General features: G+C 72.1%; 46 protein-coding genes (1 of these 46 only partly in view). 24 read left to right on the top strand and 22 right to left on the bottom strand.

Annotation, left to right across the window (positions count from 1 at the left end; translation table 11 throughout):
* Positions 1-180 precede the first annotated feature (180 nt).
* Positions 181-3,489 carry a S8 family serine peptidase gene (locus ACWDZ7_RS07700; RefSeq protein WP_451795687.1) on the top strand — a complete coding sequence of 1,103 codons (3,309 nt, stop codon included), beginning with the start codon at positions 181-183 and terminating at the stop codon, positions 3,487-3,489.
* A gap of 117 nt (positions 3,490-3,606) precedes the next feature.
* Here ACWDZ7_RS07700 and ACWDZ7_RS07705 read toward each other — a convergent pair whose 3' ends face one another.
* Entirely contained in the window at positions 3,607-4,476 is an 870-nt protein-coding gene (locus tag ACWDZ7_RS07705) for a hypothetical protein (protein WP_451795689.1), read from the bottom strand.
* Complete coding sequence (locus ACWDZ7_RS07710) at positions 4,473-5,003, bottom strand: RNA polymerase sigma factor (RefSeq protein ID WP_451795691.1); 531 nt, start codon at positions 5,001-5,003, stop codon at positions 4,473-4,475. Before ACWDZ7_RS07710 ends, ACWDZ7_RS07705 begins: the two co-directional genes overlap by 4 nt.
* Positions 5,004-5,191: 188 nt before the next feature.
* Here ACWDZ7_RS07710 and ACWDZ7_RS07715 point away from each other — a divergent pair, with 188 nt between their 5' ends.
* Positions 5,192-6,208: an aspartate-semialdehyde dehydrogenase gene (locus tag ACWDZ7_RS07715; protein ID WP_451795693.1), complete on the top strand. Its 1,017-nt coding sequence runs from the start codon at positions 5,192-5,194 to the stop codon at positions 6,206-6,208.
* A 3-nt stretch (positions 6,209-6,211) separates the two neighbouring features.
* Here the strand turns inward: ACWDZ7_RS07715 and ACWDZ7_RS07720 are convergent, their stop codons facing one another.
* Complete coding sequence (locus tag ACWDZ7_RS07720) at positions 6,212-7,441, bottom strand: MFS transporter (protein ID WP_451795695.1); 1,230 nt, start codon at positions 7,439-7,441, stop codon at positions 6,212-6,214.
* A gap of 101 nt (positions 7,442-7,542) precedes the next feature.
* Here ACWDZ7_RS07720 and ACWDZ7_RS07725 point away from each other — a divergent pair, with 101 nt between their 5' ends.
* On the top strand, positions 7,543-8,415 hold the full coding sequence (locus tag ACWDZ7_RS07725) for a LysR family transcriptional regulator (RefSeq protein WP_451795696.1): 873 nt from the start codon (positions 7,543-7,545) through the stop codon (positions 8,413-8,415).
* Here ACWDZ7_RS07725 and ACWDZ7_RS07730 read toward each other — a convergent pair whose 3' ends face one another.
* Together ACWDZ7_RS07730 and ACWDZ7_RS07735 are read right to left on the bottom strand one after the other, a co-directional pair.
* Positions 8,416-8,925: a DUF1203 domain-containing protein gene (locus ACWDZ7_RS07730; RefSeq protein WP_451795697.1), complete on the bottom strand. Its 510-nt coding sequence runs from the start codon at positions 8,923-8,925 to the stop codon at positions 8,416-8,418.
* A 156-nt stretch (positions 8,926-9,081) separates the two neighbouring features.
* On the bottom strand, positions 9,082-10,329 hold the full coding sequence (locus tag ACWDZ7_RS07735; RefSeq protein WP_451795699.1) for a flavin-dependent oxidoreductase: 1,248 nt from the start codon (positions 10,327-10,329) through the stop codon (positions 9,082-9,084).
* A gap of 367 nt (positions 10,330-10,696) precedes the next feature.
* Here ACWDZ7_RS07735 and pepN point away from each other — a divergent pair, with 367 nt between their 5' ends.
* On the top strand, positions 10,697-13,273 hold the full coding sequence (gene pepN / locus ACWDZ7_RS07740; RefSeq protein WP_451795701.1) for an aminopeptidase N: 2,577 nt from the start codon (positions 10,697-10,699) through the stop codon (positions 13,271-13,273).
* A gap of 558 nt (positions 13,274-13,831) precedes the next feature.
* On the opposite strand, the gene ACWDZ7_RS07745 is transcribed toward pepN, so the two are convergent.
* From ACWDZ7_RS07745 to ACWDZ7_RS07755, 3 genes are all read right to left on the bottom strand, one after another.
* Entirely contained in the window at positions 13,832-14,746 is a 915-nt protein-coding gene (locus ACWDZ7_RS07745; RefSeq protein WP_451795702.1) for a LysR family transcriptional regulator, read from the bottom strand.
* A gap of 57 nt (positions 14,747-14,803) precedes the next feature.
* A complete protein-coding gene (locus ACWDZ7_RS07750; RefSeq protein WP_451795704.1) occupies positions 14,804-15,802 on the bottom strand; it encodes a DMT family transporter in 999 nt (332 codons plus the stop codon).
* 110 nt (positions 15,803-15,912) lie between these two features.
* Complete coding sequence (locus tag ACWDZ7_RS07755) at positions 15,913-17,490, bottom strand: FAD-dependent monooxygenase (protein ID WP_451795706.1); 1,578 nt, start codon at positions 17,488-17,490, stop codon at positions 15,913-15,915.
* 105 nt (positions 17,491-17,595) lie between these two features.
* On the opposite strand from ACWDZ7_RS07755, the gene ACWDZ7_RS07760 reads away from it, so the two are divergent.
* Positions 17,596-18,189: a TetR/AcrR family transcriptional regulator gene (locus ACWDZ7_RS07760; protein ID WP_451795708.1), complete on the top strand. Its 594-nt coding sequence runs from the start codon at positions 17,596-17,598 to the stop codon at positions 18,187-18,189.
* Positions 18,190-18,244: 55 nt separating this feature from the next.
* Here the strand turns inward: ACWDZ7_RS07760 and ACWDZ7_RS07765 are convergent, their stop codons facing one another.
* From ACWDZ7_RS07765 to ACWDZ7_RS07775, 3 genes are read right to left on the bottom strand one after another with little or no spacing between them, the layout of a single operon-like run.
* The gene (locus ACWDZ7_RS07765; RefSeq protein WP_451795709.1) at positions 18,245-18,484 is read right to left on the bottom strand and encodes a hypothetical protein; all 240 of its coding nucleotides are present in this window, start codon (positions 18,482-18,484) and stop codon (positions 18,245-18,247) included.
* Between the two features lie 20 nt (positions 18,485-18,504).
* Positions 18,505-21,063, bottom strand: a complete 2,559-nt coding sequence (gene malQ / locus ACWDZ7_RS07770; RefSeq protein WP_451795710.1) for a 4-alpha-glucanotransferase — start codon at positions 21,061-21,063, stop codon at positions 18,505-18,507.
* On the bottom strand, positions 21,063-21,323 hold the full coding sequence (locus ACWDZ7_RS07775) for a hypothetical protein (protein WP_451795712.1): 261 nt from the start codon (positions 21,321-21,323) through the stop codon (positions 21,063-21,065). Before ACWDZ7_RS07775 ends, malQ begins: the two co-directional genes overlap by 1 nt.
* A 407-nt stretch (positions 21,324-21,730) precedes the next feature.
* Here ACWDZ7_RS07775 and ACWDZ7_RS07780 point away from each other — a divergent pair, with 407 nt between their 5' ends.
* Positions 21,731-24,937, top strand: a complete 3,207-nt coding sequence (locus tag ACWDZ7_RS07780) for a beta-N-acetylglucosaminidase domain-containing protein (RefSeq protein WP_451795714.1) — start codon at positions 21,731-21,733, stop codon at positions 24,935-24,937.
* A gap of 84 nt (positions 24,938-25,021) precedes the next feature.
* Here the strand turns inward: ACWDZ7_RS07780 and ACWDZ7_RS07785 are convergent, their stop codons facing one another.
* On the bottom strand, positions 25,022-25,558 hold the full coding sequence (locus ACWDZ7_RS07785) for an HNH endonuclease (RefSeq protein WP_451795716.1): 537 nt from the start codon (positions 25,556-25,558) through the stop codon (positions 25,022-25,024).
* Between the two features lie 267 nt (positions 25,559-25,825).
* Here ACWDZ7_RS07785 and ACWDZ7_RS07790 point away from each other — a divergent pair, with 267 nt between their 5' ends.
* On the top strand, positions 25,826-26,965 hold the full coding sequence (locus ACWDZ7_RS07790) for a mechanosensitive ion channel family protein (RefSeq protein ID WP_451795718.1): 1,140 nt from the start codon (positions 25,826-25,828) through the stop codon (positions 26,963-26,965).
* Positions 26,966-27,259: 294 nt separating this feature from the next.
* Here ACWDZ7_RS07790 and ACWDZ7_RS07795 read toward each other — a convergent pair whose 3' ends face one another.
* Positions 27,260-27,658, bottom strand: a complete 399-nt coding sequence (locus ACWDZ7_RS07795; protein ID WP_451795720.1) for a hypothetical protein — start codon at positions 27,656-27,658, stop codon at positions 27,260-27,262.
* A gap of 47 nt (positions 27,659-27,705) precedes the next feature.
* Positions 27,706-28,164, bottom strand: a complete 459-nt coding sequence (locus tag ACWDZ7_RS07800) for an ATP-binding protein (RefSeq protein ID WP_451795722.1) — start codon at positions 28,162-28,164, stop codon at positions 27,706-27,708.
* A gap of 155 nt (positions 28,165-28,319) precedes the next feature.
* On the opposite strand from ACWDZ7_RS07800, the gene ACWDZ7_RS07805 reads away from it, so the two are divergent.
* From ACWDZ7_RS07805 to ACWDZ7_RS07880, 16 genes are all read left to right on the top strand, one after another.
* Complete coding sequence (locus ACWDZ7_RS07805) at positions 28,320-29,201, top strand: helix-turn-helix domain-containing protein (protein ID WP_451795724.1); 882 nt, start codon at positions 28,320-28,322, stop codon at positions 29,199-29,201.
* A 3-nt stretch (positions 29,202-29,204) separates the two neighbouring features.
* Positions 29,205-29,384 carry a DUF397 domain-containing protein gene (locus tag ACWDZ7_RS07810; protein ID WP_451795726.1) on the top strand — a complete coding sequence of 60 codons (180 nt, stop codon included), beginning with the start codon at positions 29,205-29,207 and terminating at the stop codon, positions 29,382-29,384.
* Positions 29,385-29,546: 162 nt separating this feature from the next.
* On the top strand, positions 29,547-30,194 hold the full coding sequence (locus ACWDZ7_RS07815; protein ID WP_451795728.1) for a Uma2 family endonuclease: 648 nt from the start codon (positions 29,547-29,549) through the stop codon (positions 30,192-30,194).
* 196 nt (positions 30,195-30,390) lie between these two features.
* Positions 30,391-31,587, top strand: a complete 1,197-nt coding sequence (locus ACWDZ7_RS07820; protein WP_451795729.1) for an ROK family transcriptional regulator — start codon at positions 30,391-30,393, stop codon at positions 31,585-31,587.
* A 71-nt stretch (positions 31,588-31,658) separates the two neighbouring features.
* On the top strand, positions 31,659-32,999 hold the full coding sequence (locus tag ACWDZ7_RS07825; RefSeq protein ID WP_451795730.1) for an ABC transporter substrate-binding protein: 1,341 nt from the start codon (positions 31,659-31,661) through the stop codon (positions 32,997-32,999).
* 14 nt (positions 33,000-33,013) lie between these two features.
* Positions 33,014-33,949, top strand: coding sequence for a carbohydrate ABC transporter permease (locus tag ACWDZ7_RS07830; protein WP_451795732.1), 936 nt, complete (start codon positions 33,014-33,016; stop codon positions 33,947-33,949).
* 27 nt (positions 33,950-33,976) lie between these two features.
* Positions 33,977-34,882, top strand: a complete 906-nt coding sequence (locus ACWDZ7_RS07835) for a carbohydrate ABC transporter permease (RefSeq protein ID WP_451795734.1) — start codon at positions 33,977-33,979, stop codon at positions 34,880-34,882.
* Between the two features lie 8 nt (positions 34,883-34,890).
* The gene (locus tag ACWDZ7_RS07840; RefSeq protein ID WP_451795735.1) at positions 34,891-36,156 is read left to right on the top strand and encodes a 6-phospho-beta-glucosidase; all 1,266 of its coding nucleotides are present in this window, start codon (positions 34,891-34,893) and stop codon (positions 36,154-36,156) included.
* On the top strand, positions 36,147-37,142 hold the full coding sequence (locus tag ACWDZ7_RS07845; protein ID WP_451795737.1) for an N-acetylglucosamine kinase: 996 nt from the start codon (positions 36,147-36,149) through the stop codon (positions 37,140-37,142). Before ACWDZ7_RS07840 ends, ACWDZ7_RS07845 begins: the two co-directional genes overlap by 10 nt.
* Before the next feature lie 190 nt (positions 37,143-37,332).
* A complete protein-coding gene (locus tag ACWDZ7_RS07850; protein WP_451795739.1) occupies positions 37,333-38,853 on the top strand; it encodes a hypothetical protein in 1,521 nt (506 codons plus the stop codon).
* Between the two features lie 32 nt (positions 38,854-38,885).
* Positions 38,886-39,905 (top strand): glutamate ABC transporter substrate-binding protein, encoded by a 1,020-nt coding sequence (locus ACWDZ7_RS07855; protein WP_451795741.1) that lies wholly within the window; start codon positions 38,886-38,888, stop codon positions 39,903-39,905.
* Between the two features lie 64 nt (positions 39,906-39,969).
* Entirely contained in the window at positions 39,970-41,289 is a 1,320-nt protein-coding gene (locus tag ACWDZ7_RS07860) for a hypothetical protein (RefSeq protein ID WP_451795743.1), read from the top strand.
* Positions 41,286-43,817 carry a tetratricopeptide repeat protein gene (locus ACWDZ7_RS07865; RefSeq protein WP_451795744.1) on the top strand — a complete coding sequence of 844 codons (2,532 nt, stop codon included), beginning with the start codon at positions 41,286-41,288 and terminating at the stop codon, positions 43,815-43,817. Before ACWDZ7_RS07860 ends, ACWDZ7_RS07865 begins: the two co-directional genes overlap by 4 nt.
* Positions 43,818-43,829: 12 nt before the next feature.
* Positions 43,830-45,293, top strand: coding sequence for a PP2C family serine/threonine-protein phosphatase (locus tag ACWDZ7_RS07870; protein ID WP_451795927.1), 1,464 nt, complete (start codon positions 43,830-43,832; stop codon positions 45,291-45,293).
* Positions 45,294-45,362: 69 nt separating this feature from the next.
* A complete protein-coding gene (locus ACWDZ7_RS07875; protein WP_451795745.1) occupies positions 45,363-46,718 on the top strand; it encodes a vWA domain-containing protein in 1,356 nt (451 codons plus the stop codon).
* 73 nt (positions 46,719-46,791) lie between these two features.
* Positions 46,792-48,099, top strand: a complete 1,308-nt coding sequence (locus tag ACWDZ7_RS07880) for an FHA domain-containing protein (protein WP_451795747.1) — start codon at positions 46,792-46,794, stop codon at positions 48,097-48,099.
* 27 nt (positions 48,100-48,126) lie between these two features.
* Here ACWDZ7_RS07880 and ACWDZ7_RS07885 read toward each other — a convergent pair whose 3' ends face one another.
* Positions 48,127-49,089: a methyltransferase domain-containing protein gene (locus ACWDZ7_RS07885; RefSeq protein ID WP_451795748.1), complete on the bottom strand. Its 963-nt coding sequence runs from the start codon at positions 49,087-49,089 to the stop codon at positions 48,127-48,129.
* A 126-nt stretch (positions 49,090-49,215) separates the two neighbouring features.
* On the opposite strand from ACWDZ7_RS07885, the gene ACWDZ7_RS07890 reads away from it, so the two are divergent.
* Positions 49,216-49,629 (top strand): globin, encoded by a 414-nt coding sequence (locus ACWDZ7_RS07890; RefSeq protein WP_451518061.1) that lies wholly within the window; start codon positions 49,216-49,218, stop codon positions 49,627-49,629.
* A 22-nt stretch (positions 49,630-49,651) separates the two neighbouring features.
* Here the strand turns inward: ACWDZ7_RS07890 and ACWDZ7_RS07895 are convergent, their stop codons facing one another.
* From ACWDZ7_RS07895 to ACWDZ7_RS07925, 7 genes are all read right to left on the bottom strand, one after another.
* Positions 49,652-50,338 (bottom strand): hypothetical protein, encoded by a 687-nt coding sequence (locus ACWDZ7_RS07895; protein WP_451795750.1) that lies wholly within the window; start codon positions 50,336-50,338, stop codon positions 49,652-49,654.
* Complete coding sequence (locus tag ACWDZ7_RS07900; protein ID WP_451795752.1) at positions 50,335-50,775, bottom strand: acyl-CoA thioesterase; 441 nt, start codon at positions 50,773-50,775, stop codon at positions 50,335-50,337. Before ACWDZ7_RS07900 ends, ACWDZ7_RS07895 begins: the two co-directional genes overlap by 4 nt.
* 7 nt (positions 50,776-50,782) lie before the next feature.
* Positions 50,783-52,447: an energy-dependent translational throttle protein EttA gene (gene ettA / locus ACWDZ7_RS07905; protein WP_451795754.1), complete on the bottom strand. Its 1,665-nt coding sequence runs from the start codon at positions 52,445-52,447 to the stop codon at positions 50,783-50,785.
* 130 nt (positions 52,448-52,577) lie between these two features.
* Positions 52,578-53,987 carry a Cys-Gln thioester bond-forming surface protein gene (locus ACWDZ7_RS07910; RefSeq protein ID WP_451795756.1) on the bottom strand — a complete coding sequence of 470 codons (1,410 nt, stop codon included), beginning with the start codon at positions 53,985-53,987 and terminating at the stop codon, positions 52,578-52,580.
* Positions 53,988-54,356: 369 nt separating this feature from the next.
* Positions 54,357-54,776, bottom strand: coding sequence for a single-stranded DNA-binding protein (locus tag ACWDZ7_RS07915; RefSeq protein WP_451795758.1), 420 nt, complete (start codon positions 54,774-54,776; stop codon positions 54,357-54,359).
* Between the two features lie 201 nt (positions 54,777-54,977).
* Entirely contained in the window at positions 54,978-56,948 is a 1,971-nt protein-coding gene (locus tag ACWDZ7_RS07920; protein ID WP_451795760.1) for a GTPase, read from the bottom strand.
* A 5-nt stretch (positions 56,949-56,953) separates the two neighbouring features.
* On the bottom strand, positions 56,954-57,671 hold the final stretch of the coding sequence (locus ACWDZ7_RS07925) for a GTPase domain-containing protein (protein ID WP_451795762.1). Its footprint extends 977 nt past the window's final position; 718 of the gene's 1,695 nt are visible here — the last part of the coding sequence; its start codon lies beyond the right edge, outside the window — the gene reads right to left on this strand; the stop codon is at positions 56,954-56,956.

The following is a 57,671-nucleotide window of genomic DNA, read 5'->3' on the forward strand; positions in this document are numbered from 1 at the left end:
CAAGTCCCCCTATACGCCGCCTTGTCCCCGATGGCGCATGGCGGAATTGCGCCATGCCCGATGACGGCGCGGACAACTCTCCCCAAACAGCAACCACTTACGTAAGGCTGAGCGGTCATCCGGTCCCGAATTCCGGACCGAATCGAAACCCTCCTCCCGACCTTACGTACAGGGATGCCGATGCCCAGATCCACATCCAGCGCGAGACCCGCGGTCTCAGGACGCGCGGCCCGCCTCGCGATAGCCGTCGGCCTGACCGCCGCGCTCTCCGCCACCGGGATACCCATGGCCCTCGCGGCCACCGGGGACGACCCCGTAGACGTGACCGAGGCGCCCAGGTCCGCGGGCGGCAAGCTCGGTGCGGCCGACGCCGACCTGCTCGCCGACGCCAAGGCGGACGGCGAGAAGACCGTCACGATGATGGTCGCCACCGCGCCCGGCGCCACCGAGCAGGTCGCCGACCAGCTCGACGGCGTCAAGGGCGGCTCGGTGGGCCGCACCTACGACAAGCTCGGCTACGTCCGCGCGACCGTGCCGACCGGCAGGGCCGACGCCGCGATCAAGTCCGCCGCCAAGCTGTCGTCCGTGCACGCCATCGATCTGCGCCACGAGATCGAGCTGGACGACCCGACCCCGGCCGCGGACCGCGCGAAGGGCGCCGAGCCCGCCGCCGAGGGGACCTACCCGGGGCCCGGCAGGAGCACCCCCGCGAAGAACCCGTACAACCCGTCCGCCGAGACGGGCGCCGTCGACTTCGTGAAGAAGCACCCGAAGGCCGACGGCCGCGGCATCACCATCGGCATCCTCGACTCCGGCATCGACCTCGGCCACCCGGCGCTGGAGAAGACCACCACCGGCGAGCGCAAGATCACCGACTGGGTGACGGCGACCGACCCGATCGTGGACGCGGACGGCACCTGGCGCCGTATGACCAACCCCGTCAGCGGCCCCGTCTTCACGTGGGACAGCGAGACGTGGAAGGCCCCGGCGGGCTCCTTCCAGGTCAACCGCTTCCGCGAGTCGGCCACCACCGGCGGCGACGCCAAGGGCGACATCAACCGCGACGGCGACACCACCGACAGCTGGGGCATGCTGTACGACCCGGCGGCCGGCACGGTCCGCGTCGACCTGAACGACAACAACGACTTCACCGACGACGAGACGATGAAGCCGTACAAGGACGACCACCAGGTCGCCTACTTCGGCAAGGACGACCCGGCGACCGACGTCGTCGAGCGCGTCCCGTTCGTCGTCGAGATCCGCAAGGACGTGCCGACCGACCCGTACGGCGGCGACTGGGTCGGCAGACACGCCGACTTCGTCAACATCGGCGTCATCGAGTCCGAGCACGGCACGCACGTCGCGGGCATCACCGCGGCCAACGGCCTCTTCGGCGGCAAGATGAACGGCGCGGCCCCGGGCGCGAAGCTCGTCTCGTCCCGCGCCTGCACCTGGACCGGCGGCTGCACCAACGTCGCGCTCACCGAGGGCATGATCGACCTCGTCACGAAGCGCGGCGTCGACATCGTCAACATGTCGATCGGCGGCCTCCCGGCCCTCAACGACGGCAACAACGCGCGCGCCGAGCTCTACACGCGCCTCATCGACGAGTACGGCGTGCAGCTGGTGGTCTCCGCGGGCAACTCCGGCCCCGGCGCGAACACCATCGGCGACCCGAGCCTCGCCGACAAGGTCATCTCGGTCGGCGCCGCCATCTCCAAGGAGACGTGGGCCGCCAACTACGGCTCCGTCGTGGAGAAGAAGTACGCGATGATGAACTTCTCCTCGCGCGGCCCGCGTGAGGACGGCGGCTTCGCGCCGATCATCTCGGCGCCCGGCTCGGCCATCAACACCACGCAGACCTGGCTGCCGGGCTCCCCGGTCACCGAGGCGGGCTACAAGCTCCCGGCCGGCTACTCGATGCTCCAGGGCACCTCGATGGCGTCCCCGCAGGCCGCGGGCGCCTCGGCGCTGCTGCTCTCCGCCGCGAAGCGCGAGCGCGTCGACCTGACCCCGGCGAAGCTGCGCACCGCCCTCACCTCCACCGCGAGCCACATCCGCGGTGAGCAGGCGTACGCGCAGGGCACCGGCCTGATCGACGTCGTCGACGCCTGGAACGCCATCGAGGACGGCGCGAAGGCCCACACGTACGCGGTGAAGGCCCCGGTCGACACCGCCCTTGAGCAGGAGCTGAAGAAGCCCGGCACCGGCATCTACGACCGTGAGGGCGGCCTGAAGGCCGGCCAGAAGCGGACGTACGACGTCACGATCACCCGCACCTCGGGCCCGGACCGCGCCCTCCGCCATGAGCTGGACCTGGTCAAGAACCACGAGGGCACCTTCCGCCTCCTCGGCGACGGTGACGTGACGCTGCCGCTGAACAAGCCGGTCACCGTCAAGGTCCAGGCGAAGGCCAAGTCGGCCGGTCCGCACAGCGCGATCCTGACCGTCGACGACGAGCGCACCGAGGGCATCGACCAGCAGATCATGTCGACGGTCGTCGTCTCGGCGCCGCTCGCCGAGCCCTCGTACACGCACGCGGCCGAGGGCTCGGTGCAGCGCAACAGCACCAAGTCGTACTTCGTGACCGTGCCCAAGGGCGCCAAGTCCCTCGAAGTCGCCCTCGGCGGCCTGAAGGGCAAGAGCCAGACGCGGTTCATCGCGGTGCACCCCTACGGTGTCCCGGTCGACTCCACCTCGTCGCTCGTCTGCTACGCGAACTACGAGAACCCGGCCAACACCTGCCGTCCCGACCTGCGTTCGTACGCGGAGCCGCAGGCCGGTGTCTGGGAGATCGAGGTCGAGTCGCGCCGCACGTCGCCGCTGCTCGACAACCCGTACGAGCTGAAGGTCTCCGCGCTCGGCGTCGACTTCGACCCGGCCGTGCAGACGGTCCCCGAGGCGAAGGCCGGCACCCCGGCGCCCGTCGCCTGGAAGGCCACCAACCGCTTCGCGGCGGTCGACGGCAAGCTGAAGGGCGGCTCGCTCGGCTCGTCGAAGTCGGCGCGGCCCAGCATCGCCCAGGGCGCCACGCAGACCAGCACGGTGGTCGTGCCCGCGGGCGCCGAGCGGCTCGACGTCGTCATCGGCTCGCCCGCGGACGTCGCCGCCGACCTGGATCTGACCGTCAAGAAGGACGGCGCGGTCGTCGGCTCGTCGGCGGCGGGCGACTCGGAGGAGTCCGTGAGCCTGACGAAGCCGGCCGCCGGTACGTACACGATCGAGGTCGTGGGCTACTCGGTGCCGACCGGCTCGACCGCCTACGACTACCGGGACGTGTTCTTCTCGGACGCGCTCGGCAAGGTGACGGTCGACGAGTCCAAGCGCGTGAAGCTCGGCAACGGCGACTCGGCGCAGGTCGAGGCGGCGGTCGAGGCGAAGGCGCCGGCCGCCGAGGGCCGTGAGCTGTTCGGCGAGGTGTCCCTGCTGAACGCGGGCGGCACGGTCGCGGGCAACGGCAGCGTGAAGATCGAGAAGGTCACGCCGTAACGGTGTGCCCTTCGGGCGCCGGACGGGCTCTGCGGAGCCTGTCCGGCGCTTTCTCTTTGGGCCGCCGCTTTCTCCTGGCCCGCCCGCTTTCTCTCGGCCCCGCTCCCCCGCCCGCTTCTACCGGTCCGTCCGCGAGCCCCCGTCGCACTGGATCTTCCGCGAACCCGGCAGGGCCTTGAGGATCATGCGGCGCAGGCTGTCGCGGTCCTTGCCCGTGGCCCAGTTGTCGGGATGGGCCTCGCCCCGGGGGATGGTGATCAGGACGCGGTCGCCCGCCTTCAGGCGCGGGTCGACGTCGCGGTCCATGGGGAAGGTGAGCGTGCCGTCCCCGGACCTCGGCTTGTAGTAGCGGGTCACGTCGAGCGTGACGCGGTCCCGCGCGGCGCCCGGCACCGCGTCGACCGCCGTGACCGTGCCCTCCACGATGATCCGCGAGCACGCCACGAAGCCCTGGGGGGTGAGGTCCGCGTCCGCCCCGCCGTCGCCGTCCTGCCTGCTCTTCCCGTCGGGCGCCGCCTCCTTCGCGCTGCCCGCGCCCGCGTCGCGGCCTTCCCCCGGCCCGGCGTCCACCACCAGCCAGGCGAGTCCGCCGACCATGGCGGCGGCCACCGCGGCGGCGACCGCGCCGAGCGCGGTGCCCGCGTGGCTGCGGGACCTGCGCGGGGGCCTGAACGGAACGACCGACTCCGCGGGAGCGTCTGGGGACGCAGACCCGGCCGACCCCGCAGGAGCGGCTCGGGACGCAGGCCCGGGGGACTGCGCAGGAGCGGCAGGGGACGCGAGCGTCTCGCCCACGGCGGTGAGCCGCTCCTTCAGCAGGGCCACGTCCGCCAGGGCGGCCGCGTGCTCGGCGGCGAAGGCGGGGTCGCGCAGCGCTTCCTCCGGCACGGGCTCGCCCGTGATCGCCGCCATCAGCGCGTCGACGTCGTTCGAGCCCTTCGAGCCCGTGCCCGTGGAGTCCTTCGAGTCCTTTCCGGCCACCGTCACACCACCTCCCCTTCGTGCAGCCGCGCCCGCAGGAGCCGTACCGCCGTGTGCAGCCTGCTCTTGACCGTGCCCTCCGGGATGCCCAGCTCGTCCGCTATCGCCCGCACCGGCAGATCGGCGTAGAAGCGCAGCACCACGACCTGCCGCTGGGCGTCCGGCAGCTCGCCGAGGCCCTGCGCCACCGCCATCGACAGCGCCCGCGACTCCGCGCCGTCCTCGTCGGTCGCCTCCCGCCACAGCACGGCGAGCCGCTGGCCGAGCCGCTCCTGCCTGCGCCGGGCCCGGTGCCAGTCCATGGCGAGGTTGGAGGCGACGACGGCCGCCCACGCCGAGACGTCCCGGGGGGCCTCGCGCCCGTCCGCGGCCCGTTCCAGGAGCTTCAGCCGGACCTGCTGCACCCCGTCCGGCAGGTCGGCGTGCGGTACCCCGCCGAGCGCGAGCACCGCCCGCACCCGGTTCTCCTGGGCCGCGTCCAGCGGGTCCGCGCCCTGCCACTGTGGCGCGCGGCGCGCTTTCCTGCGCAGCAATGTGCCCCTCCCGTCCCCACGTTTCCCCTACGACGCCACAGCGGCCCGAAACGTTCGGGCGCGCGCCCGGCGAGTGTGGCGTCCCGCACCTCGGACAATGGATTGGACAACCCGGGCCTGGACAGACGCATCATGGAGCAACCCCAGGCCGAGGTCACGAGGCCGCACGCAATACGGAGGAAGTCCCTGTGAAGCTCGGAATCGTCGGAGCCACCGGTCAGGTCGGCAAGGTCATGCGCAAGATCCTCGTCGAGCGGAAGTTCCCCGTCGACGAGCTGCGCCTGTTCGCCTCGGCCCGCAGCGCCGGCACGGTGGTGGACGGCGTGACCGTCGAGGACGCCTCCACAGCCGACTACTCGGGCCTGGACATCGTGCTGTTCTCGGCCGGCGGCTCCACCTCCAAGGCGCTCGCCGAGCGGGTCGCCTCGCAGGGCGCCGTCGTGATCGACAACTCCTCCGCCTGGCGCATGGACCCCGAGGTGCCCCTCGTCGTCTCCGAGGTGAACCCGCACGCGGTGGCGGACCGCCCCAAGGGCATCATCGCCAACCCGAACTGCACGACGATGGCAGCGATGCCGGTCCTCAAGCCGCTGCACCTGGAGGCCGGTCTCCAAGCGCTGGTCGTCGCCACCTACCAGGCGGTGTCCGGTTCCGGCCTGGCCGGTGTGGACGAGCTGTTCGAGCAGGTCAAGAAGGTCGGCGAGGACGCCCCGAAGCTGACCCACGACGGCTCGGCGGTCGACTTCCCCGAGCCGGACAAGTACGTGGCGCCCATCGCGTACAACGTCCTGCCGATGGCGGGCTCCATCGTCGACGACGGTCTGAACGAGACCGACGAGGAGCAGAAGCTGCGCAACGAATCGCGCAAGATCCTGGAGATCCCGGAGCTGAAGGTCTCCGGCACGTGCGTGCGTGTGCCCGTCTTCACCGGCCACTCCCTCCAGGTCAACGCCCGCTTCGCGCGTCCGCTGAGCCCCGAGCGCGCCACCGAGCTGCTCTCCTCGGCCGAGGGCGTCGTCGTCACTGACGTGCCGACCCCGCTGGTCGCCGCGGGCAAGGACGACTCCTTCGTGGGCCGCATCCGGAGCGACGAGACGGTCGAGAACGGCCTCGCGTTCTTCATCTCCGACGACAACCTCCGCAAGGGCGCGGCGCTGAACGCCGTACAGATCGCGGAGCTGGTCGCGGCGGAGCTAAGGGCCTGACGATCAGTTCGTACGTTCGACGGGGGCGGTCACCTCTGCGACGGTGGCCGTCCCTTTCGCGTACGCCACGGCGGCCAGCGCGAGCGCGGCGAGGCCGCCGCCCAGCCACAGCACGTCACCGGCACCGAGGCTGTCCGCGACCCGGCCGCCGGCGAACGCGCCCAGCGCGATCGCCACGTTGAAGACCCCGGCGAAGAGCGCCGACGCCGCCTCGCGGGCGTGCGGCGCGGCGGCCATCACCCAGTTCTGGGCGGAGACCGAGACCCCGCCGTACGCCAGGCCCCACGCGACGAGCAGCGCCACCGTCGCGGCGAGCGAGCCGCCCGCGGGCACCAGCAGGAGCACGACCGCGCCGAGCCCCGCGCTGATGGTCAGCAGCGCCCTGCGCGGATCGCGGGCCGCGACGGCGCCGCCCGCGAAGTTGCCGACGATGCCGGCCGTTCCGTAGGCGAGCAGCAGTCCGCTGATCATCCCCGCGCCGATGCCGGGCACCCGCTCCAGGACGGGACGTACGTAGGTGTACGCGGCGAAGTGCCCGGTGACCAGGAGCGTGACGGCGAGCAGCCCGGCCCGCAGCCGCCTGATGCGCAGCAGGTCCGCGAAGGCGCCGATCCTGACCCCCTCGCGGGCGGGAAGTTCCGGCAGGACCGCGGCGAGCAGCGCCGCGACCGCCAGGGCGAGCGCGGCGAGGGCCGCGAAACCCCAGCGCCAGCCCGCGAGTTCACCGAGGAGCGTGCCCGCGGGGACGCCGAGTACGGACGCCACGGCGATCCCGCTGAAGATCACCGCGGTGGCGCGCCCCGCGGCCTCCTCGCGGACGAGGCGCACCCCGAGGCCCGCCGCGATGGCCCACACGCCGCCGATGCAGACGCCCACCAGGACGCGCGCGACAAGCAGGACGCCGAAGGCCGGGGCGAGCGCGGAGGCGAGATTGGCGGCGGCGAGCAGCACCATCAGGGCGCACAGGACCGTACGCCGGTCCGCGCGCCGCACCGCGACGGGCAGCAGCAGGGCGGCGAGCGCCGCGACGAGGCCGGGCAGGGTGACGGCGAGGCCCGCGGTGCCGTCGGAGACGTGCAGGCCCGAACCGATGGAGGTGAGGAGGCCGACGGGGAGCATCTCCGTGGTGACGACGGAGAAGGTGGCGGTGGCGACCGCGACGACGGCGAGGCCGCCGCCCCGCTGCCGCGGCAACGCTTCGTGCGGTGTGGGGAGTTGTGTGCTCTGTGACATGACATCCACCCTGTGCCGCGGCCGGGCGGAGAACAACGCGGAAGATCTCATCCTTGTATGAGCCAGGCTCATCGATGCTTATCAGCGGGGGTTGCGCGGAAGTGAACGGGCTGGAGATCCGGGAGCTCGAATGCTTCCTCGTGCTCGCCGAGGAGCTGCACTTCGGGCGGACAGGCGAGCGGCTGTACGTCTCGCAGAGCCGCGTCAGTCAGCTGCTCGCCGCGCTTGAGCGCCGGATCGGCGCCCGGCTCGTCGAGCGTACGAGCCGCCGGGTCCGGCTGACCCCGCTCGGCGAGCGCTTCCTCACGGAACTACGTCCTTCGTACGACGCGTTGGCGTCGACCGTCGAACGGGCGAGGGCGGCGGCGCGGGGCGTGGAGGGCACGCTGCGGATCGGCTTCCAGGGGACCGCGGACGCCTGCCTGATGGGGGCCATCGCGGCCTTCCAGGAACGGCATCCCGCCTGCGTGACGGAGATCGTGGAGATCCCCTTCGCCGACCCGTTCGGGGCGGTGCGCCACGGCGACGTGGACGCGGCGACCGTACTGCTGCCGGTCGCCGAGCCGGACCTGGTCCTCGGCCCGGTCTTCTCCAGCGAGCGGCAGACCGTCGCCGTCTCGGTGCGGCATGCCTTCGCGGGCCGGGACTCGCTCGCCGCGGCGGAGCTGAAGGAGACCCCGCTGATCGCGGCGACCGCGCCGGCACCCGCGTACTGGCGCGCGGCGCACGCCCCGTCCGGCGTCCCCGCCCCAGCGGTCCGCACGCTCCAGGAGGGGCTGACGCTGGTGGCGGCGGACCGGGGCGCGATGCTGCTGTGCCGTCCGACGGCGGAGTACCACGGCCGCAAGGACGTCGTCTTCGTGCCGGTCGACGGGCTGCCGGACTCGGTGCTCGGCATGGTGTGGCACCGGGACGGGGAGACGGCGCGGGTGCGGGAGTTCGCGCGGGCGCTCACCGGTGATGACGTGGGCTGATCAGGTGGCCCTGCGGACCTCGAAGTGGAAGCAGCCGTACTCCACGGCGCGGACGTGCACGAGGGCGACCTCCGGGTCGGCGAAGGCCTCCGCGAACGCGGCGTCGAACCCTTCCGTCTCCTCCTCGGGTATCTCCAGCAGCCGCCCGCCGACGATCCTCCCCTCGGCGTCGTAACGGCGGATCGTGCGCAGGGCCCCGGCCCTGGAGAAGGGGTAGCCGTCACGCTCCTCGGCGGGCCCCTCGCAGGGGTCGGCGTGGATGAAGACGGGTCCCTGCTCGTCGTAGGCACCGGGACGCGCGCCGCTCTCGGCGGCCCAGCGGCGCAGGGGCGCGTACGAGACGAGCGCGACGCGCTCACCGGGCGCGACGGGCCGCAGACAGCACCGCAGCGGGTGGCCGCCCTCCGGGTCGACGTACGGGACGCAGGGCTGCCCCGCGTCGTCGACGTCACGGAGCTGGGTGAGGGCGTCGGGGGTGATGGGGAGGGGGGTGTGACAGGTGGTGGTCATGGAGCCGAGCCTCGCGCGTGGGGCGGGGGCGGGGCTGGCGGTTTCCGGACGTCGTACTGACGACGCTGCCGGCGAACGGGATTCAAGCCCGTCCGGCGTTTGAGGACGAACTCGGCGAAGCCGGTGATCGACCGAGCCAAGAGCGAGCCGCACCGCTCAGGGCCAGAGGCCGTCCCCCGTCGTTCTCCGGTAAGCGACGTCCAGCTCCCCCAGCTCCTCCGGGGTCAGAACGTCCTCCACCCGGTCGAAGCCCTCGGGCGCCCGCTCCGCGACCGTCTGGAGGACACAGTCGGCCGGCATGTCCCGGTTGGCGAGGACGATCGCGTTGACCGGCTCCCTGCGCACCTCCTCGTAGGCCCGCAGCCCCGCCTCCCGGTCCGGCGAGGCGTACGCGAGGCAGCGGGCGAGGACGCAGGCGTCGAGGATGGCCTGGGAGCCGCCGTTGGACCCCACCGGGTACATGGGGTGCGCCGCGTCGCCGAGCAGGGTGACGGGGCCCCGGCCCCAGCGGGCCAGCGGATCCCTGTCGACCATGGGGTACTCCAGGATGTGCCGCGTCGCGGAGAGCATCGCGGGCACGTCGAGGTCGCCGATGCGCCACCCCGCGTAGTACGGCAGCACGTCCGAGAGCCGCCCGGAGCGGTTCCAGTCGGCGGGCCCCGCCATCGCGTGGTGGTGGGCCCGCGGGAACCGCACCTCCGCCACCCAGTTGAGCACGTCGCGGCCACGCTCCTGGGCCGGCCGCGAGATCGGGTAGACGACGAGCTTGGCGGCGGCGTTGCTGCCCGCCACCGCGACCGTCCGGCCGCCGAGCACGGGATGCCACTCGGTGACGCCGCGCCACATCCGGATGCCGTTCCACAGCGGCGGCCCCTCGCCGGGGTGCAGCATGGCCCGTACCGCCGAGTGCAGCCCGTCCGCCCCGACCAGGGCCCGCGCCGCCACCGCGTACTCCCTGCCGCGCGCCATGTCCCGCAGGATCACGCGCAGCGCGCTCCCCTCGCTCTCGGCGAGGCGCACGAAGGCGGTGCCGGTGCGTACCGCGTGGTCGCCGAGCCGGTCGCGCACCGCGTCGAGCAGGAGCAGGTGGAGGGCGCCGCGGTGCAGGGAGTACTGCGGCCAGTGGTGGCCGAGCGCGAGGCCGCGCGGCTCGCCCCAGACGCGGTTGCCGTGCCGGTCGAAGTGGACCATGGCGTCGGGTGCCACCGCGGTCGCGGCCAGCTCACCGCCGAGCCCCAGCCCGGTCAACTCCCGTACGGCGTGCGGCAGCAGATTGATCCCCACGCCGACCGGGCGCAGCTCGTCCATGGCGTCCACGACGCGTACGCCGATGCCCGCCGCGTGCAGGCCGAGCGCGGCGGTGAGCCCTCCGATGCCCGCGCCCGCCACCAGTACGTCGATCATGGCTGCCGTACGGACGGCCCGGCGCGGCCCGCCCTCTCGATCCCCAGCATCTCCCACATCCCCCTGTGGTCCCTGTGGCCGCACGCCCGGCAGGTGGCCGAAGCCGCTTGGCCGAAGCCCCGTGGCCGGGGCGCCGTGGCCAGGGCGCCGTGGTCGAAGCCGTGGTCGGCGGCCTGCCCCGGCCGGGGCGGTCGCGCGGAGCGTAGCGGCACGGCAGCGGTAGAACAATGGCCCGGGCGTGCGGGCGAACCCGCATGGAAGGATGGCCGGAAACACCACAAGTCGCACCCCGAAAAACCCGTACAGAACGCTGTACAGAACCCCGTGCAAAACCCCGTACCGAACCCGTATCCGAGGAGATGACCGCGTGCCCGGCACCAATCTGACCCGCGAAGAAGCGCAGCAGCGGGCGAAGCTGCTGACCGTTGACTCGTACGAGATCGACCTCGATCTCTCCGGAGCACAGGAGGGAGGCACCTACCGGTCCGTGACCACGGTGCGCTTCGACTCCGCGGAGGCGGGCGCGGAGACCTTCATCGACCTGGTGGCCCCCGCGGTCCACGAGGCCGTCCTGAACGGCCGCTCGCTGGACGTGGCCGCCGTGTTCCGCGACTCGCGCATCGCGCTGAAGCACCTGGAGGCGGGCCCCAACGAGCTGAAGGTCGTCGCCGACTGCGACTACACCAACACCGGTGAGGGCCTGCACCGCTTCGTCGACCCGGTCGACCAGCAGGCGTACCTCTACACGCAGTTCGAGGTGCCCGACGCGCGCCGCGTCTTCGCGAGCTTCGAGCAGCCGGACCTCAAGGCGACGTTCCAGTTCACGGTGAAGGCACCGAGCGGCTGGACGGTCGTCTCCAACTCGCCGACGCCCGAGCCGAAGGGCCCCGACGGCAACGTCTGGTCCTTCGAGCCGACGCCGCGCATCTCCTCGTACATCACGGCCCTGATCGTCGGCCCGTACCACTCGGTGCACTCCTCGTACGAGGGTCCGAACGGCCAGTCGGTGCCGCTCGGCATCTACTGCCGCCCCTCGCTCGCCGAGTTCCTCGACTCGGACGCGATCTTCGAGGTGACGCGGCAGGGGTTCGACTGGTTCCAGGAGAAGTTCGACTACGCGTACCCGTTCGCGAAGTACGACCAGCTCTTCGTCCCGGAGTTCAACGCGGGCGCGATGGAGAACGCGGGCGCGGTGACCATCCGCGACCAGTACGTGTTCCGTTCGAAGGTGACGGACGCGGCGTACGAGACGCGCGCGGAGACCATCCTCCACGAGCTGGCCCACATGTGGTTCGGCGACCTGGTGACGATGGAGTGGTGGAACGACCTCTGGCTGAACGAGTCGTTCGCGACGTACACGTCCATCGCCTGCCAGGCGTACGCGGAGGGCTCGCGCTGGCCGCACTCCTGGACGACGTTCGCCAACTCCATGAAGACATGGGCGTACCGCCAGGACCAGCTGCCCTCGACGCACCCGATCATGGCGGACATCCGCGACCTGGACGACGTCCTCGTCAACTTCGACGGCATCACGTACGCGAAGGGCGCGAGCGTCCTCAAGCAGCTGGTCGCCTACGTCGGCATGGACGAGTTCTTCCGGGGCGTGCAGGCGTACTTCAAGCGGCACGCGTTCGGCAACACGCGCCTGTCCGACCTGCTCGGCGCCCTTGAGGAGACCAGCGGGCGCGACCTGAGGACGTGGTCGAAGAAGTGGCTGGAGACGGCGGGCATCAACGTGCTGCGCCCGGTCGTGGACGTCGACACGCGGGGCGTCATCACGTCCTTCGCCGTCAAGCAGGAGGCTCCCGCGCTGCCCGCGGGCGCGAAGGGCGAGCCGACGCTGCGGCCGCACCGGATCGCGATCGGCCTCTACGACGTGGACGAGGCGTCCGGCAAGCTGGTCCGCACGGAGCGTGTGGAGCTGGACGTCGACGGTGAACTGACGGCGGTGGACGCACTGGTGGGCAAGGCCCGCCCGGCGGTGATCCTCCTCAACGACGACGACCTCTCGTACGCCAAGGTCCGCCTGGACAGCGAGTCCCTCGCCTTCGTCACGGACCACATCGGCGACTTCGAGGCGTCGCTGCCGCGGGCGCTGTGCTGGGCCTCGGCCTGGGACATGACGCGCGACGCGGAACTCCCGACGCGGGAGTACCTCTCCCTGGTCCTGTCCGGCATCGGCAAGGAGTCCGACATCGGCGTCGTGCAGTCGCTGCACCGGCAGGTGAAGCTGGCGCTCGACCTGTACGCGGCGCCGGCGGGCCGCGAGGCGGCGCTGGCGCGCTGGACGGAGGCGGCCCTGGCCCACCTCCGCTCGGCGGTACCGGGCAGCGACCACCAGCTGGCGTGGGCACGGGCCTTCGCGGCGACGGCCCGCACGGACGCCGAGCTGTCGCTCCTGGAGCGGCTGCTCGACGGCACGGAGTCGATCGACGGCCTGGCCGTCGACACGGAACTCCGCTGGGCGTTCGTGAGCCGGCTCGCGGCGACGGGACGCCTCGACGAGGCGGGGATCGCGGCGGAGCTGGAGCGGGACAAGACGGCCGCGGGCGAACGCCACGCGGCGTCGGCGCGGGCGGCGCGGCCTACGGAGGAGGCCAAGGCCGAGGCGTGGGCCTCGGTCGTGGAGTCCGACTCCCTGCCCAACGCGATCCAGGAGGCGGTGATCGGCGGCTTCGTCCAGACGGACCAGCGGGAGCTGCTGGCGCCTTATGCCGGGAAGTTCTTCGCCGCGGTCAAGGAGGCGTGGGACTCCCGCTCCCACGAGATGGCCCAGCAGATCGCCATCGGCCTCTACCCGACCCTCCAGGTCTCCCAGTCCACCCTGGACGCCACGGACACCTGGCTCGCCTCGGCGAACCCGTCATCGGCCCTGCGCCGCCTGATCACGGAGTCGCGGGCGGGGGTGGAGAGGGCGCTTCGGGCACGGGCCGTCGACGCGTAGCCCTCGGGCCGGGCGGGGGAGCGGTTCCTCTTGGGCTCCGGTCGGGGGTCTGCCGGGGTCTCCCGGCGGGTCTGCCGGGCGGGGTCTGCCGGGCGGGGTCTGCCGGGCGGCGATGACTCGCCGTCATCGACTGCGGGCCGTCGCCCACGACCCCGCCGCTTCGCGGCGGACGTCTCCCACCCACCCACCCGTTCACCCCGCATGGGCCGGGAACCCTCCCGGCCTCCGACAGTTCTCGGCCGCGGGCCAACGGGTGGGTCGGGTGGGAACGACCCGCGGGCGACGACACAGCAACCTGACGGATGCCGGGCAACGGGCGGGTGGGTGGGAGACGACCGCGCGCAGCGCGGGACAGGGCGGGGACAGCCCGCGGGCGACGACACGGCCACCTGACAGACGCCGGGCAACGGGCGGGTGGGTGGGAGACGGCCGCGCGCAGCGCGGGACAGGGCGGGGACAGCCCGCGGGCGACGACACGGCCACCTGACAGACGCCGAGTAACGGGCGGGCGGGAGCGGGGCGCGCGCAGCGTGGGGCGCGGGCCGTGGGCGGCGGGGGCTACGGCACGGGGCGCCCCGGGACCGCCGCGCGGAGGGCGTGGAGGACACGGGAGACGGCCGCCCCACCGGCGGCCCCACACCGCACCGCTGCCACCACATGCCGCCGAGGCCGCTCCGCCCCCAGATCCCGCATGACGACGCCGTCACGGCGTACCGCCGCCATCCGCGGCACCAGCGCCACCCCCATCCCCGCCTCCACCATCGCGAGGATCGCCGTCCACCCGGACGCGGAATGCGCCTGCTCGGGCGTGAACCCGGCCCCTTCGCACGCCGCCCGCGTGATCTCCGACCAGGGCCCGCTGCCCCCGAAGATCCACGGCTCCCCGGCCAGATCAGCGAGCCGGAGACCCTCCGTCGCCGCCAGCGGATGGCCGCCGGGCAGCGCCACGTCCAGCGGGTCGGCGACGAGCGACTCCCGGGTGAAGCGGGTGTCCGCGTCGGGCGACGCGGGCGCCTGCACCGCGAGGGACAGGGCGACGTCCACCTCCCCGGCCGCGAGAAGTTCGTACGCCTCCGCCGCCTCGGTCTCCCGTACGCGTACGGAGATCCCCGGCGCCGCCTCCCGCAGCGCCCGCACCGCGGGCACGACGAGCGCGGGCACGGCGGTGGAGAAGGCCCCCACCCGCACCTCCCCGGCCTCGCCCTGAGCGTACGCGGCCAACTCAGCGTCGGCCCGCTCCAGTTGGGCGAAGACCGCTTCCGCGTGCCGCAGCACGAGGTGCGCGGCATCCGTGAGCCGGACCCGGCGGCCGTGGGCCTCCAGGAGCGGTACGCCCAGCTGCTTGGCGAGGTTGGACAGTTGCTGCGACACCGCCGAGGGCGTCATCCGCAGCACCTGCGCCGTCGCCGTGACGGTGCCCCGCTCGCTCAACGTACGCAGGATCTGCAGTTTCTTGATGTCCCACTCGCTCATGGAGCCAACGTACCGACTGGCCGGGAGAGCCGTTCCCACGAGGCCGCGCCCCCGGCCCTACTTCGCGCGGGCCGCCGTGCCGAGCACGACCCCGCCGAGGATCAGGCCCATGCACAGCACCTGGAGCCACCCCATCGCCTCACCGAGCAGCGCGAAGGAGAGCAGGGCCACGCAGACGGGCTGGAGGTAGTAGATGACGCCGGCGCGTGCGGCGCCGATGATCGAGATGGCCTTGTTCCAGGCGAAGAAGGCGATCGCCGACGACACCACGCCCACGTAGAGGAGCGGGGAGACCGTGCCGACGGTCGGTTCGAAGCCGCCCTGCGTGGCGTAGCTGGCCACGAAGACCGGCAGCAGCATCAGCGCGCCGAGCACGAACGTCGAGAAGAGGAAGGGCAGTCCGCCGATCGCCGCGGGCCTGCGCTTGAGGAGCGCGCTGTAGGAGCCGAACGAGAGCGCCCCCGCGATCACCCACAGGTCACCGACCGCGAAGTCCATGGCGAGGGAGCCCTTGCTGACCAGGAGCAGTACGCCGGCGCAGGCGACGAGCATGCCCGCGACGCGACGCGCGCCGAGCCGGACGCCGCCGACGCGTTCGTAGACGGCCATGAGGACGGGCGAGGCGGCCATGATCATGCCCATGTTGCCCGCGGTGGTCGTCATGCCGGCCTGGTTCACCAGCGTGTTGTAGACGGTGACGCCCAAGAGGGAGGCGAGGAGCAGGAAGCGGAGGTGCTCGCGGAGCAGGTGCCGCTGCCGCCAGGTCTCCCGCGCCGCGAACGGCGCCACCGCCGCGATGGCGATGATCCAGCGCCAGAAGGCGTGCTGGATGGGCGGGACGCTGTCGTGCAGGGCCCGGGAGGTGACGAAGCTGCCCGACCAGACGACGGTGGCGAGGGCCGCGAGGGCGAGGCCGGCACCGATGGGGCGCGCGACGCTCGCCGTGGCGGTCGGCGCACTAGGGGTGGGGGTGGGGGCGGGGGTCCGGTCGAGGACGGCCACGAGGTATCCCTTGCCTCTCTCCCCGGCACTGCGGGGGGTCTCGGTCTCGGTCATGTGCGGACCACCGTCGCAGCCCGGATCACATCACGTCCATCGAAACTTTCAGCCATTTACTTGAAGCAGAACTGAACGATCGTCCGATCGACGCGCCCCCAGGCGAACCCTCACCCGGCCAAGCCCCACTCCCCCAGCCCCGCCTCCACCGCCCCGGCGTCCGCTTCCTCCGCGGCCCACGCCACATATCCGTCGGGCCGCACCAGCACCGTCGTGCGGCGCGCGCTCGCCCAGTGCGCCGACACCGCGCATCCCTCCGCCGCGTACTCCACGCCCTGAGGGGCGATGAGCACGAACTCGCCCGCACGCAGGGCTTCGTAGAGCCGCCCCTCCTTGAGTACGACATCGGGGGCCCGGCGCCCGACGAGGCGGTGGGCGCCCTTCGGGGCCGGGTAGCCGATGCCGATGCCGGTGATCTGGCCGACCGCCTTGGTCCGCACCGGACGCACGTGGTTCACGACGGCGGCGAGCGCGGCGCGCGCGGCCAGCGTCCACGGGTGCTTGGCCATCGCGAGCCTGACGAGCCCGCCGCTGCTGCGCAGGACCGCTCTGCCGACCGGATGCCGCTCGGCCTCGTAGCTGTCCAACAGGCCGTCCGGGGCTCGGTCGTTGACGGCGGCGGCCAGCTTCCAGCTGAGGTTCGCGGCGTCCTGGAGACCCGTGTTCATGCCCTGCCCACCGGCCGGGGAGTGGACATGCGCGGCGTCCCCGGCCAGGAAGACCCGCCCCACGCGGTATGCGGGTGCCTGCCGCTCGTCGCTGTGGAAGCGGGACATCCACCGGGCGTCGTGCATCCCGAAGTCGCGGCCGAGCGCCTGCCGTACGACGCTCCTGACCTCGTCGAGGGTGAGCGGCTCGCTGTCGGGGACGTCGCGGGTGCGGTTCCAGCCGATGACGCGGTGGTAGCCGTCGGCGAAGGGCGCGATGAAGGCGAAGGCGTCACCGACGGTGTTGACGGTGAGCAGGGTCGGGGGCTTCTCGGCGAGCTTGACGTCGGCGAGGAAGAGCGAGCGGATGACGGACTTGCCGGGGAAGGGCAGCCCGACCGCCTGGCGCACCCCGCTGTGCAGGCCGTCCGCGCCGACGGCGTAGGCGGCGCGCAGGGCGCCCGACCCGCCATCGGGGCCGCGCACTTCGAGCGTCACGCCGTCCGTGTCCTGGGTGAGCCCCGCGACCTCGGTCCCGTACGCGAACCGCACCCCGGCGTCGGCCGCGCGCCGCTCCAGGACGCGTTCGACCTCGTACTGCGGCAGGACGAGTACGTGACGGAAGCGGGAGGGCAGGTTCGCGAGGTCGAGCGTGAGGCGGCCGAAGAGGCGGAGCCTGTCGAGCGGCCGCCCTTTCGCCTCCAGCTCGTCGGCGAGGCCCCGCGCGTCGAGCTGCTCCAGGGTGCGGGCGTGCACGACCATCGCGCGGGAGAGGTTGCTGATGCCGCGTGCCCGCTTCTCGACGAGGGTGACGGGGACGCCCGCGGCGGCGAGGTCCCCCGCGAGGAGCAGCCCGGTGGGGCCGGCGCCCACGACCGCGACACCGCGCTCCCTCCGGCTCGCGCCCTCGCTCCTCCTGGCGCCGGGGCTCTCGCTGGCGCTGGCGCTCTCGCTTGTGCCGGGGCTCTCGCTTGTGCCGTCGTACTCGGTGGTGCCGTCGTGCTCGGTGGTGCCGTCGTGCTCGGTGGTCGTACCGTTCATGGCCGCCTCCTGATGCCGATGCCAACACCTGTTGGTCAACGCTTGTTGGCCAACGTAGGACCGCCGCTATGGACTGTCAACAGGTGTTGGCCTACGTTTGTTGGCATGACCGAGAACACTCCCGTCGCCCCCGCGTCCGACGCGCCGCCCCGCCGCTCCGACACCACCCGCGCGGGCATCCTCGCGGCGGCCCGCGAGCGGTTCGCCGCCGACGGGTACGAGCGCGCCACGATCCGCGCCATCGCCAGGGACGCGAACATCGACCCGTCGATGGTCATGCGCTACTACGGCAACAAGGAGGGCCTCTTCGCGGCCGCCACCTCGGTCGATCTGCGGATGCCGGATCTCACGCGGGTGCCGCGCGAGGACGTGGGACAGATCCTCGTCGGGCACTTCCTGAACCTCTGGGAGGACGCGGGCGTGCTCACCGCGCTGCTGCGCGTGGGCATCACCAATCAGGCGGGCGCCGAGCGCATGCGGAAGATCTTCGCCGAGCAGTTGCTGCCCGTCGCGCGCGAGGTCTGCCCCGATCCGGACGCGGCGCCGGCGCGGGCCGCGCTCTGCGCCGCGCAGCTGATGGGCCTCGCGCTGACGCGGTACGTGCTGCGGTTCCCGCCGTCGGCCGCGCTGACGCGGGAGGAGATCACGGCCTGGCTGGCGCCGACCCTCCAGCGCTACCTGACGGCCGAGCGGCCGTGAAGATGCGGGCCGTGAAGATGCGGGCCGTGAAGGCGCAGGCCGTGAAAGTGTGGCGTCAGCCCTGCTTCTGCTGCTTGCGCGACTTGTCGCCGACCATCACGAGGCCCGCGATCAGCAGGAACAGCACGATGGGCGCGGCGACATAGAGGCCGAGCGTTTCGATGACACTCAGACGGGGGCCCGGGTCGTCGCCGTCGTCGCGCGTGAGCGCGAGCGCGGGGGACGACATGAGCAGCATCATCAGCGTCGTGCCGGAGGCCAGGGCGCCGGCGCGCAGAGCGTTCTTCTTGTCCACGGTGCCAACGTAGCGAACTCCTAAACGGGTCGCGCGCCCGGGGGTGCCGTACGGGACGTGTCGCGCTTCTCCTCAGCCTGCTGGACGTCGGTCCGCCGGACGTCGGTCTGCCGGAAGACGGCCATGAGCGCGTGCAGGCGCGGGGAGGCGGCGAGGTCCTCCAGGGTGACGGGGCGTCCGGTGGCATCGGCGATCGGCAGGCGCCAGTTGGGGTACTCGTCCCAGGTGCCGGGGAGGTTCTGCGGGCGGCGGTCGCCGACCGCGTCCGGCAGCCAGATGCCGAGCATGCGGGCCGGCGTGGCGAGCAGGAAGCGGTGCACGGCGCGGATCTCGTCCTCCTCGCAGCCCATGCCGCCGGGCAGCATGCCGAGCCGCGAGAGCAGGCCCAGCCACTCGCGTACGTCGGCGGCGGCCTCGGACTGCTCCTCCGCCAGGGGGCGGGTCAACAGGCCGAGGTCGTGGCGGAGTCGGACGTGCTCACCGGTGAGGCGGGCGGCGGTCGGCGGCAGGTCGTGCGTGGTGGCGGTGGCCACGCAGTCCGTACGCCACTTCGCGGCGGGCAGCGGGCGGCCCGTGCCGGCCCAGTCCCGTTCGAACCAGAGGACCGAGGTGCCGAGCACTCCGTGTTCGCGCAGCGTGTCGCGCACGCCGGGCTCGACGGTGCCGAGGTCCTCGCCGATGACGAGGGCGTCGGCGCGGTGTGCCTCCAGGGCGAGTACGGCGAGCATCGCCTCGGCGTCGTACTGGACGTACGTCCCTTCGGTGGGGTCGCGGCCCTCGGGGACCCACCAGAGGCGGAACAGCCCCATGACGTGGTCGATGCGCAGGGCGCCCGCGTGCCGGAGCAGGCCGCGCACGAGGGCGCGGTAGGGGGCGTAACCGGATGCGGCGAGGCGGTCCGGGCGCCAGGGCGGCAGGCCCCAGTCCTGGCCGCGCGCGTTGAACGCGTCCGGCGGCGCGCCGATGGTCATGCGCGGCGCGAAGTGCTCCTGCTGGGCCCAGGCGTCGGCGCCGCCGGGGTGTACGCCGACGGCGAGGTCGTGGACCAGGCCGATGTCCATGCCCGCCTCGCGGGCGGTGCGCTGGGCGGCGGCCAGTTGGGTGTCGGTGAGCCAGGCGAGGCGGCAGTGGAAGTCGACGCGGTCCATCAGCGCGCGCCGGGCGCGGGCGGTCGCGGGCGAGGACGGGTCGCGCAGGGGGGCGGGCCACGAGTGCCAGTCCGGGCCGTAGGCCTCGGTGAGGGCGTACCAGGTGGCGTGGTCCTCCAGGGCGGTGCCCTGTTCGGCGAGGAAGGCGTTGTAGGCGGCGCGGCGGCCGGGGCCGAGGGGGACCTCGTGGAGCAGTTCGAGGGCCTCGCGCTTGAGGGCCCAGACGGCGTCCCGGTCGATCAGCCCGCCCTCGCGAAGGACCGCCTCGCGCAGCCGCTCGGCCTCGCGGCGCAGGGCGTCCGCCCGGTCGCGGGCCCCGCCCGTCAGGTGGGCGAACTCCGGGACGGCCTCGACGCGCAGGTGTACGGGGTCGGGGAAGCGGCGGGAGGAGGGGCGGTACGGGGACGGGTCGCCGCCGGGGCCGTCCGGCGGGCTCGGCACGGCGGCGTGCAGGGGGTTGACCTGGACGAAACCGGTGTTCAGCACGTGCCCGGACCAGGCGGTCAGCTCGGCCAGGTCGCCGAGGTCGCCCATGCCCCAGGAGCGGCGGGAGAGGAGGGAGTAGAGCTGGACGAGGAGCCCGTGACTGCGGGTCGCCGGGGTTTTGATCCGGCGGGGGGCGGTGATGAGGTGGGCCCGCGCCTGTCTGCCGTCGCGGCTCTGTACGAGGATCGCGTGGACGCCTGCCGGCAACGTCACCCCGAACCCCGGCCCGCCCCCTCCGCCGCTCCGCGGCGGGCTCTCCCACCCACCCACCCGTTCACCCGGCGACTTCGACGGCCGGGTAGGGGCGGGGGCAGGGTTGCCCGGCGCCATCGAGGGCTGGGCGGGGGCAGGGTTGCCCGGCGACACCGACCGCTCGGTGGAGGCTGGTTTCCCCGGCGACGCCGACGGGTCGGCAGGGGCAGAGTTGCCCGGCGACACCAACGGATCGGCAGGGGCAGAGTTGCCCGGCGACGCCGACGCCTCGGTAGCGGCGGATTTGCCCGGCGACACCGACCGCTCAGTAGCAGCGGAAGCGTCCGGCGACACCGACCGCCCGCTAGCGGCGGCGGGCGAGGCACCCGGCGGCGATGGCTGCTGGGCCGGAGCACGCGGGCGGGAAGGAGGCTCGGCCGTCTCCCACTCGATCACCTCGCCCCCTTCCGTCTCCACCCGCACCCGCGTCCCCCGCGGCAGGCCCCGGAGAGCCGCCACCTCGGACAGTGGCTCGTCCGTCCAGGCGACCACCGTCGGGGGCAGGAGGCGCTCGGACAGGTGCGTCTCGCGCTCGGCGAGGGCGGCGCGGATCGCGTCGGGGGTGCTCGCGTCGACGCCCAGCGCGGCGAGGGCCGCGACGACCGCGGCATCGGAGGCGGGGAGGGTGCGCCCCGGAGACGGGGAGTAGGAGGTGGCGACGCCGTACGAGGCGGCCAGCCGGGAAAGGGCCATCAGACCCCCATGGAGTCCAGGCCCGAGGCCATACCGGTGGCGGTGGGCTCGCTGGTGAGCGGGGCGGCGTCCGTGAGGGGCGGCTCGCTGGTGAGCGGCGCGGCGTCGGCGAGCGGGGGCTCGCTGGTCAGGGGCGGCTCCAGGCAGCCGCAGGAGCAGGACCCGTTCAGGCCGGAGTCGGGGCTGGAGACCTGGCCCGGGAAGGGGACGGGCACCTGTTTGGAGAGGGCGGAGAGCAGAAGATTGGCGGAAGCGGCCACGTGGGAGCTCCTTGTCAGGGGGGTGGGTCACGGCAGCCCTACCCACTGCGCGGGGCCGCAGACGTATAGGTTGCACCAACGTGACCCTGGTCACAATCGATCCACCCGGGCGGGAGTTGTTTCCCCGGGGCCCTCCACGCCCCGGAAGATCGGGCTCCGGACCCGCGGCCGCCGGGAAGATGTCCACCGCGCGAAGGCACCCCGGGACCCCGCGCGGACGAACCGGATCCCTCCGGTCCGCGCAAGCTCCACGAAGAACCCCTCACCCCTCCTTCACTTTCGTTTCACTTCCGTTGACACCCTTGCCGCCTCAGTGGTGGGCTCACTGCCACACGTGATGTCAGGGGTTCCAGGGGCCCCGAAGGCAGCCCCGGAGAACGAGGACCGGAGAACAGGGAGAGGGCGGCGTGCAGTTGCGGCGCAGGAAAGGCGCGGTCGCCATCGCGGTCGCCGTCATCGCGGGTGCGCTCGGCGGCGCGCCCGGCGTCCTCGCGGCCCCGGGCACGCCCGACAGGCCCGGCGTTCCGGCCACGTCCCCGGACGGCGGCGCCGGCGCCAACGGCCGCAGAACCGACTCCGCACTGCCGTCCGTCTGGCCCCGCCCGCAGTCGATGAGCGCCGCGGGCAACGCCGTCACCGTGGGAGACGACGTCGTCCTCGTGACGACAGGCGACAGCGGGACCCACAAGGACAAGGGCAAGAACAAGGGCAAGGGCAAGGACGAGGGCAAGGACAACAAGAACAAGTCCGGCGACTCGGACCCGTACGACACCTACGACAGCTACGACACCTACGACCCTTACGCCCTGGACGCCCTCCGCACCCTCCTCCACGACACCGGCGCCCTCCGCGTCACCGAAGTGCGCGAAGGCGACCCGCTGCCCGCCGGGAGCACCCTCGTCGTCCGCGCCGGAGGCCCCGGCGCGGACCGGGCCCTGCGCGCCCTCGGCGCACGCGAGCGCGGCGATCTCCCCTCGGGCGGTTACCGCCTGGCCGTCGGCCGCGTCGACGGGCGGGACACCGTCGCCCTCGCGGGAGCCGGCGAGGACGGCCTCTTCCACGCGGTGCAGACCCTGCGGCAGCTCACCGGCGAGGCGAGCGTCGCGGGGGAGGCAGGCGCGAAGGAGACCCGGACACTCCCCGGCGTGCTGATCCGCGACTGGCCCGGCACCGCCGTACGCGGTCTGACCGAGGGCTTCTACGGCACCCCCTGGACCCGCGAACAGCGCCTCGCCCAGCTCGACTTCATGGGCCGCACCAAGCAGAACCGCTACCTCTACGCCCCCGGCGACGACCTCTACCGCCAGGCCCGCTGGCGCGAGCCCTACCCGGCGGACCAGCGCGCGGACTTCCGTGCCCTGGCCGCGCGCGCGAAGGCCAACCACACCACGCTGGCCTGGGCCGTCTCCCCCGGTCAGGCGATGTGCATGTCCTCCGACAAGGACGTCGAGGACCTCACCCGCAAGATCGACGCGATGTGGGCGCTGGGCGTGCGCGCCTTCCAGCTGCAGTTCCAGGACGTCAGCTACAGCGAGTGGCACTGCGAGCGGGACGCCGAGACGTTCGGCACGGGCCCGAAGGCCGCCGCGAAGGCGCAGGCCAAGGTGGCCAACGCCGTCGCCGCGCACCTGGCCGAGCGCCACCCGGACGCGAAGCCGCTCTCCCTGATGCCGACCGAGTACTTCCAGGACGGCACGACCGAGTACCGCGCGGCGCTCTCCGACCACCTGGACCGCCGTGTCGAGGTGGCCTGGACGGGCGTGGGCGTGGTCCCGAAGACCATCACCGGGCGCGAACTGGCGGGTGCCCGCGAGGCGTTCGGCCCGCACCCGCTGGTGACGATGGACAACTACCCCGTCAACGACTTCGCGCAGGACCGTATCTTCCTCGGCCCCTACACCGGCCGCCAGCCCGCCGTCGCCACCGGCTCGGCCGCCCTTCTCGGCAACGCCATGGAGCAGCCCGCCGCCTCCCGCATCCCGCTCTTCACGGCCGCTGACTACGCCTGGAACCCCCGCGCGTACCGCCCTCACGCGTCCTGGCTCGCCGCGATCGACGACCTCGCGGGCGGCGACCCGAAGGCGCGGGGCGCGCTGCGGGCCCTCGCCGGCAATGACGCCTCCTCCGTGCTCGGCGCCGACGAATCGGCGTATCTGCGGCCCCTCATGGACGGCTTCTGGCGTGCGCGTACGACGACGGACCGGGCCGGGATCGACGGTTCCGCGAAGCGTCTGCGCGCCGCGTTCGGCGTGATGCGGGAGGCGCCGCGGCGGCTCTCCGGCAGCGCGCTCGACGGCGAGGTGCGCCCCTGGATCGAGAAGCTGGCGCTGTACGGCGAGGCCGGTGAGCGGGCCGTCGACATGCTGCGCGCCCAGTCGCTCGGCGACGGCGCGGCCGCCTGGCGCGCCTCGCGTGAGCTGACGAAGCTCCGCGAGGAGCTGAAGGAGGCGAGCGGCGTCACCGTCGGCGAAGGCGTGCTGGACCCGTTCCTCGTCCGGGCGCAGAAGGCGTACGCGACCTGGGCGGGGACCGACAGCGAGCGCGCCTCCGACCGCGCGACGGCCCGGTTCGGCCGCGACCGCACGCTCGCGGCGGTCACGGCGCTGACCGATCCCGGCAGCAAGGGCAGCGTCGAGGTGCACGTGCCGGGCAGGGGCTGGCAGCGCGTCGGCACGCTCGCGAAGAGCGGCTTCACGGAGATCGACGTCACGGAGTTCGACGTCACGGAGATCGACGTCACGAGGCCCCACGACACGAGGCCCCACGACAAGGGGCCCCACGACAAGGGGCCCCACGGCCAGGCCACCGCCAAGGGCCTGCGTGCCGACGCCGTCCGCGTCGCCCTCACCGACGGCACGGTCCGCCATCTCGTCCCCTGGTACGCCGACTCCCCCGAGGCCCGCCTCTCCCTGGCCCGTACCGAGGCCGACGCGGAGATCGGCGGGAAGCCGCAGCGGGTCATGGCGAAGCTGCGCTCTCTGCGCCCGGGCAGTGTGCGCGGGAAGCTCGAAGCCAAGGTCCCCAAGGCCCCCAAGGGCGTCGAGGGCATCGAGGTGCGGGTGCCCGCGTCGACCACGCTGCCGCGCGGCACGGAGGTCGAGGTGCCGGTCGACATCACCGTTCCGGCGGACACGCGTTCAGGGACGTACGAGATCCCGGTCACGTTCGGCGACGAGACCCGGACGGTGTCGGTGCGCGCCTTCCCGCGGACGGCGGGCCCGGATGTGGCGCGCGGCGCGAAGGCCTCGTCGTCCGGCGACGAGACGGAGGACTTTCCGGCGTCTGCCGCCAACGACGGCGACCCGTCGACGCGCTGGTCGTCGCCGGCGAAGGACGGCGCGTGGTGGCAGGTGGAGCTCGCGGAGCCGGTCAGGCTGGGCCAGACCGTGCTGCGCTGGCAGGACGCGTACGCCGCCGGGTACCGCGTGCAGACGTCGGCCGACGGCAGGACGTGGCGCACGGCGGCGACCGTGAAGGACGGCAAGGGCGGCCGCGAGGCGATCCGTATGGACGCGCGTGAGACGCGTTACATCCGCGTGCAGGGCGACAAGCGGGCCACGCGCTTCGGCTACTCGCTCTGGTCGGTGGAGGCGTACGCGGTCGCCGACGAGTAGCGACCGCGCACGGCATCCGCGTACGAGCCGTACGTGCGCAGGAACAAAGGCGTACGCACATACAACAAAGGCCCGGATCGATTGCTAGGCGGAAATGCCATCGATCCGAGCCATCGCGTCGTCCGCGCCGAACGGCTGCAAGTACGGCAGCCAGCGCGGATCCCTATGTCCGGTCCCGATGATGCGCCACGCGAGGCCCGAGGGCGGCGCGGGCTTGTGCCGCAGCCTCCAGCCCAGCTCCAAGAGATGCCGGTCGGCCTTGACGTGGTTGCAGCGGCGGCAGGAGGCCACCACGTTGTCCCAGGCGTGCTGGCCGCCCCGGCTCTTCGGAATGACGTGGTCGACGCTGGTTGCGACGCCACCGCAGTACATGCACCGACCGCCGTCACGGGCGAACAGCGCCCGCCTGGTCAGAGGAACGGGCCCCCTGTAAGGGACCCGGACGAACCGCTTGAGGCGGACCACGCTGGGTGCGGGGACGGTGCGAGTCGCGCTGTGCATGAAGGCGCCGGATTCCTCGAGGCAGAGAGCCTTGTTCTCCAGGACGAGGACGAGCGCGCGGCGGAGCGGTACGACGCCGAGAGGCTCGTACGACGCGTTGAGGACCAGGACATGCGGCACGGATGCCTCCTTGTACGCCGGCGGCGCGTGGCTCGCGCCGGGACGATCTGGCTGTCAGTCTCCCCTCATGCCTGGTCGTAGCGCCACCATGTGCCGGTAACGGGCTCGAAGTGTTTTCGACCACAGCGGCGCCGTACCGGCACGTCATCTGGTTCTTGCCCAGGTGAGCACCGTCTCTCCCTCGAACATGACAACGATCCACACACAATGCCCCGTTAGTGTGGTGTGTCTGCCCGGTCCCCCCGGTCCCCACGTCGATGACTTCTCATGAGTCCTCGTCCGCCGGGCAGGCCGCGATACCTGGAGGTACCTGCCGTGCTCTTGTCCGTCCTGTCGGCAGCCGGAACGGACCCGGACGACACGCCGAAGCCGAAGCCGCCCACGTTCGAGGACGCCCAGGAGAGCGCCACGAACGCGGCGAGCTGGGTCGAGCAGAACTGGTCCGCGTGGCTCGGCATCGGCCTGCGCATCGTGCTGATCATCACGATCGCGATCGTCCTGCGCATCCTGGTCCGGCGCGCCATCACCAAGCTCATAGACCGCATGAACCGCACGGCGAACGCCGTGGACGGCACGGCGCTCGGCGGGCTCCTGGTGAACGTGGAGCGCCGCCGCCAGCGCTCGCAGGCGATCGGTTCGGTCCTGCGCTCGGTGGCGTCGTTCCTGATCCTCGGCACGGCCGCGCTGATGGTCCTCAGCGCCTTCGAGATCAATCTGGCCCCGCTGCTCGCCTCGGCGGGTGTGGCGGGCGTCGCGATCGGCTTCGGCGCCCGCAACCTCGTCACGGACTTCCTCTCCGGTGTCTTCATGATCCTTGAGGACCAGTACGGGGTCGGCGACACGATCGACGCGGGTGTCGCCTCCGGCGAGGTGATCGAGGTCGGCCTGCGCGTCACCAAGCTGCGCGGCGACAACGGCGAGATCTGGTACGTCCGCAACGGCGAGGTCAAGCGGATCGGCAACCTCTCCCAGGGCTGGTCCACGGCGGGCGTCGACGTGACGGTCCGCCCCGACGAGGACCTCGACAAGGTGAAGGCGGTCCTCACGGAGGTCGGGGAGGCCATGGCGAAGGACGAGCCGTGGAACGAGCGTCTGTGGGGCCCGGTGGAGATCCTCGGCCTGGACAGCGTCCTCCTGGACTCCATGGTGGTGCGCGTCGCGGCGAAGACGATGCCGGGCAAGTCCCTGGGCGTCGAGCGGGAGCTGCGCTGGCGCATCAAGCGGGCGTTCGACGAGGCGGACATCCGCATTGTGGGCGGCCTGCCGCTCTCCGCCGAGGAAACGGCCGCAGCCCCCGACCCTTCGGCGGGCGTGGCGGCCCCCTCCGCCTACGCCTCGGCGACGTCCCCCCAGTCCCTGGCGACGGCCCCGATCACGCCGCCTCCGCCGCCGAATCTCGCGAAGTAGTCCTTGTTGCTCGTACGTCGGTGGGGGCGCCCGGAGAAGTCTTCCGGGCGCCCCCACCGACGTACGAGGCCGACCGCGAGCGGGCCCACCGCCCGTCAGCCGAACCAGCTCACTTGAACGACCACGATCCGCTGGCCGCGCACATCCGTCAGATACGTGAGCATGAGCAGTCCTCGGCCTCATCCCGCACTCCGGGGCCTTGCCCCGTGTAGGCGGCGCCCTCCAGAAAGACCATGGACTCACGGACCGCAATCTCATTCGCCAGGCGCTCGACTTCGCCCCGCGCCTCGTCGGTCAGCCCGTCGAGGAGATCTTCCCGAAACTCCTCCCAGTGCCAGTCAGCCACCGGATTACCTCTCGATGCGCCGCGCGCACGATGTCTCCGGCCTCGCGGATCGCCCGGTCCCGCTCCGCCGGATCCGCGCTGTCGATTGCCGCCTCGGCGGCGTGCAGACGGCGGGCTGTCTCGGGGTGCCGTTCGATCTCGACGACCACGCCCCACTGCCGGTAGAACATCCGGATCGGTACGACGCTGTCCTCGTCCCCTGCCCGTACGAAGGCCTGCTGCAGGTCCTCGAAGAACTCGGGAAGCCGGGACGGAACCACCGTGGCCACAGCCTGGCGGAGCGCCGGGAGCGTGAGCTCGGGGCGGTCAATGAGCGGACGGTCCCCGCCCGCGTACGGCATGGTCATCGGCCGTCCCTTCTGCTCGTCGAGCGCCGTTCCGGCACACGCCCACGCTAGCGCCATTCGCGTCGCGCCTTCTCGGTGACGGCGAGATCCCACTCCGCGTACACCGCCTTCCCGACGACCCTCGGTTCCCACCCCCAGCGATCGGCCAGCGCCGCCACCAGCAGCAGCCCCCGCCCGAACTGGTCCTCCCCCACCGCCGGGCGCGGACTCGGCAGCCGCTCGCCCCGCGGATCGGTCACCTCCACGCGGAGGGCGCCCGCGCTGAGACCGACCCGTACGCGAATCAGCCGCTCGCGCAGGCTGCCGTGGAGCAGGGCGTTGGTCATCAGCTCGGAGAGGACGAGCGCGGCGTCACCGGCGAGCCCGGGGCGCCCCCACTCGGCGACGAGGCGGGCGGTCCTGCGGCGGGCGAGGGTGACGCTGCGGGGCTGGGCGGGGTAGTCGAGGCGGTCCTCGTGGAGGAGGGGCGGCTGGGGCGCCGGGCCTGAGCGGGCGGGTTCGGCCATGGTGGGGCGCACCTCCTGGCGCCAGGGCCGCTGAGTCAGCGGTTGAGTACGGAAGGTAGTGACAAGTTCGTCATAAGCGCAATCCAATCGGGGAAGTTCTTCCCCAAGGGGTGAACAGTGTCGACTTGCCATGCCGACGGGGACACACTGTGACCGTGACGCGATCCACTCAGCAGACCGGTGCCCGCGCATCAACTGTTCTGGGACGCAGGCTCGGTGGCGAGCTACTGCGCCTGCGCAACGCCGCGGGGAAGACGCAACAACAGGCCGCCGAGTCCATCAACGCCACGGGCACGAAGATCGTGAAGATGGAGCGGGGATGGGTCCCGATGCGTGACCCCGACATCCGCGTGCTGTGCGAGTTTTATGGGCTGGAGGACCGCAAGGCCGTTGCCCGGTTGCTGGAGTTGGCGAAGCTGGACCGCGAAAGGCGTAGGGCCAAGGGGTGGTGGCGCCACACGCCCACTCCTGGTGGGATGCCCGAATACATCGCCATGGAGCAAGCCGCGACCTACATCCGCAACTGGCAGCCCTCATTGGTTCCGGGCCTGCTCCAAACGCCCGAGTACACCCGCTCACTCGGCGTGAGCGAAGGCTTTTGGGACACCCCGGACGACATTGAACACGGGGTCGAGGTCAAGCAGAAGCGTCAGCAACGACTCTTCGCCGAGCAGGCCCTCCAGCTGTACGCGGTGATCTGGGAAGCGGCACTGCGCCAACAGATCGGGGGCGTCGAAGTGATGCGCGCCCAGCTCGAACGCTTGCTGGAACTCACCGAGTTGCCGAATGTACACCTGCAAGTACTGCCCTTTCGGGCGGGCGCGCACCCGTGCATCGCAGGCCCCTTCAGCATCGTCTCTTTCGAAGAGGCCGAGGCCCTCGACGTAGTCCAGTCGGACACCGTGTCGGGCATGGCCTGGGTCGAGAACGAGGCAGAGTGCCGCACGTACAGCGACCGCTTCGACCGCACCGCTCGCCTCAGCCTGGCCCCGCGCGACTCCACCACCCTTATCGACAGCCTACGCAAGGAAATGTGACCCATGCCCGAGTTCATCTTTACGAAGTCCAGCTACAGCACGGCCAACTACGAATGCGTCGAAGTAGCCGCCAACGTGCCCGAAACCGTCGCCATACGCGACTCCAAGGACCCGGGCCCCGACGCCCCGATACTCCGCCTGAGCCCCGCAGCCTGGGCACACTTCACAGCGTCGCTGCACTGAACCCGGCCGGTGGTGGACGGTTACCGGGAGGGGCCGCCCACGCGCACCCGTTCGGGTGAGCGGTTCTCGATCTTCCCGGTCCGCGAGGAAGGCGCCGCCCATGCTCCCGTTGGGGCACCCGGAACGGGCGTAGCCTGGCATCAGCGGCAGGGAGGACCAGCGATGAGCGCCGATCCCATCACCGAGCCGAGCACGCTGCCGCAGCAGGACCCCATCGATCTACTGATCGCGTTCGAAGAGGCATCCCAGGTGCCGATTCGTCCCGAGTACTTCGAGGGGATGGGCATCGTGCCACCACAGCCCGATGACGAGCACAACCACGAGGCAGCGGAGATCTACTTCCAGCTTCGCTCCGCGGGCATCCACCTGGCCGGCTTCGGCAACCGCTACCGCATCGGCCCGAGAGGCGGCCGCACCACCGCTCTGGTGATCCCCGACTTCTACGTGCGCCGCCGCAGGCCCAGCGAGCTCGACGAGTCCTACCGCAAGGCCCATAAAGGCTGGTACCCCATCGAGCTGCTCACCCTCGTCGGCGAGGTCACCTCCAGCAACCACGAGACCGACACCGGACCGAAGTACCGCAGCTACGCCACCGCGGGCATCCCTCTCTACGTGCTGCTCCACCGCCAGCAGGGCAAGGCGTTCGCGTACTCCGACCCGGCCCAGGAGGGCGAGCCGGCCGAGGCCCGCTACGCCACCAAGGTCGAGGTGGAGCTGGGGCGCCCGCTGCCGCTCCCCGCGCCCTATCCGAAGCTCGACACGGCGTTCCTCGTGGAGGACATGGAGGACACGGAGGACACGGAGGAATAGGACACCGCGCCGCACCCCGTGCAACACCCCGCCCCCACAGGTAACGACTTGGTTGCCGCGGGGGCGTTCGCTATTGACGGCCCATTCACGCCAGCCTTACGGTCCTCACGAATTGGAAAGTTTCCTAACAGTTAACCGGCAGCAGGCAACCGGCAACGGGCAGCAGGCAACCGGGAGGCGAAGGGCAGGTGCCGTCATGGCAGCAGCAGGGAGCACCCCGGGAGCCCCGGGTATCCCCGGTACCCCCCGCGTCCTGCGCGCCATGAACGACCGCGCCGTGCTGGACCTCCTCGTCACCCACGGCCCCCTCACCCGTACCCGCATCGGCGAGCTGACCGGCCTCTCCAAGCCCACCACCTCCCAGCTCCTCGGGCGGCTCGAAGCGGCCGGACTCGTGCACACGACCGGCAGCCTCAGCGGGCGCCCGGGGCCGAACGCCCTGCTGTACGAGATCGACCCCGGCGCCGGGCACGTCGCCGCGCTGTCCGCCGATCCGACCGGCATCACCGCGCTCGTCGCCGACATCACCGGCACCGTCCTCGGCCGGGAGCGCGTGGAGGCGGACCCCGACGGGCGCGCCGCCGAGGACGTGCCCCACCGCACCGCCCAACTGGTCACGGACGCCGTCGACGGGGCGCTGCGCCAGGCGGGCCTCGGCCACGGCGACCTGCGGGCCGCCGTCATCGGCACCCCCGGCGCCATCGACCCGCACACCGGCCAGCTGCGCTACGCCCCGCACCTGCCGGGCTGGCACTCCCGCACCCTGCGCGACGACCTCGCCGCGGTGCTCGGCACGCCGGTCGTCATCGAGAACGACGTCAATCTGGCCGCGGTCGCCGAGCAGTACGAGGGCGCCGCCCAGGATCACGACAATTACGTACTGACCTGGCTCGACGAGGGAGTCGGCGCCGCCATCGTGCTCGGCGGCACCCTGCTGCGCGGCGCCACCGGCGGCGCGGGCGAGATCGGCTACATGCCGCTGCCGGGCGCCCCGCTGGCCAGAGGCGGACCCGAGGCGACCTGTGGGCCCGACGGGGGCGGCGGCTTCCAGAGCCAGGTCTCCGCGCCGGTCGTCCGCGCGCTCGCGGGCCCCGACGCGACGCTGACGGAAGCCCTCGCCGACGACGCCGTCCTCGGCGAGGTCGCCCGCCGCCTCGCCACCGGCATCGCCGCGGTCATCGCCGTCGTCGACCCCGAGCTTGTTGTGCTGTCCGGCTCGGTGGCCCAGACGGGCGGCGACAAGCTGCGCCTGCGCGTCGAGGAGGAGCTGACCGGGCTCGCGCTGCCCCGCCCGCAGGTCCGCGTCAGCGAACTCGACGGCGACCCGATCCTCACCGGCGCCCTCCGCTCCGCCCTCACCCAGGCCCGCGACCAGGTCTTCGACACGGCCTGAGCCACCCCGACACCCCGACGCCCCGACACCCTTCGTACGGAACACCCCCTCCCCCGTAAAGGAAGTCCGCCATGCCGCGATGGCGCATGCCCACCTGCGCGTCCGCGGCGCTCGCCGCAGCCGGTCTGTTGCTCTCCGGCTGCGCCAACCCGAGCGTCGGCAGCGCGAACGACGACCCGACCAAGCCGGTCACGCTGAAGTTCTGGCACGGCTGGGCCACGCCCGGCGAGGTCAAGGCCGTCGACGACAGCATCGAGCGGTTCGAGGAGCTGCACCCCAACATCGAGGTGGAGTCGACGGGGAACGTCACCGACGCCACCGTCAACCAGGCCCTGCGCGCCGGCGGCGACAAGGCCCCGGACGTGGTGTCGTCCTTCACCACCAACAACGTCGGGCAGTACTGCGACTCAGGGATGTGGGTCGACCTCGACCCGTTCATGAAGAAGACGGGCGTGGACAAGCGGAAGGTGTTCCCGAAGACGCTTCTCGACTACACCAGTTATGAGGGCAATCAGTGCGCCCTTCCCCTCCTCGCCGACGCCTTCGGCATGTACTACAACAAGGACGCCTTCGAGGAGGCGGGCATCAAGCGCCCGCCCCGGACCATGTCCGAGTTCGAACGGGACGCCAAGAAGCTGACCGTGCGCAGCGGCAAGGACTCGTACAAGCGGGTCGGGTACATGCCCAACTTCCGGCTGTACCAGAACAGCCCGGACCGGCTCTTCGCGCAGTGGGGGCCCACGTACTTCGACGCGGACGGCAGGTCGCGGCTGGCCGAGGAGCCGGCGACGTACAAGTTCCTGAAAACCGCGCGGCAACTCGCCGACGCGCAGGGCGGCTTCGACGACCTGGAGAAGTTCCGGCTGACCTTCGGCGATGAGATGTCGAGCCAGAACGGCTTCCTGACAGGGAAGCTCGCCATGCATCTCGACGGCGAGTGGCGCGGGCTCATGCTCAAGGACGCCAAGGCGGAGTTCGACTGGGGGGTCGCGCCGCTGCCCGTCCCCGACGACCAGGCCGACACCTACGGGCGCGGCTTCATCACCGGCACGGTGGCCGGCATCGCGCACAGCAGCAAGCACCAGAACGCGGCGTGGGAGCTGGTGAAGTTCCTGACCACGGACACCGACCAGGTCGTGGACTTCGCCAACGCCATCCACAACGTGCCGTCCACGTACGCGGCCCTCAAGTCGCCGCGCCTTGACGCCGACCCGACCTTCCGCGCCTTCTTCGACATCCTGGAGAACAAGCACAGCGAGGCCCTGCCGCCCTCCACGAACGGCGGCGCGTACGTCGTCTCGCTGATGGACTTCGCGTACTCGGTGGAGGCCGGGCGCGTCCCCGGTCTGCGCGGGGGCCTACGGAAGCTCGACGACCAGATCGACGCCGACACTCTCCAGTCGAAGAGCTGAGGAGCCCCCGAGTCATGGCACTTTCCCTCTCCAACCCGGCGCGCCGCAGACTGCGCACGCTCGGTTTCCTCTCCCCCTGGCTGGTCGGTTTCAGCGTCTTCTTCGCGTATCCGCTGATCGCGACCGTCTACTTCTCGTTCATGCACTACAACCAGATCAAGGAGCCCACCTTCGTGGGCCTGCGGAACTGGAAGTACGTGTTCGAGCAGATGCCACTGTTCGGGCCCGCCCTGTGGAACACCCTGTGGCTGGTCGTGATCATGGTGGCGCTCCGGGTGGTCTTCGGGCTCTCGCTCGGGCTGCTCATCACGAAGATCAAGACGGGCGCCGGGTTCTTCCGTACCGCCTTCTACCTGCCGTATCTCGCTCCGCCGGTCGCCGCCACCGTCGCGTTCGTCTTCCTGCTCAATCCGGGCTCGGGGCCGGTCAACGAGATCCTGGGCGCGGTCGGCGTATCCGCGCCGAACTGGTTCAACGACCCCGACTGGGCCAAGCCCTCTCTGGTGCTGCTCTCCCTGTGGGGCATCGGCGACCTGGTGGTGATCTTCATGGCCGCGCTGCTCGACGTGCCGAAGGAGCAGTACGAGGCGGCCGAGCTGGACGGCGCCGGGGCGTGGGCCAGGTTCCGGTACGTCACCTGGCCGTCGATCACACCGATCGTGATGTTCGCGGTGGTCACCGGCGTCGTGCAGACCATGCAGTACTACACACAGGCCCTGGTCGCGGGGAAGGTCGCCTCCGGAGTCTCCATCGGCCCCGGTTCGGTGATCCAGCCCGGCTACCCGGAGCACTCGACCCTCACGGTCCCCCAGCTCGTCTACTCGATGGGCTTCCAGAACTTCAACACCGGCGCGGCGTGCGTGCTCTCGCTCGTGCTCTTCGCCATCGCCATGGCCGTGACGACGCTCCTGATGCGCAAGCGCTCCGGGCTGCTCGCGGCGGACGACTGAGAACTGAGAACTGAGGACCGAGGACTCATGACGACTACCGCTCTCAGCGCGCCGGCCGCACCCCAACGCACCGCCCCGCTCCGGGGCCCCGCCGCCGCCCGCGCCCGCCGCAAGCGGATCCTGCACTGGATCGCCGTACACAGTGTGGCCATCGCGGTCGCGCTGCTCTTCGTACTGCCGTTCGTCTTCGTCTTCCTGACGTCGGTGATGAGCGACTCCCAGGCGATGAGCGGCGACCTGTGGCCCGACTCCTGGCACTGGTCCAACTACAGGACGGTGTTCGACACACCGGGCTTCCTGGAGTGGTGGCGCAACTCCCTGCTGTACGCGGGTCTCGGCACGCTGCTCACGGTCTGCTCGGCGATACCCGTGGCGTACGCGCTCGCGAAGTTCCGCTTCCGGGGCCGGCGCACCGCGATGCTGCTCGTCATCTCGACGATGATGCTGCCGCCTCAGGTCATCGTGATCCCGATGTACCTGGTGTGGGCGCAGCAGCTGCACCTGTCGGGCACGCTGTGGCCGCTGATCATCCCGATGGCGTTCGGCGACGCGTACTCGATCTTCCTCCTGAGGCAGTTCCTCCTCACCATTCCCAAGGAGTACATCGAGTCGGCGAAGGTCGACGGCTGCGGTGAGTTCCGTACGCTCGTCAAGATCGTCGTGCCGATGGCCAAGCCGGGCATCGCCGCCATCGCGCTCTTCCAGTTCTTCTACTGCTGGAACGACTACTTCGGGCCGCAGATCTACGCGGCTCAGAACCCCGGCGCCTGGACACTGTCGTACGGCCTCGAATCCTTCAAGAGCGCCCACAGCGTCAACTGGAACCTGACCATGGCCGCGACGCTGCTCGTCATGGCGCCGGTCATCGCCGTCTTCTTCTTCGCACAGAAGGCCTTCGTCGAAGGCGTCACCCTCACCGGAGTAAAGGGCTGAGACACGCAATGAAGCTCGCAGTGGTCGGCGGAGGGTCGACCTACACACCCGAACTCATCGACGGATTCGCTCGTCTGAGGGACACCCTGCCGATCGAGGAACTCGTTCTCGTCGACCCGGCCGCCGACCGTCTGGAGCTGGTGGGCGGCCTCGCGCGGCGCATCTTCGCCAAGCAGGGGCACTCCGGCCGCGTCGTCACCACGTCCGACGTGGACGCGGGCGTCGCCGACGCCGACGCGGTCCTTCTGCAACTGCGCGTCGGCGGGCAGGCGGCCCGCGACCAGGACGAGACATGGCCGCTGGAGTGCGGCTGCGTCGGCCAGGAGACGACCGGCGCGGGCGGGCTCGCGAAGGCACTGCGCACGGTGCCCGTCGTCCTGGACATCGCCGAGCGCGTACGCCGGACCAACCCGGAAGCCTGGATCATCGACTTCACCAACCCGGTGGGCATCGTCACGCGGGCCCTGCTCCAGGCCGGGCACAAGGCCGTCGGGCTGTGCAACGTGGCGATCGGCTTCCAGCGGAAGTTCGCGAAGCTGCTCGATGTCGCGCCGGGCGAGGTGCACCTCGATCACGTGGGGCTCAATCACCTCACCTGGGAGACGGGCGTACGTATCGGGGGTCCCGGTGGCGGTGACGTACTGCCGAAGCTGCTCGCCGAGCACGGCGACGCGGTCGCCGAGGATCTGCACATGCCGCGCGAGATCGTCGACCGGCTCGGTGTCGTGCCCTCGTACTACCTGCGCTACTACTACCAGCACGACGCGGTGGTCGAGGAGCTGCGGACCAAGCCGTCGCGCGCCGCCGAAGTGGCCAAGATGGAACGTGAGTTGCTGAAGATGTACGGCGACCCGACGCTCGACGAGAAGCCGGAGCTGCTCGCCAAGCGCGGCGGCGCCTTCTACTCGGAGGCGGCCGTGGACCTGGCGGCGTCGCTGCTCGGCAACGGCGGCAGCCCCTACCAGGTGGTGAACACCGTCAACAACGGCACGCTGCCGTTCCTCCCCGACGACGCGGTCATCGAGGTGCAGGCCACGGTGGACGGCACGGGCGCCAAGCCGCTCGCCGTGCCCGCACTCGACCCGCTGTACTCGGGTCTCGTCGCCCACGTCACCGGCTACGAGGACCTGGCGCTCCAGGCGGCCCTGCACGGCGGCCGCGACCGCGTCTTCAAGGCGCTGCTCGCCCATCCGCTGGTCGGGCAGTACGCGCACGCGGAAGCGCTCACCGACCGCCTGATCGCGCACAACCGGGAGCACCTGGCGTGGGCGTAGGCACGAGCGTGCTCGCGATCGACGCGGGCAACAGCAAGACCGACGTCGCGGTGGTCGCGGCCGACGGGCGGGTCGTCGGCGCGGCCCGCGGCGGCGGGTTCCAGCCGCCCCAGGTCGGTGTCGAGCCGGCGGTGGACGTGCTCGCGGACGCGGTGACGCGGGCGCTCACCGAGGCGGGCGTCGACTCCGTGGGCCATGTGTCCGCGTGCCTGGCCAATGCCGACCTCCCGGTGGAGGAGCGGGAGTTGGCCCAGGCGCTTCGGCGGCGCGGCTGGGGCACGTCCGTCGACGTCCACAACGACACGTTCGCCGTGCTGCGCGCCGGGCTCCTGGAGGACGCGGAGCCGCGGGGCGTCGCCGTGGTGTGCGGGGCGGGCATCAACTGCGTGGGCATGCTGCCGGACGGACGCACCGCCCGCTTCCCCGCGATCGGCCGGATCTCCGGCGACTGGGGCGGGGGCGGCGGCCTCGCCGAGGAGGCGCTGTGGCACGCGGCACGGGCCGAGGACGGCCGCGGCGGGCCGACCGCGCTGCGGGTCGCGCTGCCCGCGCACTTCGGACTGCCGTCCATGTACGCGCTGATCGAGGCGCTGCACCTGGGGCGCATCGCCCCCGTCCGGCGGCATGAGCTGACGCCGGTGCTCTTCGCCGTCGCGGCGGCGGGCGACGCGGTGGCGCGCTCGCTGGTGGACCGGATGGCCGACGAGGTCGTCGCCATGGCCACCGTGGCCCTGGACCGCCTGGACCTGCTCGGCGAGGAGACCCCGGTCCTCCTCGGCGGCAGCGTCCTCGCGGCGCGCCACCCCCAACTGGACGACCGTGTGCGCGCCCTGCTCGCCGAGCGCGCACCGAAGGCGGAGCCGCGGGTGGTCGCCGCCCGTCCGGTGCTGGGCGCGGCGCTGCTGGGACTGGACCGGGCGGGGGCGCCTACCGGGGTGCACGCCCGGGTGCGGGGGCACTACGAAGGCGGCGCGCACCGGCGCTGACGGCGGTTCCCGCACGCGCCGTGTACGCGGGCGGGAACCGGTGTGCCGCCAAACTCGTGTTCCAGGGCAGGGGATCCGCGCAAGATCGGGCCAAGGCCTGTGCGGATGTCAGTGCCTGCGGCGATACTTGCGGCCGTGCACTTCTTCCCGCGCCGTGCGCGTCGGGCGGAAGCAACCGTCCGATGACCAGATGACCAAGGGGGAGGTCGAGGTCCAGGTGACATATCCGCCGAAGGGCAGCGCGGTGCCGCCGGGTCCGCCCGTGCCGCCCGTGCCTCCTGGGCACGCCCCGGGGCAGCCCGTGCCGACGATGCCCGCCGTCCCGCCGCAGACCCGGCGGCAGCCCACGCAGCCGACCGCGACCGGCCCGCGCCGCACCGCCTGGGCCGAGGGCACGGACCGGCTGCGCGCCGCCGCGACCACGGAGCCGGGCAGGCTGCGGATCATCGGCGCCGTCCTGGCCCTGCTCGTCGTCGCGTTCGGCGCGGTCACCACCTGGCAGATGACGGACCGCTCGGCCGCCGCGGACGACGTGCTGCACCGCAGCCAGCCGCTGAGCGCCGACGCCGCGGCCATCTACCGCTCACTGGCGGACGCCAACACGGCGGCGTCCAGCGGCTTCCTGGCGGGGGGCCAGGAACCGGCGACCGTCCGCGACCGGTACGAGCGCGACATCGAGCGGGCCTCGCAGAAGCTCGCGACGGCCGCGTCGAACGCGGGCTCGGACTCCTCGTCGGCCACCGCCGTCGGCAAGCTGAACAAGCTGCTGCCCCAGTACACGGGCCTGATCGAGCGCGCCCGCGCGAACAACCGCCAGGGCCTGCCGCTCGGCGGCGCCTATCTGCGCTACGCCAACGACAAGATGCAGACGCAGATGCTCCCGGCCGCCGAGAAGCTCTACAAGGCGGAGAACGAGAGGCTCAGCTCGGACTACGGCAAGGCCAAGCCGTACCCCTGGTTCGCCATCGCCCTCGGCGTCCTCGCGCTCGCCGCCCTCGCCTGGGCACAGCGCCGCAACTACCGCCGTACGAACCGGGTCTTCAACCACGGCCTGCTCGCCGCGACCGCCGCCACCACGGTCGTACTGCTCTGGCTCGTCGCCGGTCACACCTTCGCCCGCTCGGGGCTGAACGAGTCGTACGACGACGGCGTGCGGTCCCTGAACGTCCTCAACGACGCCCGCATCAGCTCCCTGAAGGCGCGGGGCAACGAGAACCTGACGCTGGTCAGCCGCGGTGCGGAGACCACCGAGGTGGGCGGCGAGACCAAGGACAAGTTCGACGTCTCCTACCGCGCGCAGATGAAGCAGCTCGGCGACGCCGAGAGCGGACTGCTCGGCAAGGCGGCCGATCTGGCCGACGACGACGCCGGCGGGCTTCCGGTGGACGAGGCCGTGGAGAACGTGGGCGTCTGGCAGGACCGCCACAAGGAGGCCCGTTCCAGCGACGACTCCGGCGACTACCAGGGCGCGCTCGACAAGGTCATAGGCGACAAGAACGACGAGGACGTCAAGCCGACGGGCGAGTGCTTCGACAATGTGGACGCCGCCCTGGACCGCGCCCTGGCGCACGAACAGCGTGAGTTCAAGCAGGCAGCCAAGGACGGCAGGGGCGCCATGACGGGACTGCCGGTCGGCGCCGCCGTGCTCGCGGTCCTCGCCGCGGCGGGCGCCGTGCTCGGCATCGGCCGCAGGCTTTCGGAGTACAGGTGATGGGGTCAGAGGTGGAAGGGGGCGCGCGGACGATGCGTACACGACGTGGCACGGTCAGGCTGCGTGGCTCGGGCGTCAGGCTGCGCGGCTGGGGCGGAGTCGGCGCGATGGGGCTCGCCTGCGCCGTGACGGGGGCACTCGTCCTGGCCCTCCCTCCGCAGAAGGGCGACGGCGCGGCGGCGGGCCACGGCTCCGGCGTCACGGTGGCCGCTCCCGCGCGGGCCGACGCCGGAGACTGCAACGACCGGAGTCTGCCCCCCTCGGGCGAGGACGGCCCGACGATCGACGCCATCAAGAACCGCGAGGTGAAGAAGCTCGTCGTAGGCGTCGACCAGAACAGCTACCGCTGGGGCTACCGCGACCCGAACAAGGAGGGCGGCGAGCTCGAAGGGTTCGACATCGACCTCGCGCGCGAGATCGCCGAGGAGATCTTCGGCGACCGCGACGCCGTCGTCTTCCGCGCCATACCCACCAACCAGCGCATCCCGGCGATCAAGAGCGGCCAGGTCGACATGGTCGTACGCACCATGACGGTCAACTGCGACCGCCTGAAGGACGTCGACTTCTCCACGGGGTACTTCGAGACGGGCCAGCAGGTCCTCGCCCCCAGGAAGCCGAAGTCCGACATCACGGGGTACAACGAAACGCTCAAGGGCAAGAAGATCTGCTCGGCCGTGGGCTCCATCGCCCTGGAGGAGCTCAAGAAGGAGAACTTCGGCGCCGATATCTCCACCACGGTGCCCAACCAGCTCGACTGCCTGGTGCGGCTCCAACTCGGAGAGGTGGACGCCGTGGTGACCGACAGCGCGCTCGCCGCGAGCCAGGCCGCGCAGGACCCGACGGTCGAACTCAAGGGCGAGGAACCGTTCACCACGGAGCACTACGGCGTGGCGATGAAGAAAGGTTCGGACGACCTGGTCCGCCGGGTCAACAAGGTCCTGGAGGACTACCGCGAGGACAAGAAGCACGGCTGGCGGAAGTCCTACGACAAGTGGCTGGAGAAGGGCCTCGGCGAGACGTCCGGCCCACCGGCCCCCGAGTACCGCGACTGACGCGGGCAACCGACCTGGTACCACTGAAGTGTTACGGCAACGCAGCAGAGCGGAGAGGTGATCGATGAGCGTCACGGGACCCCCCGGTCCGCTGATGGACCGGGACGAGGTGGACCGTGCGCTGGCGCGGCTCGACGCCGAGCACGAGGCGATCGAGACCTCGCTCCTCGCCCTCCAGGACCACGCGGGCCGCCGCCTGCTCGAAGGCGCCCGGCTCACCGGCGTCACCCAGGAGCGCTGGGTGGCCACGGAGAGCCGCATCACCCTGCTCTGGGCCTACTTCGACGCCTACGCCGGCGCCCTGAACACCGCACGCGAGCTGCGCGCCCGCAGACGCTGGCTCAACCGCGACGACCTGGTCGAGCTGACGGAGCTGCTGCGCGGCGAGTCCGTCACGGTCGCGGGCGGCTCCACGTCCGGCACGTCCCCGTCGATCACCGGACCGGCCAAGCTCACCGAGCGCTTCACGCTCGAAGAGCTGGTGACCCGCATGAACGACCTGTACGCGCACTCCCTCGACATGGTCGTCGCCGCCGACGCCGTGTGGTCGGCGCTGCCCGCCCGCATCGACCTGCTCGCCGCCGAGCTGGCCCGCACCCGTCACCTCGCGCACTCCGTCGGCGTACGCCCCGGGGAGCACCCCTCGGGCGACGACCTGGAGCGCATCACGCGCGCCCTGACGGCCCTGCGCGAGCAGGTGATCAGCGACCCGCTCGCCTTCTGGCAGCGTGCCGAGGGCAGTTCGGCGCCCGGCGGCGGCCGCCCGCACACCGACCGCTACGACCGTGAGGCGCGCGCCCTGGAAGAGGTGCGCCGCGAGATCGAGGCGGTGCTCACCGTCCGCCAGGACGCGGAGGCCCGCCTCGGCAGGCTGCGTGACGTGCTCTCCCGCGCGGACCGCACCCTCGCGGAGGCGAGGAGCGCCCGCGGCGAGGTCCTCGCGAAGATCGCCGCCTCCGAGGTGCCCGTGGTCAGCGGCCCGCCGACCGTGCTCCAGGAGCAGCTGGCGATGGCCTCCGACTACCGCAGGCACGCCCAGTGGCACCGCCTCTCGCCGCTCCTGGAGTCCCTGGAGCGGAAGGCCGAGGACGAACTGCTGCGCGCCCGCGAGTCGTTGACCGCCGTCACGGCGCCGCTCGCGGTCCGCGCCGAGCTGCGCGGCCGCCTGGACGCGTACAAGGCGAAGGTCGCCCGGCACGGCCACGCCGAGGACCCGCTCCTGATCGAGCGGTACGACGCGGCGCGCCGGATGCTGTGGAGCGCGCCCTGCGATCTGCGCGTGGCCGAGCAGGCGGTGCTGCGCTATCAGCAGGCCGCCGCCGAGGTGCTCGTGCCGAGGGTCCCGCAGCAGGGCGGGCCCGCCGACCGGAGGGGGGAAGCGTGAGCCAGCGGCAGTGTCAGCGGCCCGGATGCCCGGGGTCGTACGAGGACGTCGGCGGCGGCGAGCTGTACTGCGACACGTGCGGTCTGGCCCCGGTCGTCGCGCCGGACGGCGGGGTGAGTTCGCCGCCGACGGGCATCACGGGCGGCGGCAAGGGGGCGCGGGGGTCGGGCAGTTCGAGCGCCCGCTCCTCTTCCCGCGCGTCCTCGCGCTCGTCCCGGTCGTCCCGGTCGCAGTCCTCGCGCAGGTCGGTGTCGGGGCGGCTCTCCCGTTCCGTGTCGGGCGGCTCGACGTCGCGTTCGGTGTCGGTGCGCAGTTCGGGCTCGGCGGCCTCGTCGTCGAGCCGGGGACGGCTCGGCGTCGGTCTGGTCACCGTGCCGGACGTGCCGCGCCCCGATCCGCGCGGGGCGGTGCAGGAGAACCCGGAGGTGCCCGAGCGCAAGCGGTTCTGCTCGCGCTCGGACTGCGGGGCGCCGGTGGGCCGCGCGCGGGGGGAGCGGCCGGGCCGGACCGAGGGGTTCTGCACCAAGTGCGGCCACCCGTACTCGTTCGTGCCGAAGCTGAACCCCGGCGACATCGTGCACGGCCAGTACGAGGTCGTGGGCTGTCTGGCGCACGGCGGTCTCGGCTGGGTCTATCTCGCCATCGACCGGGCGGTGTCCGACCGCTGGGTGGTCCTCAAGGGCCTGCTCGACACGGGCGACCAGGACGCGATGGCCGCCGCGATCTCCGAGCGCCGCTTCCTCGCCGAGATCGAGCACTCCAACATCGTGCGGATCTACAACTTCGTCGAGCACCTCGACCAGCGCACGGGCTCCATGGACGGCTACATCGTCATGGAGTACGTCGGCGGGAAGTCCCTGAAGGAGATCGCCAACGACCGCCGCACGGCCGGCGGCAGACGCGATCCGCTGCCGGTCGAGCAGGCGTGCGCGTACGGCATCGAGGCGCTGGAAGCCCTCGGCCATCTGCACAGCCGCAACCTCCTGTACTGCGACTTCAAGGTCGACAACGCCATCCAGACCGAGGGCCAGCTCAAGGTCATCGACATGGGCGCGGTCCGCAGGATGGACGACGACGAGTCCGCGATCTACGGCACGGTCGGCTATCAGGCCCCCGAAGTCGCCGAGGTGGGCCCCTCGGTGGCCTCCGACCTCTACACCGTCGCGCGCACCCTCGCCGTCCTGACGTTCGACTTCCAGGGCTATACGAACGTGTTCGTGGACTCGCTGCCCGACCCCGACAACATCGAGGTCTTCCGTACGTACGAGTCGTTCTACCGGCTCCTCGTGCGCGCCACCGACCCGGACCCGGCCCGCCGCTTCGCCTCCGCGCAGGAGATGGCCGAGCAGCTCACGGGCGTACTGCGGGAGGTCGTGGCGCTGCAGACGGGCAAGCCGCGGCCCTCGCTCTCCACGCTCTTCGGCCCCGAGGTGAAGGTCACGGACACGGAGCTGTTCGCGGAGCTGTCGGGCGACGTGTCGCGGTTCGGGGTGCGTCCGCTGGTCCCGGAGGGTTCGGGCAGCCGCCGTGAGCTGCCGCCCGCGCCGCCGCCCGCCGCGATCGTCCGGCCGCTGGACGCCGCCGCGACCGCGCTCGCGCTGCCGGTGCCGCGCGTCGACCCGAACGACCCGAACGCGGGCTTCCTCGCCGGTCTGATGACGTCCGCGCCCGCCGAGCTGATCACCGCGCTCGGGGCGGCGCCCGCCGACTCCGTCGAGCTGCAGCTGCGCGGGCTGCGCGCGCGGCTCGCCATGGGCGAGGTGGGCCCGGCCGCCGAGGCGCTGGCCGACCTGGAGCGCCGGCACCCCGACGACTGGCGGGTGGTCTGGTACCGGGGCGTGGCGGCCCTGGCGACCGGCGACTTCGAGAGCGCGGCGCTCTCCTTCGACGCGGTCTACGACGCGTTCCCCGGCGAGGCCGCGCCGAAGCTGGCGCTCGGCGTCTGCGCGGAGGTCCTCGGCCAGCTGGACAACGCCGCCGAGTACTACCGCCTGGTGTGGACCACCGACCCCAGCTATGTGAGCGCCGCGTTCGGCCTGGCCCGGGTGCGGCTCGCCGCCGACGACAGGACGGGCGCGGTGCGCACCCTGGAGTCGGTGCCGGAGTCGTCCATCCACTACACCGCGGCCCGGGTCGCGGCGGTGCGGGCGCGCCTTCGCCGCCGTATGGAGTCGCGGGCCGCGTCGCCCGGCTCGGCGTTCCTGGACGACCTGACGGCCGCCGCGGGGCAGATCGAGGCGCTCGCGGGCTTCGGTCTGGACGCGGTGCGCAGGGAGCGCCTGTCGACCGAGGTGCTGGGGACCGCGCTCGACTGGGTACTCTCCGGTAGGCACTCTGGTCACGTCTCCGCGCCACCGGACACCACCGGAACGCGGACCGTGCTGCTCGGCAGTGATCTGGACGAGCGCGGTCTCCGGTTCGGTCTGGAGCGTTCGTACCGGACACTGGCCCGGCTCGCACAGGGTGGCGAGGAGAGGATCGAACTGGTGGAGCGGGCCAACCGTTTCCGCCCCCGGACGTGGGTGTGAGTGATGTCGCAGATGCCGCGGATGCCCCAACTGTCTGCCTGTCCCAGCTGCGAGGAGCCGCTGGAGTCGGGTGACCTGTTCTGTGGTGCGTGCGGGTACGACCTGTCGGCGGTGCCGGCGCGTCCCGTCACGTCCCCCAACGGGGCCGCGGCCGGTCGGCCCTCCGAGTGGCCCGTCGCGCCCGAGGCCGACAGCTCCGACACCCCGGCGCCCACGCATCTCTCCACCGACCTGCCGGGCACGGACTCCGCGGGGACGGAGCTGACGGAACCGGACGAGTACCCACTACCGACGCCTGCCGCGCCGGACGCGCTCGCCACCCCAGGCACTCCTGCCGCGCCGGGTACACCCGCCGCCCCGGGTACGCCTCCCGCGCCGGACGCGCTTGCCGTGCCGGGTACACCCGCCGCATCCGACGCGCCAGCCGCCCCAGGGACACCTGCCGCTCCAGGCACGCCTCCCGCGCCGGACGCGATGGCCTGCCCCGGCGCGACGGTCAGCCCCGACGCCGCGGCGGTCGACCCGCGTACCGGCGCACCCGGCCCCGCCCCGTCCGCGGACGCCAAGCTCTGCGTGGCCTGCCGCTCCGGCCGCGTCGACCCGGACGGGTACTGCGAGAACTGCGGGCACGCCCAGCCGCGCGAGCGCGACCACATGGAGCAGGAGCTGGACGCGGTCGCCGCGGTCAGCGACCGGGGCCTGCGCCACCACCGCAATGAGGACGCGTTCGCGATCTCCGCGGCCGCGCTGGCCGACGGCTCCCCCGCCGTCGTCGCGATCGTCTGCGACGGCGTCTCCTCCGCGACCCGCCCGGACGAGGCCTCCCTCGCCGCCTCCCGCGCCGCCAACGAGTCCCTGCAAGGCGCGCTGCCGCGCGGCACGCATCCGCAGCAGGCCATGCACGACGCCATCCTGTCGGCTGCCGAAGCCGTCAACTCGCTGGCCGACGAGCCCACTTCCGCGCGCGAGCACAGCCCCCACCAGAACGCGCCCGCCTGCACCCTGGTCGGCGCGGTCGTCGCCGGAGGGCTGCTCGTGATCGGCTGGGTCGGCGACAGCCGCGCCTACTGGGTGCCCGACGACCGCAGCGGCCCCACCGTCCGCCTCACCGAGGACGACTCGTGGGCCGCGCAGATGGTCGCCGCGGGACTGATGAACGAGGCCGAGGCGTACGCCGACGAGCGCGCGCACGCCATCACGGGCTGGCTCGGCGCGGACGCGTACGAACTGGAGCCGCACACCGCTTCCTTCAAGCCGGACCGGGCGGGTGTAGTGGTGGTGTGCACGGACGGGCTGTGGAACTACGCGGAAGCGGTCGACGAGATGGCGCGGGCCGTGCCCGCCGACGCCGCGGACCGGCCGCTGCACAGCGCCCAGGTGCTGGTCGGCCACGCGCTGGACGGCGGGGGCCACGACAACGTAACAGTGGCGGTCGTCCCGTTCCGGTACGCGCCACAAGGGGCAGGATCGGCCTAGCGCCGGACGGGGGCCGGGGGCCGCACCGGGGCTGTCGGGAGTTTGAGGATCTGAGGGGGAGCAGCATCCATGGCCATTTTCTCGAAGTCGAACGTGCCGCAGTTCTCGGTCGACGTCTACCAGAACGAGTTCCTGCCGGAGGGCGGCCGCGAGGTCAACGCCATCGCCACGGTGACCTCCACCGGAGGCGGCACCATCGGCACCGCGGTGAGCGCCCCGCATCTGTACTCCGCGGGGCAGAGCCCGGACGCCGCCGTGGCGATCATGGTGGACTGCTCCGGCTCCATGGACTATCCGCCGACGAAGATGCGGGGTGCCAGGGACGCCACGGCCGCCGCCATCGACGCCGTGCGCGACGGCGTGCGCTTCGCGGTGATCGGCGGTACGCACGTCGCCAAGGAGGTCTATCCGGGCAACGGCCGCCTGGCGGTGGCGAGCGCGGAGACCCGCGAGCAGGCCAGGCAGGCGCTGCGCAGGCTCAGCGCGGGCGGCGGCACGGCGATCGGCACCTGGCTGCGGCTCGCCGACCGCCTGCTGGCCTGTGCCGACGTGCCCGACTCCGCGGTGCGGCACGGCATCCTGCTCACCGACGGCCGCAATGAACACGAGTCACCCGACGCCCTCAAGGCCGCGCTCGACTCCTGCGCGGGCCGCTTCACCTGCGACGCCCGCGGCGTCGGCACGGACTGGGAGGTGAAGGAGGTCACAGGCATAGCCTCCGCACTGCTCGGCACCGCCGACATCGTCGCCGACCCGGCCCATCTCTGTGCCGACTTCACGCAGATGATGGAGACGGCGATGGGCAAGGAGGTCGCCGACGTCAGCCTGCGGCTGTGGACGCCAGTAGGCGTGGAGATCAAATTCGTCAAGCAAGTGGCGCCCAGGGTCGAGGAGTTGACCGACCGCCGTACGGAGGCGGGGCCGCGCGCCGGGGACTACCCGACGGGGTCCTGGGGCGACGAGTCCCGCGACTACCACATCTGCGTACAGGTGCCGACCGCCGACCTCGGCCAGGAGATGCTCGCGGCCCGGGTCTCCCTGGTCGTACCGCAGGGTGACGGCAGCGCGCAGACGCTGTCGCAGGGCCTGGTGCGGGCGGTGTGGACGGACGACATGGCGGCCTCCACCTCCATCAATCCGCAGGTCGCGCACTACACGGGCCAGGCGGAACTGGCGCAAGTCATCCAGCAGGGACTCGACGCCCGCAAATCGGGAGATGTCGACGGGGCGACCGCCAAACTGGGCCGCGCCGTCCAGCTGGCGGCCGCCTCGGGCAACGCGGATACGGCGAAACTGCTTTCGAAGGTGGTGGACGTGGTGGATGCCGCGGAAGGTACTGTTCGATTGAAGGCGAAGGTCGCCGAAGCGGACGAGATGACACTTGAGACTCGCTCGACGAAGACCGTTCGCGTGAAGAAGCGCTAGCAGTAACAGCAGTGGAAGAACGTCCGCGTACGTACGGCCCTCGGGCCGGAGAAGGAGAGGGGGAAGCGCCGACATGCCGACCTGCCCGAACGGACACCAGTCGGGTTCCGACGACTGGTGCGAGGTCTGCGGTCACCGCATGGCCGGTGCCGTACCGCCGCCCCCTCCTCCCCCGCCGCCCGCGGCCGGGTACGGCTATCCGCCGCCGCCCCCCGGCCAGGACCCGAACTTCCCGCAGCCCGGCCCCGGGCGCCCGCGTCTGGCCGCCGTGCCGGAACCGGCGCCCGAGGCGGAGCTGTGCCCGCAGTGCCGCACGCCCCGCGAGGCGAACGCGCCGTTCTGCGAGGAGTGCCGCTGGAACTTCCTGACGAACACGGCGACGTCGTACACCCCGGCCGCGCCCAACCCGCCGCTGCCGGGCACCCAGGGCGGTCCCGGTGTGCCTCCGCAGCACCCCGGGCAGGGCCCGTACGAGTACCAGGGCTCGCGCCCCTCGCAGATGAACCGCCCCGCGGAGCCGATCCCGCCGTTCGGCAACGGCGGAGGCAACGGCAACGGCGGGCGTCCCGGTCAGCCCGGTCCCGGTCAGCCTGGTCCGGGTCAGCCCGGTCCGGGTCAGCAGCGCCCCGGCCAGCAGGGCTACGGCGGGCAAGGCCCCGGCCAGGCCCCGCCTCCCGGCGCCCCGCAGGCCTTCCAGCAGCCGGGTCCGCCCGCGTTCCCGCAGGAGACCGGCGCCCCGCAGGGACCGCCTCCCCCGCCGCAGCCCGGCTCCGGCGGCCCGTCCTTCGGCGGAGGCGACGACGACTGGGTGATCTCGCCCCCGTCGTCCCCGGCGCAGCAGCAGCCGTTCCAGCGGCAGGACATTTTCCAGCAGGTTCCCCCGCAGCAGCAGGCGCCGCAGCCGCCACAGCAGCAGCCCCCGCAGCCGCAGGTGTCGCAGCCGCAGCCCCCGCAGCCGCAGGCCCCGCAGGGCCCCGGCACGTGGACGGCGACGATCGGTCCCGACCGCGAGTACTTCATGGCGATGATGCAGCGCAGCGGCCCCGAGGCGTCGAGCCTGAACCTGCCCGCGTACTCCCCGGAGCAGCAGCGCCCGCTGGCCGGCAACCAGATCAGCATCGGCCGCCGCCGTCACTCCACGGGCGACACCCCGGACATCGACCTGTCGGTGCCTCCGGAGGACCCGGGCGTCTCGCACCAGCACGCGGTGCTTGTCCAGCAGCCGGACGGCAGCTGGGCGGTCGTCGACCAGAACTCCACGAACGGCACCACGGTCAACGGCGGCGAGGAGCCCATCCAGCCGTTCGTCCCGGTCCCGCTCCAGGACGGCGACCAGGTGCACGTGGGCGCCTGGACGACGATCACGGTCCGCCGCGACTGACCACGACCACCCCTTCGTCGCGGGCGGTCACAGTGGCCAGGCGTACGGCCCTTCGGGGTCGTCCAGCCAGGCCCACTCGTACCGCCCGCGCACGCTGACCCCGAAGCGCTCCCGCACCGGCCGGCCCTCGCGCTCCCACAGCGCGAGCGCCTCGTGCGGGTCGAGGCTGCCCCCGGTCAGCTCCAGAAGGAAACGGAACAGCTCGTTCTGCATGGCCCTGCGCGGCAGCCCTCCGATGTGCTGCTCGTGCGGGGCCTTTCCGCTGCCACCGCGCAGCGGCACGAAGTAGGCGGGCGTGTGCAGGAAGCGCCCTTCGGCGTGCTCCGCGTCGCGCACGGTCAGCGCGATCAGGCCGGTCGCCAGCGGCGCGAGGACACGGGCGCCGGGGGCGCACTGGGCGAGCCACGGCCGGGGCACCGAGGTGAGGGTGCAGGTGGCGATGATCCGGTCGTAGGGCGCGCGCTCGGGACAGCCGGCCGCCCCGTCGCCCGTCACCACGGCCGGGCGGTGCCCGGCGGCCGTGAGGTGCCGCCGCGCGGACTCCGTGATCTCGGGGTCGAGATCGACGGTGGTGACGTGGTCGTCGCCGAGCCGGTGGGCGAGCAGCGCCGCGTTGTAGCCGGTGCCGGCGCCGATCTCCAGGACGCGGTCGTCCTCACGTACCTCCAGCTCGGTGAGCATCTTCGCCATCAGGGACGGCTGGCTGCTGGACGAGACCAGCTCCCCGTCGCGTACGCGGGTCGCGAGCGGCGCGTCCGCGTAGGCGCCGCGCAGCCAGCGGGTGCGGCGCGCGGCGTCGGGGTCCTCGCCCCACAGGCGTTCGTAGGCGCCGCCCCTGCCGATGATGTAGTAGTACGGCACGAACAGATGGCGCGGCACCGCCTCGAACGCCGCTCGCCAGGCGGGATCGGCGCGCCAGGCCCCGCTCGCCTCGATCTCACGCACGAGGGCGGTGCGGACCTCGGCCACGAGTGCAGGATCGGGTTCCATGAGTCCACTGTGCTGCGCGGACGCCGCCGATGCGAGTGGCGGGAGCGGGATGATCCCGTGCGGCTCTCGGGGGGCCGAAGGGGGATGGTCCTAAGCCTTCAGTCCTCGGTCGCGCCGTCTGAGACCATGGACGGTGTGAAAGAGATCCCGCGCGGCACGCTTCAGGAGCAGACCTACTACGAACAGGTCGGCGGCGAGGAGACCTTCCGGCGCCTGGTGCACCTCTTCTACCAGGGGGTCGCGGAGGACCCGCTGCTGCGGCCGATGTACCCGGAGGGGGACCTGGGCCCGGCCGAGGAGCGCCTCGCGCTCTTCCTGATGCAGTACTGGGGCGGCCCCCGCACCTACAGCGACAACCGCGGCCACCCGCGCCTGCGCATGCGGCACGCGCCGTTCACCGTGGACAGGGCGGCGCACGACGCCTGGCTGAAGCACATGCGCGCGGCGGTCGACCAGCTCGGGCTCTCCGAGGAGCACGAGCGGACGCTGTGGAACTACCTGACGTACGCGGCGGCGTCGATGGTGAACTCCGAGGGCTGACCCGGCCGCGCCCTTAGAAACGTCAGGCGGGCGTGACCGAGAGCCCGCCGACGCCGGCCCGCCGCACCGCGACGGACCCATAAGCCGTACGCAGTCGGAGCCACGCCCCCGAGGACAGCAGGGTCAGCGTGTCCCCCCGCAGGAAACCCAGCGACTGCGCGGCGTGCGCGGCGCGGACGGGCAGCCCCGTCTCGCCGATCGTGCGGGACCAGATCTCCCGGCCCACGCGATCCAGCTCGGCGCGCACGCGCCGCTCCGTCGGCAGCTCCTCGACGCGCGCCTTGAACTCGGCGACGGCGGCCGCCACCAGGCCGCGCACCGCGTCCGCGGCTGGAAGCCCCGGCTCCTGGCGCCAGCCGCCCCGCGGCGGCAGCACGCCCGCCCACGGGGGCCCGGTCACGGCCTCGGGCACGGCGGCGACACCCGCCGCCGTCACGGATTGCGCCGACTCGCCCACGGACTCCAGGAACTCACCGGCGGAGACGGTGACGTCGAGCGTGGTGTGGATCGCGTTCTCGTACGGCTTGGCGAGCCGCGCCGTACGGATGGCGAGCACCTCGAACGACGGCGGCCGCCCGAACACGGCGAGCGTGTCCCCGGCGGCCTGCAGCCGCACGGCGGCCGCCTTGTCGTAGTGGATCAGCCGCGCCAGGAAGGCGGCGAGGTCCGCCGCCTCCCCGGCATCGACGAAGTGCAGCCGCGCTGTCATGCGGCAAGCGCCCCCGAGCCGCTGTCGGAACCGTCGTCGACGTACGCCTCCAGGAACGACCTCTCCTCTGCGGAGATCCGCCGCGGCCGCTGCGCTTCCAGATCGAACGGCACGACCACGGTCGAGGCCCGCACATACACCTGGTCCGCGTCCTTGATCTCGTAGGCGATGGTCAGCGACGCCGCACCGATCTTCGTCACCCACGACTCGATGGTGACCGGCTCGTGCCGGTGCACCAACGGCCGTACGTAGTCGATCTCGTGGCGGGCCACGACCGATCCGCCGGAGAACGACGGGGACCCGTCACCGGGCGCCAGCCGGAACATGAAGTCGATGCGCGCCTCTTCCAAGTACCGGACGAAGACGGCGTTGTTGACGTGCCCGAAGGCGTCCATGTCCGACCAGCGCAGCGGGCACTGGTATATGTGTCGAGCCACGGCCGCCTCAGCCTCGGGTCAGCTTCTTGTAGGTGGCACGGTGCGGACGGGCCGCGTCGGCGCCGAGACGCTCGATCTTGTTCTTCTCGTACGACTCGAAGTTGCCCTCGAACCAGTACCACTTGGAGTCGCCCTCGTACGCCAGGATGTGCGTGGCGACCCGGTCGAGGAACCACCGGTCGTGAGAGATCACGACAGCGGCACCCGGGAACTCCAGGAGCGCGTTCTCCAGGGAGGACAGGGTCTCGACGTCCAGGTCGTTCGTCGGCTCGTCGAGGAGGAGCAGGTTGCCGCCCTCCTTGAGGGTCAGCGCCAGGTTGAGGCGGTTGCGCTCACCACCGGAGAGCACCCCGGCCGGCTTCTGCTGGTCCGGACCCTTGAAGCCGAAGGCGGAGACGTACGCCCGCGACGGCATCTCGACCTGGCCGACGTTGATGTAGTCCAGCTCGTCCGAGACGACGGCCCACAGCGTCTTCTTCGGGTCGATGTTGGCGCGGCTCTGGTCGACGTAGGAGATCTTGACCGTGTCGCCGACCTTGATCTTGCCGGAGTCCGGCGTCTCCAGGCCCTGGATCATCTTGAACAGCGTGGTCTTGCCCGCGCCGTTGGGACCGATGATGCCGACGATGCCGTTGCGCGGCAGCGTGAAGCTCAGGTCGTCGATCAGGACCTTGTCACCGAAGGCCTTCGACAGGTTCTCGACCTCGACGACGATCGAGCCGAGACGCGGGCCCGGCGGAATCTGGATCTCCTCGAAGTCCAGCTTGCGCATCTTGTCCGCCTCGGCGGCCATCTCCTCGTAGCGCGCCAGGCGCGCCTTGGACTTGGCCTGCCGCCCCTTGGCGTTGGACCGCACCCACTCGAGCTCTTCCTTGAGCCTCTTGGCGCGCTTGGCGTCCTTCTGGCCCTCGACCTTGAGACGGGACTGCTTCTTCTCCAGGTACGTGGAGTAGTTGCCCTCGTAGGCGATGGCGCGGCCGCGGTCGAGCTCGAGGATCCACTGGGCGACGTTGTCCAGGAAGTACCGGTCGTGGGTGACGGCGATGACGCAACCCGCGTACTTCGCGAGGTGCTGCTCCAGCCAGTTCACCGACTCGGCGTCGAGGTGGTTGGTGGGCTCGTCGAGGAGCAGCAGGTCGGGCGCCTCGATGAGGAGCTTGCAGAGCGCGACGCGGCGCTTCTCACCACCGGAGAGGTTGGTGACGGGCCAGTCGCCGGGCGGGCAGCCCAGCGCGTCCATGGCCTGCTCCAGCTGGGCGTCCAGGTCCCACGCGTTGGCGTGGTCCAGGTCCTCCTGGAGCTTGCCCATCTCCTCCATGAGCGCGTCCGAGTAGTCGGTCGCCATGAGTTCCGCGACCTCGTTGAAGCGCCGGAGCTTGCCCATGATCTCGGCGGCGCCGTCCTGGACGTTCTCCAGAACGGTCTTCGACTCGTCGAGCTGCGGCTCCTGCATGAGGATGCCGACGGTGAACCCGGGCGAGAGGAACGCGTCACCGTTGGACGGCTGCTCGAGCCCGGCCATGATCTTCAGCACCGTGGACTTGCCGGCGCCGTTGGGGCCCACGACACCGATCTTCGCGCCAGGAAGGAAGCTCAAGGTGACGTCGTCGAGGATCACCTTGTCGCCGTGCGCCTTGCGCGTCTTGCGCATGGTGTAGATGTACTCAGCCAAGAGAAACCGTCCGGCAATCAGTGAGTGGGCAGATACACCCCATCTTGCCTGACGGCCACCCCTCGGCGGAAACCGGCTGGTTCGCCGCCGGGGGGCCGGAGGCCGGGGCTGGGGGTCGGGGGCCCTTTCGTCACTTCTCGGTGGTCGTCTCCTCCGGGGTCTGTGCCGGGTCCTTCTTGGTGCGCAGGAAGAAGACCACCGCGCCGCCGAGCAGGACGAACACCACCGCGATGCCGGCGATCAGCGGCGTATTGCTGGAGCTGCCGGTCTCGGCCAGGTCGGTGCCGCCCGAGGTGCCGCCCGCCGACGCGGGGCTCGGCTCGGAGACGGGCTGCGCCTTGGTGCCGATCGTGCTGGCCTCGGTCCGGCAGTCGAGTACGCCCTTGAAGCGCTTGTCGACGCCGTTCGGACCCTTGATCGTGAAGTCGTAGGGCTGGTCCTCCTGCAACGGGATCGTCACCGTCTGCGACGTGCCCGCCTTGATCGTGTGCTTGAACCCCATCAGCCGGAAGGTGAACGGAGCGTCGCCCTTGTTGCTCGCGGTGATGTCCACGCCGCCCTTGGCGCAGTTCTTCTCCGCCGAGAGCGCCGGTATCGCGCCCTTGGCGGCCCAGTCGGCCGTGGCCGTCGCCGACACCGTCGACTCGCTGGAGCCCGCGAGGATCTGCGCCTGGCTCCTGGTCTCGGAGGTGAAGGCCCGGCCGACCGGCACGGTGGTCGACGCCTGTACGGAGATCGCGGCCGAGCCGTCCGGCGTGTCCTTCGGGACGTCGAAGTAGAGCCGGCTGCCGTCGCGCGCGGATTTCACCGGCTTGCCGTTCTTGCCGACGACCTTCACACCACTCGCCACGGAGTCCGTGGGCGGTGTCACCGTCACCGCGTCCGCGTCGGTCCGCACGGTGACCGGGCCGAGCCGCTCCCCGGTCTTCCCGGAGACCGCGGGCGGCTCCAGCGTGAGTGACGCCTTGGGCTCCGCGCCTCCCCGCGCGCTCTTGTGCAGGTAGTCGGCGAGCTTCTCGGCCTGCGGGTCGACGGCGTCGACCTTCGCGCCGTCCGAGTACCGCCAGATCGCCACCTGGGTGCCGGCCGCTGCGGTCTGCTCGGTGAGGGACGTGGCACCCGCCTTCTTGGCGAGCGCCGCGAGGTCGTTCACCTGCGGGTAGGAGTGCTGGAGGATCCAGCGGATCCGGCCCGCGTCGCGGTTGCCGTTCAGCGAGGTGCCGCTCCAGGGGGTCTCCTGGTACTTGGCGTCCTTCTGCGTGGGGTTGTGGATGTCGACGCAGTACGTCTGGAGGGTGCCGCCGTTCTCGACGGACATCTCGAAGAGCCCGGCGGGGACCTGTTGCGAGCTGCCGTTGTCACGGATGACCGCCTGGTCGTACGTCTGCAATCCGCCCAGCGTCGCGGTCGCACCGCCCCGGTGCCGCGGCACCTCTTCCGCCGCGGCCGCTCCCGCGCCGGCCAGCGCCCCCGCGGCGGCGAGGCCGGAAGCCACCGTCACGACGGCGAGACGGGCGACGCCTCGACTACGTATGGACAACGCAGAAAACACTGAATTCCCCTCCGGGCGGGACCCGTTCACGACGATGGGGGGTGGTCCCGCCAGCAGATTGAAAGGGGCAGGATCACCTGTCACCTGCGTGGCATCTCCTGCCGACTGCCCCGTGAGCTACGTTCGGCATCCTAAGGAAGCGGCACACCACGACCCCCAGTCATACCGTCGGATAGACGATCCGACTCGGAATCGTTATCGCCAACACCCGTCCCGAGCTGGGCTTATCGACAAATCAACGGCCTTGGGCAGCCTTGATCGGCCTTGCAGGCATCCATTCGTCGATAAGCCGCGCATCGGTCGCCGTCGGTATCGCCCCGCCCCGCACCCTGGTGGGCGTGCCCACCTGACCTGCCGTCACCCCACCGGTTCCGGCTCCGCCTCCCGCGCTGACACCGGTTCCGTCAGCGACGCGTCCGCCTTGGACACCCGCCGGAACGCCGCCGTGCCGCGCGACAGATCGTGGCCGATGGCCTGCGCGTCGATGTCCGCCGAGGTCCAGTGCTGCCCGCCCCGCTCCTCGTCACGCACCTTCAACCGCCCCTGCACGATGACCGGTTCGCCCACCGAGAGCGAGCCCTGCACATTCCTGCCGAGCGACCGATTGGCCCACACCGTGAAGAAGTTGGTGTGCCCGTCGATCCAGGTGTCCTTCACCGCGTCGAAGTACCGCGCCGTCACCGCGAGCCGGAACCGCGCCACCGGCCCCGACGGCAACTCCCGGTACACCGGCGTCGTCGCCACGTTCCCCACCACCGTTACCTGCGTCTCGTTCATGCCCAGCCCCTCCCATGCGTCCGTCCGCGCCGCCGCGCCTTCCGCGGCTGCGATCTCAGACTGCACCGGTCGCGCCGGGCCCGCTGAGCCCTGTGCACTACCCGCCGGTTGTGGAAAACTCCGTCACCCTCCTCACCCCCACGGGCGCGCCCTCACCACCCTCACGGGCGCACCCCCACCACCCCAACGGGCGCGCCCACATCACCTCAGCCCGGCACGCGACGCCCCCGTCACCCGCACGTACTGCTCCATGACCTCGCGGTACCGCAGCAGCTCGGCCGCCACCGGATCCAGGACCCAGGCCCGCCCGCACCCGGCGGCCGCCTCCCGAAGCCGCCGTTCCACCTCGTGCCCGTATCTGCGGGCGGGCCCCCGCGCCGCGATCCGGCTCGCCCACTCCACGCACGGGCCGCCCACGATGCCCGCCAGCATCAGCAGCGCCGGCACGCCGAGGTTCGGCTCGGCGATGCCGACGATCTGCCCCACGAGCCAGAGGCCGCCCACGACCTGGAGCAGCGTCATCGCCGCCTGCGCGAGGACCGCGGCCGGCCACCAGCCGGGCCGCGGCGGTCGCCCGGTCGGCACGCCCGCCGTCACCGCCAGTTCGTCGAGCGCCTCGGGCAGCCCTTCGGCGCCGCGCACCGCGGCCTCCCGCACGGCCTGTCCCCAGGGCACGGGCAGCCCCGCCGCCGCCTCGTCGGCCACCGTGCGCACGGCGTGCTCCACGCGCTGGCGCGCCGTCGCCTCCTCGTCCACCAGGGCGGGCACGAGAGGCGTCGAGGAGCTGTCCGGCGAGCGCTGTGCCTCGTACCACCGCCACAGCTTGAACCACGGGTCGCCGCACGCCTTGCCCGCGTGCCTGCGCCAGGCCCGCTCCGCCGCGTCCCCCGCGGCGGCGGCGCCCACCGCGTCCGCGAGGCGGTCGGCGAACTCCTCGCGGGCCTCCTCGCTGAGCCCGACGCGCCCGCGGTTCCGGCCGCCGGGCGACCCGGCGACGTACACCGGACGCAGACGTTCCGCGGCGGCGTCCAGGTCGGCGGAGATCCGGCGGGCCGCGGCGCCCCGCTCCTGTGTGAACTGGCCGAGCGCCTCGCGCAGTTCCCCGAGGCCCTCGCCGGTCAGCGCGGAGAGCGCGAGCACCGTGGCACCCGGTTCGCCGTGTTCGCCGAGCGCGATGCCGTCCTCGTCGAGGACCCGCCGCAGGTCGTCGAGGACCTGGTCGGCGGCGTCGCCGGGGAGCCGGTCGGTCTGGTTGAGGACCACGAAGGTGACCTCGGCGTGCCCGGCCATGGGCCGCAGATAGCGCTCGTGGAGCATCGCGTCGGCGTACTTCTCCGGGTCGACGACCCAGATGACGGCGTCGACGAGCGCCAGGATCCGGTCGACGTGCTCGCGGTGCTCGCCGACTGCCGAGTCGTGGTCGGGCAGGTCGATCAGTACGAGCCCCTGGAGCTCGTCGGCGCCGGGCCCCTGAAGGGGGCGGCGGCGCAGCCGTCCCGGGATGCCGAGCCGGTCGAGCAGCCCCGCGGCGCCGTCCGTCCAGCTGCATCCGATGGGCGCGGCGGTGGTCGGCCTGCGTACGCCGGTCTCGGAGATCATCACGCCGGCGAGGGCGTTGAAGAGCGTCGACTTGCCGCTGCCGGTGGCGCCCGCGATGGCGACGACGGTGTGCCGGTCGGAGAGCTTGCGCCGGGCGGCGGCCTCGTCGAGGACGCGGCCGGCCTCGGCGAGGGTGCCGCTGTCGAGGCGGGTGCGGGAGAGCCCGACGAGCTCGCGCAACGCGTCGAGCCGCCCCCTCAGGGGGCCTTCGTACGAAGTGGGCTTCCTGGAGGGAGCGTAGGCGCGGACCCCGGATCCGGTCCCCATTCCGAGCCCGGACCCCGACCCGGCCCCGGCCCCGATCCCGATCCCGGTACCGGTGCCCGGGGGCTTTGTGCCGTCCGCGACGCGGCGGGCGATGAGGCCGTCGTCCCAGGCCTCTTCGGAGTCGTCGTCCGGCCGGCCGGAGGGGTCCTTCCGCCCCTCCCGCTCCCCCCGCTCCTCGCGGCCGTTTCGCTCCCCCCGCTCCTCGCGGCCGTTTCGCTCCTCCCGGTGCTCCCGATGCTCTCGCTCCTTCCGTTCCTCCCGCTTCTCCCGCTCGTCGCGCTCGGTGTGATCAGTGACGGCAGTCACCGCGGTCACCTCTCCTTCTGCAGTACGGACAGGGCGGCGATCAGTTCGGCCTGGGGTTCGGGGTGCACTTCGAGGGCGTCCAAGGGGGCGAGCCGCCGGTCCCGCTCGGCGGCGAGGACCTTCTCCAGGTACGCGGTCAGCAGGCGCCCGCCACGGTCGCGCAGCCGGACCGCGCCCTGGGCGCCGATCCGCTCGGCGAGGATCTCGCCGGCCGCCCGGGCGCGGTGCCCGCCGAGGAGGGTGGTGGCGAGCAGCGCGGCGACCGCCTCGGGGTCGGGCAGCGGGGTCTTGTCGACCCTCTCCATCCCGCGCACCTCGTCGTCGGCGTACTCCTCCAGGACGCGCCGCCATCTGCGGACGGCCATCCCGATGCGGTGCTCGGCGCTCTCCATCCGGGGGTCGCGGTCGGCGAGGCCGGGGGCGGCCGCGGCGGGTTCGCGCCGCCAGGCCTCGTCGATGCGCTCGTCGGCGGCGGTGACGGCGCACAGCAGCAGCGCCTCCAGGCTCTCGGCGATGGCGTCGAGCAGTTCGCCGGCCCCGCAGTCGAGCGGATAGCTGCGCCACCGCTTCAGGGCGTCCCCCGCGAGTACGGCGCCCGCCTGCAATCGCCCCTGTACGCGCGCGTGCTCGTTGTCGTACGCCTCGTCGACGGCGGAGGTGAGCCGCAGGGCGGCGGCGTACTGGGTGGCGACCGCACCCGCCAGCTCGGGCAGCCGGGAGTCG

This window comes from Streptomyces sp. NPDC003032, from assembly GCF_053591415.1.

Excerpts from the sequence above, each read along its gene's own strand:
- ACWDZ7_RS07810 (WP_451795726.1), top strand. The coding sequence starts at position 29,205 with ATGCCCGAGTTCATCTTTACGAAGTCCAGCTACAGCACGGCCAACTAC.
- ACWDZ7_RS07830 (WP_451795732.1), top strand. The coding sequence starts at position 33,014 with ATGGCACTTTCCCTCTCCAACCCGGCGCGCCGCAGACTGCGCACGCTC.
- ACWDZ7_RS07840 (WP_451795735.1), top strand. The coding sequence starts at position 34,891 with ATGAAGCTCGCAGTGGTCGGCGGAGGGTCGACCTACACACCCGAACTC.
- ACWDZ7_RS07750 (WP_451795704.1), bottom strand. The coding sequence starts at position 15,802 with ATGACCGAGACCGAGACCCCCCGCAGTGCCGGGGAGAGAGGCAAGGGA.
- ACWDZ7_RS07885 (WP_451795748.1), bottom strand. The coding sequence starts at position 49,089 with ATGGAACCCGATCCTGCACTCGTGGCCGAGGTCCGCACCGCCCTCGTG.
- ACWDZ7_RS07860 (WP_451795743.1), top strand. The coding sequence starts at position 39,970 with ATGAGCGTCACGGGACCCCCCGGTCCGCTGATGGACCGGGACGAGGTG.
- ACWDZ7_RS07825 (WP_451795730.1), top strand. The coding sequence starts at position 31,659 with ATGCCGCGATGGCGCATGCCCACCTGCGCGTCCGCGGCGCTCGCCGCA.
- ACWDZ7_RS07745 (WP_451795702.1), bottom strand. The coding sequence starts at position 14,746 with ATGAGCGAGTGGGACATCAAGAAACTGCAGATCCTGCGTACGTTGAGC.
- ACWDZ7_RS07835 (WP_451795734.1), top strand. The coding sequence starts at position 33,977 with ATGACGACTACCGCTCTCAGCGCGCCGGCCGCACCCCAACGCACCGCC.
- malQ (WP_451795710.1), bottom strand. The coding sequence starts at position 21,063 with ATGGCCCTTTCCCGGCTGGCCGCCTCGTACGGCGTCGCCACCTCCTAC.
- ACWDZ7_RS07870 (WP_451795927.1), top strand. The coding sequence starts at position 43,830 with ATGCCGCGGATGCCCCAACTGTCTGCCTGTCCCAGCTGCGAGGAGCCG.
- ACWDZ7_RS07795 (WP_451795720.1), bottom strand. The coding sequence starts at position 27,658 with ATGACCATGCCGTACGCGGGCGGGGACCGTCCGCTCATTGACCGCCCC.
- ACWDZ7_RS07915 (WP_451795758.1), bottom strand. The coding sequence starts at position 54,776 with ATGAACGAGACGCAGGTAACGGTGGTGGGGAACGTGGCGACGACGCCG.
- ACWDZ7_RS07800 (WP_451795722.1), bottom strand. The coding sequence starts at position 28,164 with ATGGCCGAACCCGCCCGCTCAGGCCCGGCGCCCCAGCCGCCCCTCCTC.
- ACWDZ7_RS07700 (WP_451795687.1), top strand. The coding sequence starts at position 181 with ATGCCCAGATCCACATCCAGCGCGAGACCCGCGGTCTCAGGACGCGCG.
- ACWDZ7_RS07850 (WP_451795739.1), top strand. The coding sequence starts at position 37,333 with ATGACCAAGGGGGAGGTCGAGGTCCAGGTGACATATCCGCCGAAGGGC.
- ACWDZ7_RS07735 (WP_451795699.1), bottom strand. The coding sequence starts at position 10,329 with ATGATCGACGTACTGGTGGCGGGCGCGGGCATCGGAGGGCTCACCGCC.
- ACWDZ7_RS07760 (WP_451795708.1), top strand. The coding sequence starts at position 17,596 with ATGACCGAGAACACTCCCGTCGCCCCCGCGTCCGACGCGCCGCCCCGC.
- ACWDZ7_RS07730 (WP_451795697.1), bottom strand. The coding sequence starts at position 8,925 with ATGACCACCACCTGTCACACCCCCCTCCCCATCACCCCCGACGCCCTC.
- ACWDZ7_RS07815 (WP_451795728.1), top strand. The coding sequence starts at position 29,547 with ATGAGCGCCGATCCCATCACCGAGCCGAGCACGCTGCCGCAGCAGGAC.
- ACWDZ7_RS07820 (WP_451795729.1), top strand. The coding sequence starts at position 30,391 with ATGGCAGCAGCAGGGAGCACCCCGGGAGCCCCGGGTATCCCCGGTACC.
- ACWDZ7_RS07855 (WP_451795741.1), top strand. The coding sequence starts at position 38,886 with ATGCGTACACGACGTGGCACGGTCAGGCTGCGTGGCTCGGGCGTCAGG.
- ACWDZ7_RS07790 (WP_451795718.1), top strand. The coding sequence starts at position 25,826 with ATGAGTCCTCGTCCGCCGGGCAGGCCGCGATACCTGGAGGTACCTGCC.
- ACWDZ7_RS07720 (WP_451795695.1), bottom strand. The coding sequence starts at position 7,441 with ATGTCACAGAGCACACAACTCCCCACACCGCACGAAGCGTTGCCGCGG.
- ACWDZ7_RS07880 (WP_451795747.1), top strand. The coding sequence starts at position 46,792 with ATGCCGACCTGCCCGAACGGACACCAGTCGGGTTCCGACGACTGGTGC.
- ACWDZ7_RS07755 (WP_451795706.1), bottom strand. The coding sequence starts at position 17,490 with ATGAACGGTACGACCACCGAGCACGACGGCACCACCGAGCACGACGGC.
- ACWDZ7_RS07890 (WP_451518061.1), top strand. The coding sequence starts at position 49,216 with ATGGACGGTGTGAAAGAGATCCCGCGCGGCACGCTTCAGGAGCAGACC.
- ACWDZ7_RS07875 (WP_451795745.1), top strand. The coding sequence starts at position 45,363 with ATGGCCATTTTCTCGAAGTCGAACGTGCCGCAGTTCTCGGTCGACGTC.
- ACWDZ7_RS07895 (WP_451795750.1), bottom strand. The coding sequence starts at position 50,338 with ATGACAGCGCGGCTGCACTTCGTCGATGCCGGGGAGGCGGCGGACCTC.